The 57,671-nt window shown below is 49.1% G+C and carries 50 protein-coding genes (1 of these 50 running past the window's edge); 28 read left to right on the plus strand and 22 right to left on the minus strand.

Annotated features, from left to right (window positions below):
- From AB1757_24580 to AB1757_24600, 5 genes are all read left to right on the plus strand, one after another.
- Positions 1 to 398 (plus strand): transposase (locus AB1757_24580; GenBank protein MEW6130234.1); only part of this gene is annotated, 398 nt, incomplete at its 5' end.
- A 622-nt stretch (positions 399 to 1,020) separates the two neighbouring features.
- The gene (locus AB1757_24585) at positions 1,021 to 2,049 is read left to right on the plus strand and encodes a hypothetical protein (protein MEW6130235.1); all 1,029 of its coding nucleotides are present in this window, start codon (positions 1,021 to 1,023) and stop codon (positions 2,047 to 2,049) included.
- Between the two features lie 35 nt (positions 2,050 to 2,084).
- Positions 2,085 to 3,569 carry a hypothetical protein gene (locus AB1757_24590; GenBank protein ID MEW6130236.1) on the plus strand — a complete coding sequence of 495 codons (1,485 nt, stop codon included), beginning with the start codon at positions 2,085 to 2,087 and terminating at the stop codon, positions 3,567 to 3,569.
- Between the two features lie 71 nt (positions 3,570 to 3,640).
- Positions 3,641 to 3,916, plus strand: coding sequence for a EutN/CcmL family microcompartment protein (locus AB1757_24595; protein ID MEW6130237.1), 276 nt, complete (start codon positions 3,641 to 3,643; stop codon positions 3,914 to 3,916).
- Between the two features lie 60 nt (positions 3,917 to 3,976).
- Positions 3,977 to 4,252: a EutN/CcmL family microcompartment protein gene (locus AB1757_24600; GenBank protein ID MEW6130238.1), complete on the plus strand. Its 276-nt coding sequence runs from the start codon at positions 3,977 to 3,979 to the stop codon at positions 4,250 to 4,252.
- 164 nt (positions 4,253 to 4,416) lie between these two features.
- Here AB1757_24600 and AB1757_24605 read toward each other — a convergent pair whose 3' ends face one another.
- Positions 4,417 to 4,977, minus strand: a complete 561-nt coding sequence (locus AB1757_24605) for a hypothetical protein (protein MEW6130239.1) — start codon at positions 4,975 to 4,977, stop codon at positions 4,417 to 4,419.
- A 161-nt stretch (positions 4,978 to 5,138) separates the two neighbouring features.
- On the opposite strand from AB1757_24605, the gene AB1757_24610 reads away from it, so the two are divergent.
- Together AB1757_24610 and AB1757_24615 are read left to right on the plus strand one after the other, a co-directional pair.
- A complete protein-coding gene (locus AB1757_24610) occupies positions 5,139 to 5,621 on the plus strand; it encodes a hypothetical protein (protein ID MEW6130240.1) in 483 nt (160 codons plus the stop codon).
- On the plus strand, positions 5,622 to 6,266 hold the full coding sequence (locus tag AB1757_24615; protein ID MEW6130241.1) for a hypothetical protein: 645 nt from the start codon (positions 5,622 to 5,624) through the stop codon (positions 6,264 to 6,266). It begins immediately after the preceding gene.
- A gap of 79 nt (positions 6,267 to 6,345) precedes the next feature.
- Here AB1757_24615 and hslO read toward each other — a convergent pair whose 3' ends face one another.
- From hslO to AB1757_24665, 10 genes are all read right to left on the minus strand, one after another.
- Positions 6,346 to 7,362 carry an Hsp33 family molecular chaperone HslO gene (hslO, locus tag AB1757_24620; protein MEW6130242.1) on the minus strand — a complete coding sequence of 339 codons (1,017 nt, stop codon included), beginning with the start codon at positions 7,360 to 7,362 and terminating at the stop codon, positions 6,346 to 6,348.
- Between the two features lie 117 nt (positions 7,363 to 7,479).
- On the minus strand, positions 7,480 to 7,980 hold the full coding sequence (locus AB1757_24625) for a MogA/MoaB family molybdenum cofactor biosynthesis protein (GenBank protein MEW6130243.1): 501 nt from the start codon (positions 7,978 to 7,980) through the stop codon (positions 7,480 to 7,482).
- 89 nt (positions 7,981 to 8,069) lie between these two features.
- A complete protein-coding gene (thpR, locus tag AB1757_24630; protein ID MEW6130244.1) occupies positions 8,070 to 8,660 on the minus strand; it encodes an RNA 2',3'-cyclic phosphodiesterase in 591 nt (196 codons plus the stop codon).
- A gap of 3 nt (positions 8,661 to 8,663) precedes the next feature.
- Positions 8,664 to 10,805: a polyphosphate kinase 1 gene (ppk1, locus tag AB1757_24635; protein MEW6130245.1), complete on the minus strand. Its 2,142-nt coding sequence runs from the start codon at positions 10,803 to 10,805 to the stop codon at positions 8,664 to 8,666.
- A 100-nt stretch (positions 10,806 to 10,905) separates the two neighbouring features.
- Positions 10,906 to 12,108: an alanine--glyoxylate aminotransferase family protein gene (locus AB1757_24640; protein MEW6130246.1), complete on the minus strand. Its 1,203-nt coding sequence runs from the start codon at positions 12,106 to 12,108 to the stop codon at positions 10,906 to 10,908.
- The gene (locus AB1757_24645; protein ID MEW6130247.1) at positions 12,109 to 13,359 is read right to left on the minus strand and encodes a trypsin-like peptidase domain-containing protein; all 1,251 of its coding nucleotides are present in this window, start codon (positions 13,357 to 13,359) and stop codon (positions 12,109 to 12,111) included.
- 199 nt (positions 13,360 to 13,558) lie between these two features.
- Positions 13,559 to 14,335, minus strand: a complete 777-nt coding sequence (locus AB1757_24650) for a TlyA family RNA methyltransferase (GenBank protein MEW6130248.1) — start codon at positions 14,333 to 14,335, stop codon at positions 13,559 to 13,561.
- Positions 14,336 to 14,431: 96 nt separating this feature from the next.
- Positions 14,432 to 15,040, minus strand: coding sequence for a hypothetical protein (locus tag AB1757_24655; protein ID MEW6130249.1), 609 nt, complete (start codon positions 15,038 to 15,040; stop codon positions 14,432 to 14,434).
- 15 nt (positions 15,041 to 15,055) lie between these two features.
- Positions 15,056 to 16,810 (minus strand): PQQ-binding-like beta-propeller repeat protein, encoded by a 1,755-nt coding sequence (locus tag AB1757_24660; protein ID MEW6130250.1) that lies wholly within the window; start codon positions 16,808 to 16,810, stop codon positions 15,056 to 15,058.
- A 155-nt stretch (positions 16,811 to 16,965) separates the two neighbouring features.
- Complete coding sequence (locus AB1757_24665; GenBank protein ID MEW6130251.1) at positions 16,966 to 18,126, minus strand: DUF5715 family protein; 1,161 nt, start codon at positions 18,124 to 18,126, stop codon at positions 16,966 to 16,968.
- A gap of 109 nt (positions 18,127 to 18,235) precedes the next feature.
- Here AB1757_24665 and AB1757_24670 point away from each other — a divergent pair, with 109 nt between their 5' ends.
- The gene (locus AB1757_24670) at positions 18,236 to 19,105 is read left to right on the plus strand and encodes a hypothetical protein (protein ID MEW6130252.1); all 870 of its coding nucleotides are present in this window, start codon (positions 18,236 to 18,238) and stop codon (positions 19,103 to 19,105) included.
- 63 nt (positions 19,106 to 19,168) lie between these two features.
- Here the strand turns inward: AB1757_24670 and AB1757_24675 are convergent, their stop codons facing one another.
- Complete coding sequence (locus AB1757_24675; protein MEW6130253.1) at positions 19,169 to 19,708, minus strand: zinc ribbon domain-containing protein; 540 nt, start codon at positions 19,706 to 19,708, stop codon at positions 19,169 to 19,171.
- A 53-nt stretch (positions 19,709 to 19,761) separates the two neighbouring features.
- On the minus strand, positions 19,762 to 20,415 hold the full coding sequence (locus tag AB1757_24680) for a metallophosphatase domain-containing protein (GenBank protein ID MEW6130254.1): 654 nt from the start codon (positions 20,413 to 20,415) through the stop codon (positions 19,762 to 19,764).
- 305 nt (positions 20,416 to 20,720) lie between these two features.
- Here AB1757_24680 and AB1757_24685 point away from each other — a divergent pair, with 305 nt between their 5' ends.
- The 4 genes from AB1757_24685 (at position 20,721) to AB1757_24700 (ending at position 23,362) form a co-directional block, all read left to right on the plus strand.
- A complete protein-coding gene (locus tag AB1757_24685; GenBank protein MEW6130255.1) occupies positions 20,721 to 21,509 on the plus strand; it encodes an AraC family transcriptional regulator in 789 nt (262 codons plus the stop codon).
- Between the two features lie 100 nt (positions 21,510 to 21,609).
- On the plus strand, positions 21,610 to 22,002 hold the full coding sequence (locus AB1757_24690; protein MEW6130256.1) for a cupin domain-containing protein: 393 nt from the start codon (positions 21,610 to 21,612) through the stop codon (positions 22,000 to 22,002).
- Entirely contained in the window at positions 21,992 to 22,450 is a 459-nt protein-coding gene (locus AB1757_24695) for a MauE/DoxX family redox-associated membrane protein (protein MEW6130257.1), read from the plus strand. The genes AB1757_24690 and AB1757_24695 overlap by 11 nt, the downstream gene beginning before the upstream one ends.
- Before the next feature lie 120 nt (positions 22,451 to 22,570).
- The gene (locus AB1757_24700) at positions 22,571 to 23,362 is read left to right on the plus strand and encodes an MBL fold metallo-hydrolase (GenBank protein MEW6130258.1); all 792 of its coding nucleotides are present in this window, start codon (positions 22,571 to 22,573) and stop codon (positions 23,360 to 23,362) included.
- Between the two features lie 131 nt (positions 23,363 to 23,493).
- Here the strand turns inward: AB1757_24700 and dxs are convergent, their stop codons facing one another.
- The 6 genes from dxs to xseA form a co-directional block, all read right to left on the minus strand.
- Positions 23,494 to 25,389 (minus strand): 1-deoxy-D-xylulose-5-phosphate synthase, encoded by a 1,896-nt coding sequence (gene dxs, locus AB1757_24705; protein ID MEW6130259.1) that lies wholly within the window; start codon positions 25,387 to 25,389, stop codon positions 23,494 to 23,496.
- A 123-nt stretch (positions 25,390 to 25,512) separates the two neighbouring features.
- Positions 25,513 to 26,418 (minus strand): polyprenyl synthetase family protein, encoded by a 906-nt coding sequence (locus tag AB1757_24710; protein ID MEW6130260.1) that lies wholly within the window; start codon positions 26,416 to 26,418, stop codon positions 25,513 to 25,515.
- A 196-nt stretch (positions 26,419 to 26,614) separates the two neighbouring features.
- Positions 26,615 to 27,160: an HNH endonuclease gene (locus AB1757_24715; GenBank protein ID MEW6130261.1), complete on the minus strand. Its 546-nt coding sequence runs from the start codon at positions 27,158 to 27,160 to the stop codon at positions 26,615 to 26,617.
- 37 nt (positions 27,161 to 27,197) lie between these two features.
- Complete coding sequence (locus AB1757_24720) at positions 27,198 to 27,446, minus strand: exodeoxyribonuclease VII small subunit (protein MEW6130262.1); 249 nt, start codon at positions 27,444 to 27,446, stop codon at positions 27,198 to 27,200.
- Positions 27,447 to 27,557: 111 nt separating this feature from the next.
- On the minus strand, positions 27,558 to 28,568 hold the full coding sequence (locus AB1757_24725; GenBank protein ID MEW6130263.1) for a methyltransferase: 1,011 nt from the start codon (positions 28,566 to 28,568) through the stop codon (positions 27,558 to 27,560).
- Positions 28,569 to 28,650: 82 nt separating this feature from the next.
- Entirely contained in the window at positions 28,651 to 30,036 is a 1,386-nt protein-coding gene (xseA, locus tag AB1757_24730; protein ID MEW6130264.1) for an exodeoxyribonuclease VII large subunit, read from the minus strand.
- 99 nt (positions 30,037 to 30,135) lie between these two features.
- Here xseA and AB1757_24735 point away from each other — a divergent pair, with 99 nt between their 5' ends.
- The 3 genes from AB1757_24735 to AB1757_24745 are packed head-to-tail and all read left to right on the plus strand — an operon-like array spanning position 30,136 to position 33,449.
- The gene (locus AB1757_24735; protein ID MEW6130265.1) at positions 30,136 to 31,557 is read left to right on the plus strand and encodes an amidohydrolase family protein; all 1,422 of its coding nucleotides are present in this window, start codon (positions 30,136 to 30,138) and stop codon (positions 31,555 to 31,557) included.
- Entirely contained in the window at positions 31,557 to 32,912 is a 1,356-nt protein-coding gene (locus tag AB1757_24740) for a histidinol phosphatase (GenBank protein ID MEW6130266.1), read from the plus strand. The genes AB1757_24735 and AB1757_24740 overlap by 1 nt, the downstream gene beginning before the upstream one ends.
- Positions 32,913 to 32,927: 15 nt before the next feature.
- Positions 32,928 to 33,449, plus strand: a complete 522-nt coding sequence (locus AB1757_24745; GenBank protein ID MEW6130267.1) for a TIGR00725 family protein — start codon at positions 32,928 to 32,930, stop codon at positions 33,447 to 33,449.
- Between the two features lie 28 nt (positions 33,450 to 33,477).
- On the opposite strand, the gene AB1757_24750 is transcribed toward AB1757_24745, so the two are convergent.
- On the minus strand, positions 33,478 to 33,939 hold the full coding sequence (locus AB1757_24750; protein ID MEW6130268.1) for a hypothetical protein: 462 nt from the start codon (positions 33,937 to 33,939) through the stop codon (positions 33,478 to 33,480).
- Between the two features lie 157 nt (positions 33,940 to 34,096).
- The gene (locus tag AB1757_24755) at positions 34,097 to 35,314 is read right to left on the minus strand and encodes a PilZ domain-containing protein (protein MEW6130269.1); all 1,218 of its coding nucleotides are present in this window, start codon (positions 35,312 to 35,314) and stop codon (positions 34,097 to 34,099) included.
- A 379-nt stretch (positions 35,315 to 35,693) separates the two neighbouring features.
- Here AB1757_24755 and AB1757_24760 point away from each other — a divergent pair, with 379 nt between their 5' ends.
- Positions 35,694 to 38,180, plus strand: a complete 2,487-nt coding sequence (locus tag AB1757_24760; protein ID MEW6130270.1) for a protein kinase — start codon at positions 35,694 to 35,696, stop codon at positions 38,178 to 38,180.
- A gap of 112 nt (positions 38,181 to 38,292) precedes the next feature.
- Here AB1757_24760 and AB1757_24765 read toward each other — a convergent pair whose 3' ends face one another.
- Positions 38,293 to 41,892, minus strand: coding sequence for an HYR domain-containing protein (locus tag AB1757_24765; GenBank protein MEW6130271.1), 3,600 nt, complete (start codon positions 41,890 to 41,892; stop codon positions 38,293 to 38,295).
- A 797-nt stretch (positions 41,893 to 42,689) separates the two neighbouring features.
- Here AB1757_24765 and ccsA point away from each other — a divergent pair.
- The 12 genes from ccsA to AB1757_24825 form a co-directional block, all read left to right on the plus strand.
- Positions 42,690 to 43,508: a cytochrome c biogenesis protein CcsA gene (gene ccsA, locus AB1757_24770; GenBank protein MEW6130272.1), complete on the plus strand. Its 819-nt coding sequence runs from the start codon at positions 42,690 to 42,692 to the stop codon at positions 43,506 to 43,508.
- A 130-nt stretch (positions 43,509 to 43,638) separates the two neighbouring features.
- Positions 43,639 to 44,907, plus strand: coding sequence for a glutamyl-tRNA reductase (gene hemA / locus AB1757_24775; GenBank protein MEW6130273.1), 1,269 nt, complete (start codon positions 43,639 to 43,641; stop codon positions 44,905 to 44,907).
- A 77-nt stretch (positions 44,908 to 44,984) separates the two neighbouring features.
- On the plus strand, positions 44,985 to 45,914 hold the full coding sequence (hemC, locus tag AB1757_24780; protein ID MEW6130274.1) for a hydroxymethylbilane synthase: 930 nt from the start codon (positions 44,985 to 44,987) through the stop codon (positions 45,912 to 45,914).
- 133 nt (positions 45,915 to 46,047) lie between these two features.
- The gene (locus tag AB1757_24785; GenBank protein ID MEW6130275.1) at positions 46,048 to 46,302 is read left to right on the plus strand and encodes a hypothetical protein; all 255 of its coding nucleotides are present in this window, start codon (positions 46,048 to 46,050) and stop codon (positions 46,300 to 46,302) included.
- On the plus strand, positions 46,299 to 46,967 hold the full coding sequence (gene cmk, locus AB1757_24790) for a (d)CMP kinase (protein MEW6130276.1): 669 nt from the start codon (positions 46,299 to 46,301) through the stop codon (positions 46,965 to 46,967). The genes AB1757_24785 and cmk overlap by 4 nt, the downstream gene beginning before the upstream one ends.
- Positions 46,968 to 47,032: 65 nt before the next feature.
- On the plus strand, positions 47,033 to 47,752 hold the full coding sequence (locus AB1757_24795; GenBank protein ID MEW6130277.1) for a riboflavin synthase: 720 nt from the start codon (positions 47,033 to 47,035) through the stop codon (positions 47,750 to 47,752).
- Between the two features lie 272 nt (positions 47,753 to 48,024).
- Positions 48,025 to 48,429 (plus strand): BrnA antitoxin family protein, encoded by a 405-nt coding sequence (locus AB1757_24800; protein MEW6130278.1) that lies wholly within the window; start codon positions 48,025 to 48,027, stop codon positions 48,427 to 48,429.
- Positions 48,430 to 48,459: 30 nt separating this feature from the next.
- Positions 48,460 to 49,674: a 3,4-dihydroxy-2-butanone-4-phosphate synthase gene (gene ribB, locus AB1757_24805; GenBank protein MEW6130279.1), complete on the plus strand. Its 1,215-nt coding sequence runs from the start codon at positions 48,460 to 48,462 to the stop codon at positions 49,672 to 49,674.
- A gap of 14 nt (positions 49,675 to 49,688) precedes the next feature.
- The gene (locus tag AB1757_24810) at positions 49,689 to 50,477 is read left to right on the plus strand and encodes a TatD family hydrolase (protein MEW6130280.1); all 789 of its coding nucleotides are present in this window, start codon (positions 49,689 to 49,691) and stop codon (positions 50,475 to 50,477) included.
- 7 nt (positions 50,478 to 50,484) lie between these two features.
- A complete protein-coding gene (locus AB1757_24815; GenBank protein MEW6130281.1) occupies positions 50,485 to 50,853 on the plus strand; it encodes a VOC family protein in 369 nt (122 codons plus the stop codon).
- A gap of 164 nt (positions 50,854 to 51,017) precedes the next feature.
- Positions 51,018 to 55,382, plus strand: a complete 4,365-nt coding sequence (locus tag AB1757_24820; protein ID MEW6130282.1) for a translocation/assembly module TamB domain-containing protein — start codon at positions 51,018 to 51,020, stop codon at positions 55,380 to 55,382.
- A gap of 70 nt (positions 55,383 to 55,452) precedes the next feature.
- Positions 55,453 to 57,671: the 5' portion of a POTRA domain-containing protein gene (locus tag AB1757_24825; GenBank protein ID MEW6130283.1), read on the plus strand. The gene runs 703 nt beyond the window's last position; 2,219 of the gene's 2,922 nt are visible here — the first part of the coding sequence; the start codon lies at positions 55,453 to 55,455; the stop codon falls past the right edge of the window.

Below are 57,671 nucleotides of genomic sequence, written 5' to 3' on the forward strand. Positions count from 1 at the left end.
GCAAAGCCGTAGCCGCCGATTTAAAGACGATCTATAAAGCGGCGACGCGCGACGAAGGCGAGTTGGAGTTAGAAAAATTCGCTGAGAAATGGGGAGAAAAATATCCGCCGATTGTGCAGTTGTGGCGCAAGAACTGGGAACGAGTGGCGGTTTTTTATGCTTACCCGGAAGAAATTCGTCGAGTAATTTATACGACCAATGCGATTGAAAGTGTGAATATGAGTTTGCGAAAAATTATTAAAAATCGTGGTTCATTTCCTACAGATGAAGCGGCGTTGAAATTGATATACTTAGCGTTGCAGAATATCAGCGAGCGCTGGACGATGCCGGTAAAGGATTGGCGAGCGGCGTTGAATCGGTTTGCCATTGAGTTTGCTGACCGGTTGCCAGAATTTTAACTCGACCGTTTACACAAAATTATGCACACGCCCGGAAGCCTTGAGAAAAATAATAACCACATCATCTATCGCAATGCTGTTAGCGTTATGTTCCGCTTTTGCTGGTGAAGTTGTAACCGGGCAAAAGGTTCCGGTTATGGACGTGAGGGGACAAACCATCAAATCTGTGTTTGATGGCATAAAGCCTAAACGTCAAGCGCGCAGCGCGAACAAAAGGAACGACCGGGGTTTTTTGAAGAAAATTTCTTTCCCTGAAATTTTCTCGCTGGAATCGCTACCTAAAAACGCTATTCTAAAGAAACTTTCTTCCGCTGGATATTTTGAGTGTACGGGATGTTATCAATGTTGGTCAGAACTCGTTGCACCCTACCCCGGCACTGGATGTGCTTGTTGCGAAGATGATTGTGGATGGCATGGAGGTGTACCTTCGCCGTCAGATGATTATATGAGTGGCATTACTGGATGTAACGGACCTAATTGTTCTTGTGGATATTGGCTTGAAGAGTGTATCTGCGACCGGTGGCGATAGTAGAAATGTAAATTGCAAGTTTGGCATCTACAACAGAAAATTGAAAAAGTCTAATTTTATTAAAAGTGTAGGCACTCATCAAAAGGAGGAATTATGGAATATCCAATAAAAACTTTGCTAATTTTTACATCGTTTTTTTTGTTCTATACTTCGGGGATAGCAAGTGCCCAAGATTTGTCATCAGTAAAAAATTTGCAGTTGAAGCCAAAATACAGGATGGCGCAGATCATTAGATATAATGCAGACCATTTTGTGATGGTTGTAATGAATAATCCTTCCGTTGGAGAGAATCAATCGGTTGTTGTTATCAATAAAGATGGGCAACAGGTATTTTTTTGCTCCCCTCAAAAAGATATACCGGAAGCTTCATCTGTTTCTGTTCATGATGCAGCGGTCAATAAAAATGGGATGGTTAGCGTCATTGTTGTGGCTGTCAGCACGACTGTGCAACCAGTGAGCGTCCTGATGGTTTATGATCTAAATTCCGGCAAATTACAAAGGCTCGTCCAACTCGCTCCGATCTCAGCTAAGAGTGTCGCTGTTGATGAAAATAATAATACCTGGATAATGGGTGCGGATTTGGTAAAGAAAAATAGCCGTAGGGTAGATTACGACCTGATCTATAAATTTTCATCCGAAGGTAAATTGCTCGCAAGTTATGTTGCTCGAAGCTTATTTGCGAATAATGGATTTGGTCCTCAAGATAATGAGCCTTTTAACAGACGAAAAAATAGTATAGATTATCCTCTGCTTTTTGCTAATCAGGCGGGAAAAGTTTTTGCTTGGTTCGCCGGGCAACGCACTCTGGTTGAACTTAATGGTGAGGGAGAAATTTTAAGTAAAGCTCAAATTAGTGAGGAAAACCTTAAAGGACGATTTGTAACTTCGGTAGCAATACAACCGAACGGTCAAGTCCTGGCACTCCTTCCCACAGGAATAACTCGTCTTGTGTCAGGAAGTAATTTATGGAAGCCAATAGCATATGAGCAAAGTTCCGAAGTGACCCAAATGCTGAAAGTGAATCCCACTAATAGCATTTTTGTAATCGGAGCAGATAGCTCTTCAATTATTGTGCGCGACAGTAACAACAGAATTTTCTGGTTGCCTGTCACCAATCAATAAGCAATTAGATTAATCCCCAAATCATTACTTGGTTTATGCATTTCATCGCTGACCCATCGAAAGAAGTATCTCTGAAACGATGGGCGGTGGCGGGGGTATTGAGCATATTGTTGCTTTGCCTGTGGCGTGACTTCTCACTCCTCACAAAGTATCCGGTCGCTGTAGGTATTGATGGTTATTATTACGTTCTTCAGGTTGACACATTACGGACAAAGGGACACTTCTGGTTTCCGATTAAAACCCCTCTGATAATTTATCTGATAACATCATTGAGTTACTTGGCACCCAATTCGATTATTGCGATAAAAATTTCAAGTCTTTTGTTTCACAGTTTGATTAGTTTGGGAGTTTTTGCTTTAGTAACATCGATTACTCGCCAATATTGGGCGGGTTTAATTGGTTTTATTTTAACTGCTATTCCAACCTCGCGGTTATTTTTGATTGGAGAGTTCATCAGTAACTCTGGGGGCTTAGCCTTCTTTATTTGGTCAGTGTGGTTTGCCATTAAAACAAGGCAAAATAAAAAAGTCGTCTACGCCATTCCTTCGATTGTTTGTTTTCTCGCTGCGGTTTTCAGCCATCGTTCTATTTTACTGCTCGCAATATTTTTTGTTATTTCAACTTTGCCTGTGTATTTGCTTATGGCACAAGACCGAGGCTTGATTTATAAATGGGGTGCTTTAGGATTTGCGGTTGTCATTCTCATCGCTCCGGCATTAATTATGATTCAACCTTTTATACCTGTGCCAGAGTGGCTTAGAAGTGAGTTTGCAACTGTCCCACATTGGTCTATAACCCGCGTTGCTTTAGCTGATAGATTAATACTGCTTGTCGCATCTCTCGGTATCTTCTCGGTTCTATTTTTGAGACGCAATGAACAGCCTAATCAACCAATGATTTTTTTGGGCTCCATTGCTTTATTTAGCTTATTGGTAACGCTCAATCCGTTTTTGAGCGATGGCGACGGATTGAGAGGAATTGCGGGGCGATTATGTAGCTTAGCATACCTCCAAGTGGCATTATTGGTGCCAGGGTTAATTTGGTTAAGTATGCAGAAAGAGCCAAGGAAAGCGATTTATGTCATCGCTACCATTGTGCCGTTACTTACTTTGAGTGCGAAAGCTCCAATACCCAGAGGAATTGGTGATGATTATTTGCAGGCTCGTCTTACTTTAATTCAAAAATTACCGCTATCACGCGCTGCTCTGGTTGACAATAGTTTTATCGTAGCCTCGCATGGCAATCAGTTTGTGGTCACTTCAACAATAGGAATTCCTTCACAACAATCAATGCCGGTGGATAATCATTATCAGCGGATTTATTGGTTAATTGACGGTGTTGAAAAAAAACTTATCACGCCTGCCAATCTTGTTTTGATGAATGACACAAATAACCGAAGTAGTATATTGATAGAAGACAGTGAACTGCGACAACAATTCGCTAGGCTTGATCCGAAAGACAGGCATAACCTTTTACTGAATAATACTCATCTTTCCCGAAGTAATATTTTCTTGCCTTAATCGACACTGCTTGACAACCCCAGCGAGCAGGCGCGATGCTTTAGGCTCGCAAGTTTACCTTGAGGTTAGCAATGCAATTAGCTCGCGTGGTTGGAACCGTGGTTGCCACCGTCAAAAATGAAGCCCTTGAAGGGCGTAAACTGTTGGTCATTCAACCGCTCAACGGCGAGTTGCAGGAATATGGCAAACGCCTGGTTGCTATTGATTCAATCGGCGCGGGGGTTGGCGAAGTCGTCTTCTGGTGTCGCGGCAAAGAGGCATCATTTCCTTTCGACCCGATGCCTGTGCCGACCGATTGCACGATTGTCGGAATTGTCGATTCGGTTTACACCAATAAGAGTCCGTAGTTCGTAGCATTACGATAATGCCCGCGACTACTGACTACTGACTACCGACTACTGACTACTATGCTATTAGCCAAAGTCATTGGCAACGTGGTTGCCACACAGAAAAACGACCGCTACGAAGGCAGTCGCATTATGGTTGTTCAACCGGTCAATCCTGATGGAACGGCGGCGGGCGAAGAGATGCTGGCGCTTGATTCTGTCGATGCGGGAATTGGCGACACGGTGGTGATTGTGCGCGAAGGTTGGTCGGCATCGACTGCGGCTACCGGAAAATTGGGCGCGGCAATCGATACGGCAATCATTGGCGTGGTGGATACCATTGAAGAGACTGCTTAACTACCAAACATCAACTACGGAACAAACGAAATAGAAACGGAAAACGCGAATCGCAATTCATCAAGCAAGGAGTCGTGTCGATTTAATGGATTGTAGGTTGAAAACTCAATTGACTTCGTGACAGCTTCCGTTGGCTCGGTTTTTCTGCCGTCTGTTCCGCAGGTTTATTCGGTAACTTGTATCGCCTTGAATCGCAACAATGAATTAATCGTTCGCGCGACTTTGTTGACGATTGAAGAACCCTCTCTACCGGCGCTTTGAAAAGCCGCGCTGCAAGTCTTCTCACCCGAACGAAACCGAATGGTGATGATGTAATCATAGAGAATCTGCTCGGTCATTTTATGTTTTTCCAACGCATCATCATCCAGTAGCAGCTTTCGCCAGAGGGCGACGCGCTTTTCGACTTTAACTTTTTGAATGTTGTTGATGATGTGGGCTTCGATGATGGATTCGGCATCGATTTGCACGCGCCGGCTGCCCGGCATGGACTCTTTGACTTCGATGCCATCAAGGCTTACGGTGAAACTGACCGGCAAAGGGCTGTCGAGGCGTTCAAGCCCGCCAAGATAATGCAATTCAAAGCGGCTATCGGCAAAATGTTTTGGTTGCTGATGATCGGCAATCGGCACGCCGCACCACATACATTGCATCGCGGTCAGCGGATTGGGACGATGACATTCAAGGCATTTAATCGTTCTGGAATTGATACCGTTATTCGGGAGCATTCTGTTTTCCTCACCAGGTTTGTCCGTTCAATGTTAATCATTACAACTCGCTGCTGATTTAAGCAAATGGAGAATTCAACAATGATTCCCGATATTTTCCTTGTTAAGCCGGGGTGAAACTCATATAGTGAAAGAAATTTTTGCCACTTTCGGAGGAACGTATGAGCGAGAAGCCAAGAACAGATAAACGGCTTTTGCATAAAACCTATGCGGCGATTTTATTAATACACCCTGCTCTTTACCTCATCATCTCACTTTACAGAGGTAAAGGTTTTTCCGGTGGTATCCAATACTATTTCGATCACGGGGTTTCCAGCACTTTTTTCATTATTATGTTTTATGGGTTTGTTATGGCCGGAACCGAATTGCAAGGTTTGCGCGAATCACCCGAACCGCAAACGCCGCTTAGCAGACTGAAAGCCATCTGGGTTTGGGTGACGGTAGCTATTGCCTCCTTCGTATTGTCGTGCGTCTTTCATCTGGTAAAAGAACCTACGCTGCTTGATGCAGCAATTGAAATTTCTCTCTTTACCCTAATTTTTTTTCCGATAACGGTTGCCTTGCTCATGCTGGAACTTTGGAGCGGGCACTCAGTTCTTGAAAAAACGCTAACCGCTTTACATTTCACTCATCGAAAAGGATAAATGCGAATCGCAACTATTCAACAGTTCTGGTTGTGGTTGAGTTTAACGCTTGCGGCAATTTTACTGACTCGCTTCGCCATTGATTTCACAAATGAAATGCCGCTGCTGTTGGCGATTCCTTTTGATGGGTTGGTTCTCGCAACACTTGCGATTGCGTTTTGGAACATCATTCGATTTAACTCATCTCAGCCGCTATCATCGGTCAATTCACTCACCGGTAATTTTCTACTGGCGGCAATTCCGCTGGGATTCTGGGCATCGTCGCTCGATTGTTCGGGCTTGTCACTGTCGGGCTGCACACCGTTTTGCACATTTATCAAAATCGGCTGGATACCGTTGATGGCTGCTGTGGTAATCGCCAGCCATTTCTTTAAAAATGAGTGGCTGTTGTTCGGTGTAGGACTGCTGTCCTGGTTGACGCTGGTGCCGCATTGTTTATGTTTCAATCCCGGCAATGGTTGGTGGATTGACAGAATCGGCGCAAGTCCGATGTGTTACATCTGGGGCTTCGTCGTAACCCTGATTTCTCTCAGCGCCTTAAAATCCAAAGCGCCAATCTGGCTGTCTCTGCTTATCAATTCGGCAATTTTACTGGGCGCATTTGGCTTTTTTATCGCCCATCACTATTTTCACTTTCCGTGGTAAAGCAAAGGTTGAAACGCGGTCAAAGACCGCTTGCTCAACCGATGAGAAATAGAAACAATTGCCAATGACTCGAAACAACCTAGGCTTCGTTCAATATCGCCTGCAATTCAGCGTCGCTGAATTGATATTTTTCATTGCAATAATGGCAAATCACCTCTGCGCCGTTATCTTTGGCAAGCATATCGGCAACTTCGTCCTTGCCGAGCGCCGAAACCATCACCTCGACGCGCTGGCGCGAACACTGGCATTTGAATGACGGGGCGCGTTCATCTAAAACTGTAATCTCCAAATCGCCCAACACTCTTTGCAACATTTCAAGCGCCGAGAGACCTTCGCTCACCATCACCGTCGGATTGGGAACCGTCGGCAAATGATGTTCGAGGTAGCCGATAATCTCTTCGCTGGTATCGGGCATCATTTGAATGATGAACCCGCCCGATGCCGCTACCCGCAAATCTTCCAGCGCGAATTCAGGTGATGTGGCAACCCTTGCATCCATCGGGTTGGCGATTTTCATCAATACCCCAAGCCCGACCGCTGAATTAATCTGTTCGGATTTTCCCAGATAATAGGCAAAATCATCGCCGATTTCGCCCGACACAATCGGCACAGAGCCGCGATAGGGTTCCAAACTCAAACCAATTTCAAAGCCCAAATCGCGTTGCACATACATCGTTCCATTGCCAACCACGGCGCGAACGTCGAATTTGCCGAGCGCATTCATCGCCGTAATATCAGCACTCGGATTGGTAACGTAACCGCGCACCTTTCCATGCGCATCGGCTTGCGCAACGATGTCCCCGATGGGTCCGTCGCAATCAAATTTTACGGTGATTTTTTCAAGGTCTTTAAAAGATGAACCGAGTAGCAAGGTGCCCGTGAGTGTGCGACCAAGCGCCACCGAAGCCGTCGGATAGGTTTGGTGGCGACGACAGGCTTCGCCAACCAGATTTGTCGTGATGGCTGCAAGACAACGCAGTTGATTATCTGCGGCTGTGGCGCGCATCAACCGGTCACTTTGAGCCGGGCGTCCGGTGTCTGATGTCTGAAGATTTGCGTCGGGAGTCTGGAGTCGAGCGTCTGGAGTCTTATTCATGCTGATAGTTTAATGGTTGCGCGTATTTGAGCAAAAGTTTGTGTTGTGAATTGCCAATGAACATACAGAGTGAAGCGGTTGTTGACTCCAGACTCCAGACGCTCGACTCTAGACTTTTTATGTAGCGCATTTTCGCGATTGTTCGGTGAGCAGCCCAATGGCGTGCGGAAGGGTGCTGCGGATGGCGGTGAAGTTTTCGACCGCGCCGCGAAGGCTTCCGGGCAAATTGACAATCAAAGTTGTGCCGCGAATGCCGCATACGGCGCGTGAGAGTGGCGCAAGCGGCGTGGAATCGAGGCTGCGAAGGCGCATCAGTTCGGCAAGCCCCGGCGCTTCTTTGTCAATCACTTCGCGGGTTGCTTCGGGGGTATTGTCGCGCGGGGCAAAGCCGGTTCCGCCGGTGGTGAAGACGAGATTGACATCTTCGCGGTCGGCATAGGCTTTGAGCTTTGCGGCAATCAATTCGCGGTCATCGGAAATAATTTCGGTTGCGACAATGCGCGCGCCGAGTTTTTCAAGCTCATTGACCACCGCAGGTCCCGACGTATCTTCGCGTTCGCCGCGTGATGCTTTATCGCTGATGGTCAACACCACCGCAACGATTTCAACTTTCGACATAGTTCATCTCCTGAAAAATAAATGTAGCGAAAGCCTCGAACTTGCGCTACACCATTGAGGATTTTATTCAAGTGAATTTTATCGGGCGGTTAAATTGCGGTTGGAGGCTGCAAAGGCAGCACTGCCAGTGGCGTATAGATTGCCCCGCGCGGGTCGAGGTCGCTTCGCATGACGATGATTTCAGTAACCGTGAATCGGTCAGAGGCTTTGCCTCTGCGAATGAGTTCTTCGGCAAGCTGGCGGGCATTGCGCCGGTTGCGAATGCGCCCGATGGTCAGATGGGGATTGAAATTTTTACTTTCACGCGCAATGCCGATAGTCGAAAGCTCGTCTTCGATGGCTTGCTGCAACGCTATCAAGGCATCCGGTAAATCGTTCAAGCCGATCCATAAGACGTTGGGATTTTGCGGTGAAGGGAAGACGCCCGCGCCGCTCGCTTCGAGTTGAAACGGGCTACAGGAGCCGGTTACGTGGCGCGCGGCTTCAATGACTTGGGGAATTTTTTCGGTCGGCATATCGCCAAGGAATTTAATCGTCAGGTGAATGTTTGCCGGTTTTACCCAACTCACCTGCGCGTCAATGCGGCGCAACTCGTTCTGCAAATTCTCGATTTGCGTTTTGAGCGAAGGCGGGATGTCTATGCAGATGAAGGCGCGAATGGAGGGTGTCGAGGTTGGCATCGCTTAAAACTCGTCTTTAAGGTCAGGGTTCATAAAATAGGCTTGTGCGTCAACCCGCGCTTCGCCGGTCATCGGACGTACACGTTCATACTTGCCATCCACCAACAACCGTCGGGCTTTGACATTATCTTTCAAACAGATATCCAGGATTCGTTTTAACTGTTTTTGTAAATTCGCGTCTTCAATCGGAGTGATGACCTCAACCCGCCGGTCAAGATTTCTGAGCATCCAGTCGGCGCTGCCGAGATAAAAATCTCCTGCTCCGCCATTGGCAAAATAATAGATGCGGCTGTGTTCTAAAAATCTCCCCACAATGCTGTGAACCTCTATGGTGCTGGAAAGCCCGGGCACACCCGGTCTGAGCATACAAACGCCGCGCACGATTAAATCAATCGGCACCCCGGCTTGTGAGGCTTCATAGAGTGAACGAATGATTTTGGTATCCGTCAGACTGTTGATTTTAGCGATGATATGCGCCGGAAGCCCGGCTTTGTGATGTTCGATTTCGCGTTCAATCAAGGCAGTCATCTTTTCGCGCAGGTTCACCGGCGCGACCAGTAATTTTCGATACTCCGTTTGTCTTGAAAAGCCTGTGAGAAAATTGAACAGGTCGGTCACATCTGCGCCGATTAACGGATTGGTGGTAAACAATCCCAAATCGGTATAGATTTTCGCCGTCGCCGGATTGTAATTGCCTGTGCCGATGTGAATATAACGAATCAGGGAACCGGATTCGCGACGAACCACTAAGGCAACTTTACAATGGGTCTTGAGTCCCAGAACGCCATAGACGACGTGAACCCCTGAGCGTTCGAGTCTGCGCGCCCATTCGATATTATTTTCTTCATCGAAACGGGCTTTGAGTTCGACGAGCACGGCAACCTGTTTGCCGCCTTCGCTGGCTTCCATGAGCGCCTGCACGATAGGCGAGCGTGTACCCGTGCGATAAAGGGTCATTTTTATTGCCAGCACATCAGGGTCGGCGGCAGCCTGCCTGATGAAATCCACCACACTTGAAAACGATTGATACGGATGATGAACCAACACATCCTGACGACGGATGACATCGAACATCGATTCGCCGGTTTTGAATTCCGGGGCAATCGGCGCAATGTAGGGGCGGTCTTTCAACGTTGACCTGCCCAAATCATAAAGCGCCATCAAATCCGGCACATTCAATGGCCCGTCAATGGTGTAGACATCATCGGCAGTGAGTCCTATCGAACTTGCCAGGTAACGCACCATTTCACCGGGCATGGTTGATGACACTTCAAGACGCACGCCGTGACCGAAACGGCGTTTGCGCAGTTCGCGTTCCATAGTCTGCAATAGGTCGCCGGCTTCGTCTTCACGGATTTCAATATCAGCGTCGCGGGTGACTCTGAAAGTAAAGCACTCGCCGACCGTAACCCCCGGAAACAGCGCATCGGTATTGGCGGCAATGAGTTCTTCGAGCAGGATAAACTCGGTTCCCGATTCACCCACAGGAATCAACCTGGGCACGATGGGCGGCACTTTGACGCGAATGAAACTCGGTGTTGTAGAAAGCCGGGTCGAAGAATTGTCCTGCGACTGGTCAACCATCATGCCGATGTTGAGGCTGAGGTTTGAAATGTACGGAAAGCGATGACTGGGATCGACGGCTTGCGGCGTCAGCACCGGAAAGACATTTTCAAGGAAATAATCTTTTAAATCGCGTTTCTGTTTTTCGGAAAGCGCGCGATAGGGCGTGATGATTAAGCCTTCGGCGGCAAGCGCCGGAAGAATTTCCGAAGTCAAACAGCGCATCTGGTCTTGCACCATCGGGCGCAAACGTTGGGTGACGCCTTTGAGTTGCGCGGCGGGCATCATGCCGTCGGGCGAAAGTTCGGTGACTTTCGATTCAATCTGTTGTTTGAGACCCGACACCCGAATCATGAAAAATTCGTCGAGGTTGGTAGAAAAAATCGACAGGAATTTGAGGCGTTCAAGCAGGGGTTGCGAACGGTCAAGGGCTTCTTCGAGGACGCGATAATTGAATTCGAGCCAGTTGAGTTCGCGGTTCAGCAGCAGTTGGTTGTTGAGAAAAAGGGTTTTCGGCAACGCGACATTTTCCACCATACTGATGTTTTCTTCTCGATTCGATTGTACATTCGCTTCAGCCATAACCGTTCACCTCAATGCTTCGATTTCAACTCTCGCGAAAATGGTAATGAAATTGGGAGAAGAGGGAAGCCGGATTTAACCCCGGCTTCCTTAATTTTTTTTAAACAAATATTTTTTCCGCCGCTTCAACACCCGATTCGCAATTGTAACCTTCGGCAATGAGGGTTTGATGCAAAGCGTCCAGCAACCGTAAAACATTGGCTTTCTGAGAGCTTTCGCCCATCAACCCGATGCGCCAGATTTTGCCTTTCAGGTGTCCGAGTCCACCGGCGATTTCGATATTGTGGTCGTTCAGTAATCGCATGCGGCAACGGTTGCCATCCAGTCCTTCGGGGACGCTTACGGCATTGACCACGATGGCGCGATTTTCCGGCGCGGTCAATAGTTTTAGCCCCATCGCATCAAGCCCTGCGACCAGCGCCTGATGCGCTTTGAGGTGTCGCGCAAAGCGGGCTTCGAGACCCTCTTCGCAAATTAAACGCAAGGCTTCGTGCAGCGCATAATTCATGGAAATCGGCGCTGTATGATGATAGGTGCGCTCTTTGCCCCAATACTGTTCAACCATTGCTATATCGAAATACCAGCTTTGCACTTTGGTTTGGCGACCGCGCAAACGTTGAACCGCGCGTTCCGAAAAGGTAATCGGCGCAAGCCCCGGAGGCGCTCCGATGCATTTTTGCGAACCCGAATAACAAATATCAATTTGATGTTTATCAACATCGACTGCCTGACCCGAAAGCGAAGCCACCGCATCAACGATGAGCAAGGCGTCATAGCGATGCGCGAGTTCGGCAAGCCCTTCGAGATTTTGCGCCACCCCGGTTGAGGTTTCAACATGAACCAGTGCCAGCACACGCGGCTTGCAGGATTTCATCGCCGCTTCGATTTGCTTTAAATCAATCTGATTGCCCCATTCGGCGCGCACCACAACGGGGTTCGCCGGTGTGCGTTCAACGATGGCGAGCATGCGTTCACCAAACACCCCCATCGGGCAAACCACGACATCGTCGCCCGGTTCAATGGCATTGAAAATCGCCGCTTCCATTCCGGCGCTGCCCGTGCCCGATACCGGAAGGGTTAAGCGATTATCGGTTTCAAAAACATATTTCAACATCTCTTTGATTTCATCCATGCATTGCAGGAATCTGGGGTCGAGATGTCCAAGCACGGTTTTGGTCATCGCCTGTAGTACGCTTGGCGGAACCGGCGTCGGACCGGGAGAAAAAAGTAGTCGATTGGGAACTTCAAAGGGTGGAAAAATCTTTAGTTCTTTTTTAGTTGGTTCGGAAACAATAGCTGTCATTTAATAATATCCTTTCGATGATTGCCTTTCGGGGAAATGACGCGATTCGTCTTTAATTAGTTCATGTATTACACCAACAGGTTGGCAAATAATCAAATCCTTTGCGCCCTGAATGGTGGCTGTAACAATGCCAATGACTTCGCCTCTCAGATTAAACACCGGGCATCCGCTGTTGCCGTGATAGGCGTGTAAATCCAATTGAATTTTGTTATCGCCGACGCGGCTGACAACGCCGGTTGCCAGTGAGGTTTCAATCCGCTCATCCGTGGTCTGTACCAGCAAACTGATGCCGAGCGGATAGCCGATTGCCGCGACCTCATCGCCTTGATTGACCTGACTGAGATTGGGTTCCAATCCAAAAACCACTGTCATATCGGGCGGGGGCGTAATGCGTAGTATAGCAATATCGGTATCTTTCTCAACCGACAGATAAGCGAGACTCGCGGGAATGGCTTCATCGCGCTTACGACCTTGCAGTAAAACGGAAAGTCGTTTGAGCCGTCCGCTGATACCGGCAGGATTTTCTTCGTACTCCCACGGGTGAACCAGATGACGATTGGTGACAATCAAGCCGTTCGGGGTGATGATAAATCCCGAACCGGTGCGCGATTCAATCATGGTGACGTTGCCTTGCGGGTCTACCAGTTCAAATTCGGTTTGCACGAAGACCACCGCATCACTGTTGCGCTTGGCGATTGCCGCAAAGTTCAAGCGGTCGCTTTCAGGCGAAGAAAATCTCTGCGATAACCGGATGCCTAAAAATGCGCCGAGCAGTAGTGACATCATGATGGCGGTGGTCAGGCGAACATTGTTTTTGCGTTGTTTGATGAATCGCTTGAAAACATTAGTGATTTCATCGCGTCGGGTCAGCGGTTTTTCGGCAATCGTGGTTTTGGCTTTCGGCAAATTGTCGAGAGGCTTCGTCGGTTTATCGTGAAAGTTGTCCGGGGATTCAAAGCTGAAGCGAATCAACGGTCCCCCGGCTCCGAATTCGATTAAATCATCTTTGCCGAGTTCGCTGATGATAATGCGGCGACCATTGAGCATGGTGCCGTTGGTCGAACCTAAATCGCGTATGAGATAGCCGTCGCCGTGACGAGTGATTTGCGCGTGGTGCGAAGAAACGCGCCGTTCCGTATCTCCAAAGGACAGCCGATTGTTGCTTGCGCGACCTATGGTGATGAGTTCATCTGAAAAGGTTGCGCATTGCCCTCTGCGCGAACCAGTCAGATGGGTAACAGTAGCGATCATTCGGAAAAGCGTTTCCTTAACAATTAAAAAATATCCGAAATAATCTAAAACAACCGGTCGCGCGCGGACAAGAAAAATAAACGAAACTCAAAAATCTAGAGTCTGGCGTCTGAAGTCCGGTGTCTGAAACGGGAAAGTATGAACGCTGAACGATGAAGGATGAACAGTGTCGCTATCTGTAATGTTCAGCGTTCATCATTCATACTTCATCGTTATCCAGATGACGCCAGACTCGCGACGCCTGACGCTTATTGAGATGGATGAGGAATTCGCGGTTGCCTTCTGCGCCTAAAATCGGCGAATCAATCAACTCAACCGGGTTTAAATTGATGCTGGTGGCAAACTCGACAATCTCTTTGATGACGCGACGATGTTTCGCGGGGTCGCTTACGATGCCGCCTTTGCCAACTTCGCCTTTGCCGACTTCAAATTGCGGTTTGATTAAAGCAATACAATCGCCCGCTGCTTTCAGATTTCGTTCAACTGCCGGAAGGATTTTGGTGAGCGAGATAAATGACACATCAATGACTGCAAGGTCAAACAGGATTGAAAAATGCTTCGCTTCGAGATAACGCGCATTCAAGCCTTCAACCAGGGTCACACGCGAATCCTGTCGCAACTTCCAGGCAAATTGATTATGCCCGGTATCGATTGCATAGACCTGGGCTGCGCCGTGTTGCAACAGGCAATCGGTAAATCCACCGGTCGATGCGCCAACATCCAGACAAATTTTATTTTTTACATCAAGATGAAAAGCGTGAAGCGCGGCTTCCAATTTCAAACCGCCGCGACTCACATAACGCGGGATTTCGCCTTTGATGCGGATTTCACAATTGGTCGCAACCGTTTGTCCGGGCTTGTCGATGCGCTGGTTGTTGACCAGCACCTGCCCCGCAAGAATCAACGCCTGTGCCTGTGTGCGGCTTTCAACCAAGCCACGCTCGAATAACAGTTTGTCTATGCGTTCTTTGGGCATGGCTTATGGTTTACAATGATAAACCCATCACGACTGTTGATTGCTCAGGCTCTCAGGCGAAACTGATGTAACCTGCGAAATCATCAGGCGAACAGCTTAGAATCGCAGTTCAAGCCACTGACGTCCGTACCGCTCACTGCCTTGAATCGGCAGTGAACGGGATTCATTTCCCGCATACATATCTGCGCACAACCAGAACCGCTGAGATTTTAACCGGCTCAACTCAATCTGAAACTCTTTACTCTGGTCGCGAAGAAATTTTCGTGGTTCAAAGCTATCTACGCGAACGACGTTCGCTGCCCAGCCTTGATTATTCCACCAGACCCAATCCTGCCATTTGCCAAATTCCGCTTCGCGTTCGCCAAGCTTTGCCGATGCATGTAAATTCAAAACGCTCTGGTTGTCGCGATTATCCAGATACAAATCCACGCCGAGTACGCCGGTTGTCGTATCAAGCGCGATATAGAGATATTTCACATCGCGTTTTACATAGATTACTGCGAAATCAGAGGCAACGACGCGACGTGCATCCGCCCATTCTCCCGCGCTGATTTTGCCATCAACCAGAACATGCGTTCCTCGCGGGATTTTGACCGGTTCCGGTTTATTGGCATTGGTTAAACGAGCGTTGCTTTGCGCTAATATCTGAACCCCGAGCAGGGTTATCCAAATCAAGATTCCTGTTTGTTTGATTCCTTTTATCATAGCTGTGAGTATCCATTAAGGTTTTCGACCGATGGCAAACAGACTCGCAGATGAACGCACATACATCACACCTTCTGAGAGTGCAGGGGTTGCCATCAATAGTTCGCCCATCGAATTGGTAGCAAGATGAGTGAAGGTTTTACCGGCTTTGATGACCAGGATTTCACCATCTTCGTTTGCAAGATAAATCTTGCCGTCTGCTGCCACCGGTGACGCGCTGAATCCACTGCCGACCAGCGGCAGGCGTTGACGATAAATTTCCTCGCCGGTTTTCAGGTCGTAAGCGTCAAGCACGCCGTTGTTGGCGAGCACATAAAGAATGTCATTATAAATCAAAGGTGTCGGCATATAGGAACCGCGACCCGTGCGACTCCACAGAATCGATTCGTTGCTGGTTTTATTTTCCTGCAAAGTCAAATCGCCGCGAGCGCCGGATTTCACTACAAAGATTGGGCGTTCAGGGGCGCGACCACTGACCACCACGAATTTATCATCGGCAAATACGGGTGTCGGCGCGGTGATTTTTGAACTGCCGCCGAGTCGCCACAATTCTTTGCCGGTTTGCGGGTCATAACCGCGAATGAAATTTGAAGCATTGGTGACGAGTTCCGCGCCTTTGGAGGTTAAGGCAACCGTCGGCGTCCCCCACGAAGGGATTTCGTTGCGTTCGGTCTTCCAGACGGTTTTACCTGTCGCGGCATCAAGCGCCAATAAAAATGAATCTGTCTGGGTGTCGCATTGCAGAATCACCAGATTGTTCCAGATGATTGGTGAACTCGCGGGTCCCCATTCGTAGGTCGGAATATCATATGCGCCAAGGTCTATTCGCCCGATGTCAACTTTCCAGAGCATTCGCCCATTGACGTCATAAGCAAAAACTCCTTGCGAGCCGAACCACGCCACGACGATGCGCCCGTCGGTTGCGGGCGTCGAATTGGCATAGGTCGATTTGATGTGGCGTTTTTCAATCGGCACCCCTTGATAGGCGATGCGTTCCCAGAGAATTTTGCCGGTGCGTTTGTCAAGCGCGTAGAGCATCCATTTATGACGCGAATTATCTTTTGACGCATCGCCATCGCCATAGAGTCCCGGTCGAAAGGTCGCGTTCGGATCGCTGCTGACGGCGCTGGTCACAAACAATTTATCGCCCCAGACCACAGGGCTTGAATGGGCAAGTCCGGGAATTTTGCTATGCCACAAAACATTTTCGCCGCTCTTGCCATCCCAGCGATCCGGCAGGTTTTGTCCGTCGGCAATGCCGGATGCCTGCATCCCGCGAAATGATGGCCAGATGCCTTTCGGTGTGGAAGTCACCACCGGCGCAGAAAATTTTGCCCCGGCAGTACGGAGGATGCGACGTGAGGGAAGGGATTTTTGTTCGCTTGCCGGCGCCCAGTTGCTGCGGTCTAAAATCATGCGTCTTGGTGTGCAGGCATCCGAGATTAAATCAAAGGTGAGATGTTTGCCACTCACGCGAAAACGATAACGCCCTGCGCCGTTGCATTCTTTCGGCGCGTTGGTGAGCAATAACTCAACTTCATCGCCGGTGATTTTATAGTTGCCCATCATCGTCGGCCAGCGGTCGCCTTCCAGTTTGAAGGTATTATCGGGATTGAACTGTACGGAAAAAACGCCGAATTTCATTGGTGAATTGGGTAATTGAACGGTTGCTTGAAAATTTGCGCTCGCCGGTTTAAAAAAACTCGCGCCGACCATGCCACTCACCGCCAGCACAATGATGACCAAGCCTTTGACAATCAATTTTTTCATTTCATTCCTCCGCTCACCTGAACTTAAAAACTGAGTGTGTTGTTTAAGGATACTGCTATATTCGAGGTCTCTTGCTCAAGTCAGAATCGTCAGGTAGATGAGCGAATAGCTATTCATTTGCCCATCAGACTCCATCAGGTTTGTTCAATGATTGACTATTTCCCCAAGGCTTTATTAATTCGCGTCGCGTCCGGCAGTTTGCCGTTGGGCAAGGTAAAAACATGTATGTGATTGCGATTTTCCCGCAAGGCTTCAACGCTGCCTGCGCTTTCAAGGCTGGCAATCAGATTCATTAAAAAAGTCTGTTCAGTTGCATCCATCCAGCCATCATAAATATCAAATGCCAGCCCCGTGGTGTGCGGCGCAATTTCTCTTGTGGTGGCGTTGGGATTGACTTCGCGCAATCGCTGTTGATATTCGACGGTGCGGATCAAAGAAGTAATCGGCAAGTGCCTGCCGAACTTTTCTTTGTAGGCTGCGGCGATTTGTAAAATCGTGGCGCGGGCTTCGGGGCGAATGAAACTGAGGAGTTTCATTTTAAATTCGCGACGACCCGGAGCAACTTCCAAATCATAAGCCCGTCCCCGGAATTTTGCTGCAATGCTCGAAAGCCAGGCGTACCGCGCAAATAACATTTCGCGGCGAATCGCATCATCATAAAACGAAATCAGCAAATCGCGCCGCTCATTCAATTCGGTTAAGACCTTGTCGATTTCAGAAATTTGTTTGGAGAGATTATTTCTTAAAGCCGGGTCTGAGGTGAGCGAAAACTGGGTTTGTAAATCCAAAACTTTTACCTGCAAATCTTCAATCTGTTTTTCAAGTTCGGCTTTGCCTTTCAACCATTCAGTTTGATTGGCAAACAGCCGGATATTTTTTTCTGAAACGCGGTCATAATAGGCGAAAAAATCGATGTCGGCTGCGTCACCTACGCCATAAAGCAGATAATTTTCGCCGAGCGATTCCATTTCAACGAGTGCGCCTTTTTCGATAAGGTCAAGTAATTCGAGATAACCTTGCGGGCGTTCAAAATTGCGCTCGCTCCACGCCGCCTGTTGAATCGCCAGGAATCGCCTGCGGTCGCTGTAATGTTGCAACTGACCTGGGACAACCACCTGCGCTTTGCGACCTGTGGGTTCGCCGCGCGCTTCTTCAACTTTGCTGATAGCTTCTTTCAATGGGTCGGGTTGTGTGACCGGAGGTTTTGCGGGCGGTTCGTTTTTTCGACAACTTGCAGCCGCACAAATCAGACAACCGAAAAAAAATATGAGAACGGCTCTCGTCGGTTGTCGGAATTTGCGTGCAAGGTCAATCATATCATTGAAAAAAAGGTCAGCTAATTTGTAAACTCAGAAGTTAGATTTAACGTATCAAAAACAAAAGTTCAATAACGGGATTGATGATTGAATAAAAACCGGAGGCAATATGACATTCTGTCCGAAATGTGGCACACAGGCATTAACCACCGATCAGAAATACTGCAAGCTGTGCGGCACCAATCTGGAAGCCGTCAATGAAGTTTTAGAAAAAGGCGCAAACAGAAAAGACGGCACCAAAACGCTTCCCGAAATTGCCGGAGATTTCGTCAGTACCATCGTTGATACGGTTAAAGAGAGCGTCGGCGAAGTCAACATCAATAAAACTCCGCGAGCGGCGCGCAAGTCGGCAGAATGGGCAATCCATAAAGAAAATTGGGAATTGCAAAAAAAAGCCAGTATAGAAAAATGGCAAGCCATTCACGAAGCCCGCGAAAAACGCCGCGCCGCGCGTCGCGCCGAACGCGCCCAGCCACAGATGCCCAAACCTAAAGAGTGGCTCACCTATTCGCGACAACACAATTTAAAACATGGCTTGATGGGACTGCTGGGCGGTTCAGGCTTGGGGCTGTTTTTGTATTATGCAAGTAAAACGGCTTTGGAGAGCGGACTGGTTCAACAAATCGAAGAAGCCGCGCAGCAGCATCCGGTTGTCGGATTGGAATTCGGCTTGCGCGTTGTCTGGCTGATTGCCGCGATTCCGGTTTTGAAAGGCTTTGGGCAAATTCTTTACGCGGCATTTTTTGCCGAATCAATCAAGACGCTTGCCGAGCGTTTCGCGCCTCCCGTGCAAGCGCCAACCACTGAGAAAACGTTTTCAAGAAATACTGCGCCGCAAAACACTTCACCGATTTTTGAAAGTTTACCTGAAGTGCCACCGAGCATTACCGAAGGCACTACCAAATTTTTTGACGATGCGGAAAAGGAATCTGACGAATCTCCCAACTTCATGAATCGCGCCGCTTCCGAACGCGGATAAACCTTCATTCCGTCATAAACAATCTGCCGGGTTGAGTCAGCGGTCTCAGACCGCTGATGTTTTTTATTGACGCTCTTTGTCGAAGAGTTGCGTGGTGCCTTCGGTAATGCTCGGCGTATTGACGATTTCGGAAGTGTTCAATGGCTTATGAAAATTGTCTATGCGATGGGCTTCCGGTTGTGGCAAAGCCGACGGTGGAACCGGGCGCACAGGGTGCATTGGCGACATCGGTTGCCTGCGTTGAGGTGGTAACGGTTGCGGCGTCGAGTCTTTGAATATCAGTGAATAAATCAAGGTCGCAAATCCGGCTAAAAACATGGTGAATGGAATAATCAACGGAGCGGGATGATCAGCGGCGATAGCCCCTGCGAGAAAGATTGGCGAAATCACCGCGCTGATTAACATTAAAATCACGCCGATTTTTGTGCCGCGCGGTTTCGGCTTTTTTTCTGCAAAGGGTAAATTCTGCGGCGTCACATTCGGCACCATCGGCAACATTCCATCAGTAGCGAGCAATTGCGAAGTGCCTTCGAGTTGAAACCCGCAACCTGAACAGAAGCGCATGTTGATTGCTTGTTCACGACCGCATTTCGGACAAAACATGGTTGACCTCGTTTATCGAATATCCCTTGCTCAGAGTTTTATATGATACGCATTCATAAATCAACTACGTGGGGCGCATTTACCGGCTGATAAGCCTCATTGCATAACGAAGCATTCAAAAACAGAGTTCCGCCGATTTGCCTTTTGCCATACGAACCATGAATGTGACCGAAACAATGCACGCGCGGGTTTACCTCTTCAACACGTTTAAGCAATAGCTCGCACCCGGCGTGTTCACCTCTGCCAAACGGTTGGTCAAGAATGCCCAGTGGCGGGCCGTGAGTAATCAACACATCCGTATCATCGGGAATCAGCGACCAGTAATGTCGAAGCGCCGCGCCGCCACGCGGTTCATTAAATGCCCAATCGAAAAACCAGGGTTGGTGCGGCGAGCCATAAAATTTTATGCCTGCGATTTCTACGCCGCTGTCTTCCAGATAAATGATATGTTTGAGTGATGTGTGAGCCGGTTTATAAATTTGAAAAACCCAGTCGTGATTTCCGGCAATCAATAAAATTTTTTTGAACGGCAATTCGGCGCAATATTCATCAAACGACGCGAGATCATTGAGTTGAAATGAGGCGTCAATATCGGCTTTGCCCGAATGATTGCGAAACACATCCCCGGCAATGATGAGCATATCGCCAGCGGGCAATTGAACGCGATCCAGCATGCCGTGACAATCTGAAGTGATGACTAAACGCATGGTTTTTAATTAAGGAAGCGAATGAAATCTCATTGCCCCCACTCTCTCTATCACTTTACCCCTACGCTGACAAGCACGTCAGACCAATGCTGTACGATGAATCGGTCAAGGAAAACGCAAAATCTGAGTCCCACTTTTAATCGCACCCGTGCGACCGCCAAAACGTGCTCTCGACAATCAGACAACAAACGGGAATGATTAACCTATCGCGAACCATCGGGTTGGTCTACTGTAACGGGGTTAATCACATCCGGTCTACAGGATGAATGACCTGATGGATCATTCAAAGGAGTCGCGCGTTGAGTATGATTGATATTTTAACCATTAAGAATGCTGTGGGTTTAACCGCCCCGCGACGCATCAGAAAATACGTTTTGATTTGGTGTTCATCGGGTGTTGCAACCCTTCTGGTTGATGAACAGGTTTTTGAATTGACCGCCAATACGGTGATTACGATTACCTCCGGGCAAATTCATTATTTGCAGAGTACACAAAATGCCGAAGGCTATGTGCTGGAATTCACTTACGACTTTTTCTGCAAAAACGATAACGATATCGAATTGATTTTTCATAACAGTCTGTTTTGCCACTTTGCGATGAATGAAGTGATATATCTGGGGAAAGGTCATTCGGCAGGCACAGAACTTCAACATATTGAGCGGGAATTAAAAGATAAGCCCTATCAATACCTGATCACCATTCACAGCAGAATCGAACTGCTACTGGTTGAACTCAATCGCGCCAAGATCAAACAGGGGGGCGAAATTTACAAACCTGATGCGCTATTTTTAAAATTTCTTGAAACCATCAGAGCCAATTTCAGTAAGAAATTAACCGTCCGCCAAATCGCCAAAATTTTAGCGACGACCGAATCACGACTCAATGAGCTTTCCAAATTGCACACCGGAAGAACGGCGCAAAGTGTCATTTACGGATTGGTGGCTTCCGAAGCCAAACGTTTGCTGACCTACGAAAAGCTGTCGGTTAAGGAAACGGCTTTTCGGTTAGGATTCGATGATCCGTTTTACTTCTCAAATTTCTTCAAAAAGCAAACCAACCTTTCCCCCAAAATGTACAAAGAAAAGTTCACTTGAAAATTACATACTTTTCCCAAAATCCTCTATTCCCGTTGAACCATTGCCCTGCCAGAATGATGACCGGAATTTAAAATCAGATGGAGGCAAGAATTAACAAATGATTAAGACAAGTCACAACCAGCTTGTTAGAACGAATGAGATAAAGTGGATGCCGCTTGACGAGGATTTGGTCAAAGGCGTCTTTATAAAATCATTACTCTTCGATGAAGAAAACAAACGTTCGCCGACAATCCTTTTGAGATTTGAAGCCGGGGCGACCTATCCCTTACACAATCATCCAGGCGGCGAAGAAATTTATGTCCTTGAGGGTGATGTCAAACTTGGCAAAACCGAACTGAAAACCGGTGATTATCTTTTCACGGCAGTGAATCATAAACACCGTGTCAGTACGCAAAACGGCTGCATTTTATTGCTGAAAGTTCCACAGCCGGTCAAAATCCTGGAGTCGCGCGGCGAGAATGACCTGGGAGATGAAAGTCATGAAAGTTGAGAGCCGCAGACTGGCGGAAACGGCGAAAATTTATCTGCGGGTGGCTTTGGCGGCGGCTTATCTCTCGTCGGTCGCTTCACGTTTCGGTTGGCGGGGAGCCGGTAGGGGATGGGGCAATTTTCAGAATTTTCTCGACTACACAGCCAAACTCAATCCGTTTTTGCCTGCTTCCCTCATTCCTGTTGTCGGCTGGATGGCAACAATTGCCGAGGTGGCTTTTGCGGTTTTACTGCTCATCGGGTTTCGCATCAAAACCACGGCGTTCTTAAGCGGCATTTTACTGCTGTTATTTGCCGTCGGAATGACACTCGGATTCGGATTTAAAGAACCGCTCGATTACTCGGTTTACACGGCTTCAGCCGGTTCTTTCCTGCTCGCCGCGTGGCACAAAAACGCTTTCAGTGTAGATGCGATGATCGGCAATGCAGCCGAAATCAACGGGCAATAACTACGGGTAAAATAAGAACCGGTGAACATCAAAGGCTACCTGAAGACGAATAATCAGTGACTGCGACTCAGGGCGAAGTTTCTTCTTGAGTCAGTATAAGAAAAAAATTGAGGTGAACGAATGAATCAGAAAAAAATTTGTACAGCTTGTGGTACGCAATTTCCCAACCTCGAGCAAGCGCCGGAGTGTTGTCCGATTTGCAGCGATGACCGGCAGTATCTTCCCGAAAGCGGACAAACCTGGACTACGCTCGATGACCTGTCAAAAAATTTCAAGGTCATGACTCAAAACCTAACCGACAATCTTTATGAAATGAAAATGACGCCGCACTTTGCCATCGGTCAAAGGGCGCTGTTGATTGTCGCGCCGGGCGGAAACATTTTGTGGGATTGCATACCCTTGCTTGACGAACCAACCATTGATTTCATCAATTCAAAAGGTGGGTTAAAAGCCATCGCTTTTTCTCATCCACATTTTTATAGCACGATGGGTGATTGGGCAGAAGTTTTTAACTGCACGATATACATTCATCAATCGGACGACCAATGGATTGTTCAAAAAACCAACCGCATTAATTTATGGTCGGGAATGGAACTCAAATTGTGGGACAATATTAAAATAATCAATATCGGCGGACATTTTCCCGGTAGCTGCATTCTTCACGTCCCCTTTTTATCGGCGGAAGGGGTTATTATGTGTGGCGATAGTTTCGTCATTTCACCCAGTAAAAAGCATATTGCGGTAATGCACAGCTATCCCAACAAAATACCTTTGCCGCTGAACGAGATAAACCGTATCAAAGAACGAATGCGACCTTTGCAATTCGACACCCTCTATGCCTGGAATTCCTCGCAAAATATCTGCTCGGAGGCGAAATTGCTTTTGGAAGATTCATTGGCGCGATATGTTTAATCAGGCTGCGGAGAATTTTGTATTGCAGGATTTTTTCAATGCCGCATAAACAATTAAATCACTCGAAACCCGACAACTCATTTGCGGTGTTTCGAGTGATTTAAAATTTCGCTCACCGGCATATTGGCGATTTATTTCATAGCAAAACTGTATTTGCTCGCCATGAATTCTTTGGCGCTCTTGTAAATCCCTTCACCATCCAATCCGTATTTGCCGAGCAGCACATTTTGCGGTCCGTGTTCGATTAATTTATCTTCAAATCCTAAACGCAGCACACGAACATCGTACATTTTATGTTGTTCTAAAAGTTCAAGAACGGCGCTGCCGAAACCGGTCATTAAATAATGGTCTTCGACCGTGACGAGCGAACCGTGCGATTGCGCCAAAGCTAAAATCAGTTCTTCATCCAGCGGCTTCACGAATCGCGCATTGACCACCGTTGCATTGATACCATCGGCTGCCAGTTTTTCGGCAGCCTTCATACAAAACGCGACCTGCGTGCCGATGCCTAAAATTGCCACATCGGTTCCGTCGCGTAAAATTTCGGCTTTGCCGATTTCAAGGGCGTTAATCTCTGCGTCCATCGGTACGCCCAGTCCATTGCCGCGCGGGTAACGAAGCGACGCCGGACCTTTGAAATAGACCGCCGTCTTTAACATATGCCGGAGTTCGTTTTCATCTTTTGGAGCCATCACCACAAATCCGGGCATATGTCTCAGGTATCCATAATCCATCAAACCGTGATGCGTCGGACCATCCGCACCGGCAACCCCGCCTCTATCTAAAGCAAACGTGACATCAAGATTCATCAACACCACATCATGAAAAATCTGGTCATAGGCGCGTTGCAAAAATGTCGAATAGATTGCCGCAATCGGGCGCAAGCCTTCTGTCGCCAGTCCCGCAGCAAAGGTCACCGCATGTTGTTCGGCAATCGCTGTGTCGAACGTGCGGTCGGGAAATTCTTTCATCACTTTGCTGAGTCCCGTGCCATCGGGCATGGCTGCGGTAATCGCGACGATTTTTTCATCTTCGCGCATCAGGTCAATGGTTGCCTGCGCGAAGACATTGGTATAGGTCGGAGCCGGGTTGCTGTCTTTGATGAATTTTCCGGTCGAGATTTCAAAAGCCGAGGTGCCGTGCCACGCGGCTTTGTCGTGTTCGGCTGGCGCATAGCCTTTGCCTTTGACGGTGAGCGCGTGAATCAACACCGGACCATCTTCTTTCTTGGCTTCTTCGAGGGTTTTAAGAATCGCGTCAATATCGTGCCCGTTGATTGGTCCCATATAACGCAAGCCTAACTCTTCCCAGAGCGCGCCCGGAATGATTTGACTGGCGAGCGCATCTTTTAATGATTTACCGACCGATAGCATCTTTTCGCCGACCGCCGGAATCATCTTCACCCACTCTTCGATTTCGTGTTTGAGTTCGTGATAGGGTTTCGCGCCGCGTATGCGGTTAAGATACCCAGAGAGGGCACCGACATTCGGAGCAATCGACATTTCGTTATCATTGAGCAGAATGATCATCTTCTTTTTCAGATGCCCGACCTGATTGATGCCTTCAAGCGCCATGCCTGCCGTGAGTCCCGCGTCCCCGATAAACGCAACCACATGAAAATCTTCTTCGTTAATATCGCGCGCCGCTGCCATGCCGAGCGCCGCAGATATCGAGGTTCCCGCGTGTGCCGCATTGAATACATCATAAACCGATTCTTCGCGTCGCAGGAAACCGCTGATGCCGCCATATTGACGAATGGTCGGGAATTGATCGCGGCGACCGGTCAAAATTTTATGGGCGTAGGCTTGATGACCGATGTCAAAAACCAGTTTGTCTTTTGGCGTATCAAAGGCGTAATGCATTGCCAGGATGAGTTCTACGGGTCCTAGACTGGCGCCGGTGTGACCGCCGATTTTCGACAAGGTTTCAATCATATAATCGCGGATTTCATCGGCGACAGTTTGCAGTTTGGATTGCGGAATATTGCGTAAATCAGCAGGGTCATTGATCTGTTTCAATAAAGTCATTTTATGGCTCCTTATTTTTAGAAAAGACGACTTGGCAACGCCTTTAGTTGCTGCCTGATAAATTTGGGTTTGCTCATAATTTTGAATTCAGAATATAGCGGTTTGATAGACAGTTGTCACTCTCTAAGATTGTCTTTCAATGATGAAGCGGGCGATGGACTGGAGTATGCGGGTGTCGCCGCCAAGGGATGAAACGATGGTAACGGCTTCGTCAACCATTTCGCGAGCTTTGGCGTGTGAAGCGTCGAGTCCATGAATTGCCGGATAAGTCGCTTTAGCGGCGGCGAGGTCTTTGCCTGCGGTCTTGCCCAACTGTTCACTGGTTTGCGTGACATCCAAAATATCATCGGCAATTTGAAAGGCGAGTCCGATGCACTCGCCGTAACGAATGATTTTCTGCATCTCGTCATCATTTGCCCCGGCGATGATGCCGCCAACCAGGCAACAGACGCGAATCATCGCGCCGGTTTTTGAGCGGTGAATGTATTCAAGCGTCGCTGCGTCAACCGCTTTGCCTTCGCTTTCGATATCGACCACCTGTCCGCCGATTAAAGCTTCGATGGTTCCTGCGGCATTGGCAATTTCGCGAATCACCCGCACCTGTTTTTCGGCGTCGCGATTCACGGCGTCGGCTGCGAGCGTGCGAAAGGCTTGCGTAAGCAGAGCGTCACCGGCGAGGATGGCAATTGCTTCACCGAAAGCTTTGTGACAGGTCGGACGCCCGCGCCGCAAATCATCATTATCCATTGCCGGCAAATCATCGTGAATCAGCGAATAGGTGTGAATCATTTCCACAGCGCACGCCGCGGGCATCAGGTCTTCGGTTGCTGCGCCCAGGGCTTCACCGCTTGCGAGAACAAGAATGGGGCGCAGGCGTTTGCCGCCCGCAAATATCGAATAACGCATGGCGCGGTGAATGGAATCAGGTTGCACCGATTCCTGTGGTAAGAATTTATCGAGCCAGGCGTTTACTTCTTCGGTTCGACGTGTGAAGTATTGGGTTAGTGATTCGCTTGCGAATGTTGTCATAGCAGTAAATAAATCTTATGAAATCTGCCTATCAGACATAGATTAATATCCCTATTGAATTAGTACATTGGAAACTAAGTTAGTTGATATTCCTTTAGCGTTCAGAGTTACGCATTTATGCGTGAATTGCTCTTCTCTCACGCCTGAAGGCGTTACTCTGAACCTCAAGAAATTTAGTTTCCAATGTAATTAGTTTTCAAAATAAATTGCTACGTATTTTTTCTGCAATCATATCGGCTTCATTCATTAATTCAAATATTTGTTCTCTCAATTTCAAATACTGTGCCCATTCCTCTGGCATTTCTATTTTGATTTTTTCAAGGTCTACCGGTTTAGCATGGCGTTGAAGATATAATTTTAACCGTCGTTTCAATTCTTCCTTGGTATTTTCCTCTTTTACATTTTTATCAATGAAAGATTCCCAATCTTTTGCTCCTTTTTTTGAATTGCAACTCTTGCAACAAGGAACAAGGTTTCCTATTTGATGACCATAGCCTCGCAGTTCTGAATTTTTTACTAAGCTGATTAGATGATCCCAAGTTTCGGCTTTAAAATTACAATAAATACAATGCAGCTCAACGTCTGGGTTTTGCCCGATTAGTCTCAAACCTTCATCTATAAGTTTATCGTTATAAGTATCGTTTGGCGCAAGTGCAGACGCAAAAGCATTGTTAATTGTTGTTTTCCGTTCTTTGTAAATTGAATAAGGTTTGAGATGTTTTTTTATGGATTGCTTTTTCATTTTATCGGATTAAACCAATTCAATGTGGTAATCAAAGTTAGAAAACCTCTTCTTCATCTTCCGGGGTTTTTTCAAAATCGACTCTTGAAAATGTCCCGTCGCTGTCTTTCAACAGCAATTCGACTTTGCGTTCGGCTTCGTCTAATCGTTTTTGGCAATCACGCGACAGGTTGATGCCTTGCTCGAATAATTCAAGCGACCGTTCCAGAGGCAAATCGCCGCCTTCAAGTTGTTCAACGATTTTCTCTAATTCCTTGAGCGATGATTCAAATGTTTTTTTTGTCATTAGTCCGTAGTCCGTAGTCCGTGGTCCGTAGCTTTAAGTCAACTGCTTCGCTTATTGAAATGAATCAGATTCAGAAAACGACTGACTACGGGCTACGGACTACGGACTGTTTTACTTCGACGCCAAGATTATGGGCGAAGGCGCGGGCGCGTCAACCGTCCAGATGCGTTTGAACCCGGCTTCCTTGAGCCACACTTTGTACTCTTTCATGGTAAACACGCTGCCTTCTTTGGTATGAATCAGCATATTCAGTCCGAAGACCAGCGGCATCGCGGGACCGGTGCGGGTGTCATTGGGAACCATTTCGGCAATCAACAAAATGCCGCCTTCTTTTAGTGCTGCGGCGCATTTCTTGATTAACTTTTTGCCCCACTTTTCGCCTTCCGAATGGATGATATGACCGAGCAGGATCAGGTCATATTTGTTGCGCCCGAAATTGATTTCGCGCAGATTGCCATCAATGTAAGTGTAACGGTCGTTCAATCCGAATGAGTCAACGAATTGCCGCGCAATCGGCGTGACTTCCGGGTAATCCAGAACGGTGACACGGGCATCGGGGATCGCTTGCGCAAAAGCGAGCGACCACGCAGCCGAACCTGCCGCGACATCTAAAATCTCTTTAATCTGTTTGCGCTTCTTTTCAGGAAGGCTTGCGGCAACTGCGCTTGCGCCGCCGAAACTCATCGGGAAAATTGCTGCAACCAGTCTCGGAAAGAAATCGCGCCCGGCTTGTTCCTGGTCAACTGCGACTATCGGGCGACCGGTCTTGACGACTTCGGTCAGTTGTCCCCAGGCGTCGTAATTTAATTTGGTCTCCTGAGCGAACGCGCCCATATATGGATTTTGACCTTTAATCAGAAACGCTGCCGACACCGGTTCGAGTCCGTATTTATCGCCTTTTTTGTTCAAATAACCGGTGCCCACCAGCGCATCGAGCAAATGACTAAGTCCGCGTTTGCTGGCTTTCGTGGCTTTGGCTAAATCATTCAAAGTATTTTTGCCCTGAGCGATGTGCGTGAAAACGTCCAGATCAACGCCACTGACGAGCGCCATGGTGTTTCGCGCCGCCCATAAATCCTGCATAATTTTTTCGGGTGTAACGGTTGGTTGATTTGCGTCCATTCAATATTCCTTTCAGATTTAAAATCGGATTTTACTTGAGTGAAGTACGTCGTTCATCGGTGCGGAAGATTTTTCGCTTGAATTATTTTTTTGTGCATTCGATTTCGCCTTCGGCAAGGCGTATGCGAACCGCGTCGCCGCTTTGCACATCTATGGCGCGCTTGATGATTTTGTTCTCATCATCGAAAGCAATCGCGTAGCCCCTCGATAAAACCGCGAGCGGTGAAAGTGCCTGCAATTTACCAACAGTGATGGCAAACGATTCGCGTTGATGGTCGGTTTGATTTTTGATTGCTGCCGCAAGCCTTGTGGAAAGAATGCCCAGTTCGCCGCTTTGACGCGCCAGCTTATGTTTGAGGTTGGCGTCACGCACGCGAATGTTGAATTGCTCGCGAACCGCTCGTTTATTTCTTATCTGTTTTCTGAGCGCCGATTCCATTGCGTAAATCGCATCGTCGAAACGTTGCCGGTAGGTTTTAATGCGCGAAGGGATTTCCAAAAAGGCGCGGCTGGAAACGATGTCTGCGAGTTCGTGTTGCGCGTCGGCGAGTTTATAACGAATCGCGTTGTACATTTCCTGCACGAGTCCCGCGAGTCTTAATATCACCTCTTCGCGCGCCATCGATACAACTTCGGCTGCCATCGAAGGCGTTGCAACCCGTAAATCAGCGACGAAATCGGCAATCGTAAAATCGGTTTCGTGTCCGACGGCAGAGATGACCGGCACCCGCGAATTATAAATTGCGCGAGCCACCGTCTCTTCGTTAAAACACCAGAGGTCTTCGATTGAACCGCCGCCGCGTCCAACGATAATCACTTCAACATCGTCCTGGGCGTTTAAATTTTCAATCGCGCGGGCAATCTCCTTTGCCGCGCCTTCGCCCTGCACACGCGCCGGGGCAATCAGCACATTGACGCTTTCATTGCGGCGTTTTAACACCCGCAAAATATCGCGTAGCGCCGCGCCGGTCGGCGAAGTCACAACCCCTATGCAACGCGGCAAAGCGGGGATTTCGCGCTTGTGTTCAATATCGAAAAGTCCATCGGCGGCGAGTCGTCGTTTGAGTTGCTCGAATGCCAGTTGCAGCGCCCCCATACCAACCGGTTCGAGGTATTCGACAATCATTTGATAATCGCCGCGCGTTTCATAAAGCGATAAGTGACCGCGCGCCCGAACCTTCAACCCGTCTTCGGGGGTGAAGCGAATTAAACGGTTTTGCATACGGAAACTCGCGCATCTGAGGGTTGCGCCTTCGTCTTTTAAAGAGAAATACCAGTGACCGGAAGAGTGGCGTTTGAAATTGGAAACTTCGCCTTCGACCCAGACATCAGCGAAACGATTCTCGACCAGGATTTTTATTTGCGCCGTGAGTTCGGAAACCGTCAGCGGTTCGCGCTCCTGCATCAGTTGTTCGAGAAAAGAGAGTTGTTGCGACATGAAAATCCTTGCAAGAATTTTAAGCTGCATTCTACACCCAAGCTTTCCTTCCGCACAAAATTTAAAAGTTTGTGATGACGTGATATGCTTGCCAACCAACGTTTTGAACTCTTAAAAGTGATCACCAATATGAAAAAAATAATTGTGCCTCTGGTTTTAATTTTACTTTTTACGATTGCGACGTATTCGCAACAAGCGGATAAAAAAACACCGCCACCCTCGATTGTCTTTACCAACGTTTCGGTGATTGATGCGACGGGCAACCCTTTGCAAAGCGATATGGCGGTGTTGATAACCGGAGATAAAATCGTCGCCATCGGTAAATCCAACAAAGTCAAATTGCCGAAAGGCACGCAGAAAATCGAAGCCAAGGGCAAATTTCTGATTCCCGGTCTCTGGGATATGCACACCCATCTGACATTGAGTAAAGATTTTTCGCTTCCACTGTTTATCGCCAACGGTGTCACCAGCGTGCGCGATATGGGCGGCGACTGGGAGGTTTTGAAATCCTGGAAAGCAGCCAGCGCCAATGGTGAAATATTAAGCCCACAGATTAAAACCGCCGGTTCGATTATCGAAAGCGCCAATTTTTTAAATATGCTTAGACGCATCGGCGCGTTTATCAACAAACCGAATAACCCAGCCATCCTCAAAGGTCGAATGGGTGTCGCCAATCCCGAACAATCGAAACAGGCGATTCAGAAATTGGTCAAAGATGGCGTGGATTTCATCAAGTTTCGCACCAACATTTCACGCGAAGCCTACCTGGCAATGGCAACGGAAGCCAAAAGCGCGGGCTTGATGTTTGTCGGGCACGCGCCGACCGGCGTGACTTTAATCGAAGCCTCGGATGCCGGACAGAAAAGCATCGAGCACGGCATGGATGCCTTAATGAAACTCACGGACGAAGAACGTCAACAGACTTATGAGCGATTGGTGAAAAACCAAACGTGGGTGGTGCCAACCTGGATTACCATGAAAAGTGTGCGGCTCATACCCGATAAAGATGTGGTTGCGGTGATCAACGACCGTGAGAATAAAATTGATGCGCGGCGAAAATATCTGTCTGCCAGTTTGCTGGATTTATGGGATACCCAGGTCAAAATCAAAAAATTTGAATCCGCAACGGATTGGACAAAAGTGATGCAAGCTTACCAACAACATTTTCGCGAGCTGCATAAAGCCGGGGTGCGAATGATGGCGGGAACCGATACCGGTTCACCTCTGGTTTATCCCGGTTTCAGTTTGGCGGAAGAATTGGAATTGCTGGTGAGTGATATTGGACTCACACCGATGGAGGCATTGCAGAGCGCGACGCGCAACCCTGCGGAATTTTTTGGTATGGAGAAAACCCTTGGCGCCATTGAAGTCGGAAAGCTTGCCGATGTGGTTTTGCTTGAAGCCAACCCCTTGGAAAATATCGGCAATATTAAAAAGATTGCCGGGGTGATGCTTGGCGGAAAATATTTAGATAAACCGGCTTTGCAGAAAATATTGAATGACGTGGAAGTGGCAGCCAGTAAAGACCGGGAAAGCGCGATTAAAAAATAATGCAAAAGCAAATTACTCTCGGATTAGTTGCTCTCAGTTTGGTTGCAATTTCGCTCAATGTTTTCGGGCAAAAACCGCTCGGTGTGGGTAGGAAATATTCAAGCACCGAGCGCCTGAAAATCGAGCGATTGCAATCTGTCCACGCTGACCGTTTGCGTTACCGCCAAGCGCGTCATCCGGTAAAACTCAAAACCGGGCTTACGGATTATCGCGCGATTATGCACGCGCACGCCGAAGATTCATCGCACACCGGTGGCACACGTCCTGAGCTTCTGGAAGCCGCAAAACGCGCGGGTGTGAAAATCATTATGCTCACAGACCATGTTCGACCCGAACGTGATTTCATTAATGACAGTTGGCGCGGCTTGCGCGATGGCGTGTTGTTTATACCGGGAGCCGAACACGAAGGTTTTCTGGTTTATCCGCAAGCTTCGATCAAAAATCAACCCAGGAAAACCCGCGACGAATACATTCGTATGATAAAAGCACCCGGTGGCAATATTTTTTTATCGCACGTTGAAGAACGACCGGATTGGGATACCAGCCAACTCGATGGCATAGAGATTTACAATCATCACTCGGATATAAAAGATGAAAATACGTTTTACTTGTGGTTGATGGCGACGCTTACGGATGCCCAACGCTTGAATGATTTTCAAACTGCCCTCAATGAATTTCCCGAAGAAGTTTTCGGCGCGCAACAGGATTATCTCGCAGGAACGATTGCGAAATGGGATAAAGACTTGTTGCAACATCGCGTCACCGGTGTTGCAGCCAATGATTGTCATCACAATCAGATTTTTACCGTGACCTGCCTCGATGAAAACACCGTTGAAATCGGTTACATCGGTTCGCGTCGGGAAACCCGCAAAATCACCAAAGAGCAAGCGCCTGGCATCAGCGAACTCACACGCGGCAGAAAAGCCGGTGAACTGATTGCCAAACTTGACCTCGACATTTACGACCGCAGTTTGAATTATGTGAACACGCATATTCTCACCAATCGGTTGGATGAGCCGTCGGTGCGCGAAGCCCTGCAACAGGGGCACGCTTATGTTGCGCACAACTGGTTATGCGAGGCGACAGGCTTTGCGTTTATTGCCGAAGCCAGGGGTAAACGAGTCGCCGTGATGGGCGACGAAGTGAAACTGGTTGATCGGTTGAAACTCAGAGTTGAAACGCCTGTGACCTGTTCATTAAAACTGATTCGTAATGGCGAAGTGATTGAGACATTACAAAGCGATAAACTGGAATTGGCGTTAAAAGAAGCGGGCGTTTATCGCGTCGAAGCGTGGTTGACGTTTGATGGGGAAGCGCGACCGTGGATTTATAGCAACCCGATTTATGTCAGATAACCTTGGTGAACCCTTATGCGTAATTTTATTGTCGGGGTGATGGGCGCAGGCGAAGACGCCAGCAGAGAAGAGTTGCAGATGGCTTTCCGCTTGGGTGAGTTGATTGCCAGACAAGGATGGGTGTTACTCACCGGAGGTCGCAACGCCGGGGTGATGCACGCAGCCAGTCGCGGCGCAAAATCTATCGCAGGCAGTTTAACCATTGGCATTCTGCCTGACCGAAAATCTGAAATCTCGAAATATGTCGATGTCGCCATCATCACAGACATTGGGCAGGCGCGCAACAATATCAATGTGCTGTCAAGCGATGTCGTGGTGGCTTGCGGGGCGCGCGGCGCAGGAACGATTTCGGAAATCGCCCTGGCAATTAAAAATCACAAACCGGTGATTGTGATGAATGCAGATGCAGTGAGTCGAAAATTTTTCGAGCGATTAAATTACAGGGAGTTGTTTTTTGTGAGCGAAGCAGATGAGGCGCTCAAACTGATTTGTAAGAAGTTGGTAAAATCAAAACCGAGAAAGCGGATTGCGAACTGAATCAATAAATTCGCAATCCGCTTGATGCTTAATATTTAATGCGCGGCAAATTGTAAACCCCTGCGAGGGTATTTAAATCGGCGCGAACCTTAGCCCACAGTTTATGAACCTTGCTGCCAAACACCGGTTTACTACAGATTCTTCCCACTTCATCGGCTTCGCGTAAAACTTCTGCAACTTTTTGACGCGATTCAATCCAACGGTCTCGACGGTCAAAATCGTCGCGCAAATCATCAAGGGCTTTTTCCAAATCCTTGACCTGTTCATTCCAGTTATCTTCACGATTGCTGCCGTCGAGAATGCTGCGGTCAAGCGATTTATCAACCGTATCTTTCAATTTATCGCTGTTGGTTTCAACGCGCTTAATAATATTGTCAACTTGACTTTTGGTGTAATAACGACCTCGCGCGGTTCCTTGTCCGAAGGCGCTCGTCAGTAACAACGTGACGGTTGCCAGAGTGACTAAAATAGAAATGGTTTTTCCTCTCATCTTTTTCTCCTATCCTAAATTCTTATTCAAAAAATTCTCCTCATCGGAGCAAACTATCATTTAACGCTTCGCACGTTTTGCTAACGTGTCGAGGCATTCAGGCAATAAGACTGGGGATGACGGATTTTGGTCTTCTTTTATTTGAAAAATTTTTTTATCACAAGTTCCATTGCTTATCAACGAACTGTAAGCAGAGGCGTTCGAGTTTGTCGCTACCGAAAAAACGGTTGCGAATCACCGCGAGACTATTGAAGTTATGAGTCGGGCTGATGACTTTGACGACTTCGAGTTCAGGGGGGACGGCTTGTAAACAGACGCGCATGCCGCCGGCGCTGATATTTTCGGTGAGTCCTTTTTCTTCGCCGATGGTGTGCATCATTTGATTGAGGTATTCAATGGTGACGGTTTCTTTCAGAGCTTTGCGCGGTTCGCGTCGTCGATCCTGTCCTTGCCAGGATTCGGTGCGATAGACACTGGCGGGTTTTTCGTGGTAGCCGTTGGGCGGCGCTTCCTGAAGAAATTCCAATCCCATTTCTCGCGAACCGTTTTTCAATGGCTCAATGCGACGAACAATGGCGTAAATTTTATAACTCGGCTCGCCAAATCCATGATTTCGTAATTTGACCGGAAACGGCATGGTCAAATGCACCACCTGACCATGTCTTAAACGACGAGTCAATCTGAGTGACACGCCACCTTTGCTGACATCAATCGTGTGGGTCATCTCCTGCCATTTCTTGCCATCTTTTCCGTAACCCGCAACGTAGGTCGGCAGGGATAGGTTGAAGCGTTGAAACCGGCGGAGTTTTTCCAATGTGCGATCTGCCACTTTTTCACTGGTCAGTTCAACCGGTTTGGTGAACATCACCTTGTTGGCGGCGCTGCGCACAATGGCTTCGGTTGCGTGAATCACCTTGGCATTCAATTTGCCGGTTGTCCCGCGATTGACGATGACCCGTTGTTCGCGTCTGAGGTCATTGATTTTTGCGGAGGGCAGTTGAGAATTTTGAGGATTGGCTGGAGGTTTTTGCCCAAGAATTTTATCGACATTGATTGGCGCTTTGGCGTTATCGCGCAAAGCATTGTCATATTCGGTGCGTTTGCCGAAATGCATGAGCACGAAAAAAGCGGCGGAGGCTTTTTCGGTTGCGCCGCGCAATCGTTGAACCATGTCGGGCGGCATGAGGAAAGCGGTTTTGAAACGCAGCAATTTCAAAAGCTTCATCGTGTGATAATAACCGGCTTTGATTTGTTCAGGCGTGGCAGTGCGCTCGATGCCTAATACCTGATAATGCGTAGTGGCGCGTTCGATTCGTTCAATTAGCCTTTCCAGTTCCAGATAGTAAGCGCTAATTTGATTCGCCGAATAATTCATTGTCGCTGCCTCCTGAAAATTTAATTCACACATTAATCGGTTGCCGCGTATTTTTGACTGGCTGTGATACCCCAAACCCCGCAACGGGCGCACCACCACAAAAGGGTAAGGGTAAATTTATTGAGCAATTTTTATTCCGGTGTCAGGTTTGAAAAAAAATGGCGATTTCAGATGATGAGCTTCCCTGAATCGGTAAATGGTCGTTGTTAAACCTTGAGGTTCAAGGCATCGGTTAGCGCGGGCGACTTGCAAAAATTGTCACAGCGGTTAGGAAAAGTTACTGGAAAAGCAGTTTTCTTTTTTGATTCATCGGGCTTTCATCTTGTGCGAGTAAGGGCTGAGTGTATAATCAGATTCAGGACGTTAAAGGTTAAACACGATGGTTGGAAGAACCATACTGCACTACAAAATATTGAAAGAGATTGGTAAAGGTGGCATGGGGATTGTTTATAAAGCCACAGATACCAAACTGCATCGCGCGGTCGCCATCAAAGCCTTAGCCACTGAACTGGTCGGCGATGAAAAAGCCCGCACCCGTTTTTTAAGAGAAGCGCGCGCCGCTTCTTCAATCGACCATCCCAACATTTGCACGGTTTATGAAATCAACGAAGTCGATAACCTTCTCTTTTTCGTGATGCCTTATATCGAGGGGCAGAATTTGAAAAAGTATATCAACGGTCGCCCATTGCCGGTCGAACAGGCGCTCGAATTCGCTTTGCAAATCACCGACGCGCTTGCCGAAGCGCATCACAAAAATGTCCTGCACCGCGACATCAAATCCGCCAATGTGATGATTAATGAACGCGGACAGATCAAAATTCTCGATTTCGGATTGGCGAAACTGACGAAAACTTCAAGCGACGAATCGCTCATCGTCAATGAACTCACGCAACTCGGAAAACCGTTCGGCACGGCAAGTTATATGTCGCCGGAACAGGCGCGCGGGGAAGCCGCTGATGCGCGCAGCGATATTTTCAGTCTCGGTATTGTGATTTATGAAATGCTCGCCGGACGATTGCCGTTTCGCGGGAAAACTTCTGTGGATGTGATGCACGCGGTTTTGCATACCGAACCTGACGCGCTTGAAAATGTCCCTTTGCGGTTTCAGAACATCATCCTGAAAGCCCTGGCAAAAGATAAAACGGCGCGTTACCAAACGGCTGATGCCATGCTTGATGAATTGCGCGCCTTTGCCCGCAGTTTCCATTCACAACAAAGCGGCGGAGGAGCACCATTCAGTTCGGCTTATCGCGCTTCAACCCGCCCGCAAAAAGAGACGGGGCTTGCCGGTCGCCTTGCCGGTTGGATGCAAAAGGCTTTCGGCAAATCGCAACCGGCAGTCGATGATTTGCAAGATACCGGCACGCCGACGACCGATTCATCACCGTCCAAAATTGAATCCACTCCGCCATCGGATGCGACAACCACCTGGAAGTCGCGCGATAAAAAAGCTCTGGCGATTTTGCCGTTTAAAAATTTATCGGGAAATTCTGCCGATGAATTTTACAGTTTCAGCCTTGCCGATTGTGTGATAACTGAACTGGCACAACTGCGCGATTTGATTGTTCGTCCGTCATCATACATTGCGCAATTTCAAGGCAAAGAGATTGACCCGCGCGCCATTGGCAATCAACTGACGGTTGATGCGGTACTCGTCAGCGGTTATATCAAAGCGGGCGACCGTTTTCGGGTGACGCCGCAATTGATTGATGTGGCGTCGGGCGATATTTTGTGGAGCGAAAAGATTGATGTCGATGCAAAAGACATCATCACTTTGCAGGACACGATTTCACAGTTGATTGTCGAAGGCTTGCGGGTGCGCACGACCTCTAAAGAGCAAGCCAAACTCGCGAAGAAATCGCCGACCGAAAATCCGCAGGCTTATGAAAATTATTTGAAAGCCCGCACCGTGCTTTACAAATTCCTCACCCAGACCCTCAACGTGCAAGACCTCGAAGAAGCGATTGAGTTATTTGAAAGCGCCCTGGATATGGATGGCGATTTTGCGCTGGCGCATAGCGGTTTGGGGCTTTGCTATTTGAACTATGTTTTGAAAGGCATCGGCGGCGTCGAATATTACACGCGGGCGAAAGCGGCTTTTGAAGTGGCTCTGGCATTAGACCCCAATCTCATCGAATCCTGTGTGCGAATGGTTTACATCGATTTGCTTGAAGGGCGTTCGCAACAAGCCAGAGCGGAGATTCGCCGGTTGCTGAAAAAAGCGCCCAATGAACCGTCTGTGCATTCGGCGGCGGCATATGTCTATCGGTTGTCTGGGCAATATGAAAAAGCGTTGGAGCAGTGGGCAGCCTATTTGAAAATCAGCCCGACCGACATCGTTTTCGCAAGCTATAACCGTGCCCGCATCTATGTCTATCAACGCGACTGGGCAAAAGCGAAAAGCGAAATCGCTATGGGGCTAGCCATTGAACCGAACCATCCGAATTTAAAAATACAAAGCGGGGTGATCGCTTATTTTGAAGGGCAAATCGATAAAGCGACACAGATTATGGAAGCGGTATTGGCGAAAAATCCTGAACTCCATTCTCACAAATTACATCTGGCGGCAGCTTATCTTGCCAGAGGTGAACGTGACCGGGCTTTTGAATTGATTGATGAAAAGGTTGAAGCGACCGCCTACGCCGATCAGGATAATGCTTATCGGCTGGCATCCGTGTATGCGCTTGATAAGCAGGAAGACAAGGCGATTGAATGGCTATTGCGTGCCATTGAAATGGGCAATGAAAATTTCAGGTGGTTTGCGGTTGACCCGAGATGGGAGGCGTTAAGAGCCAGCCCGGGTTATCAGGAATTCTGGGAAAATCTGAAGGCTCGCCGCGAAAGCCTTCAAGAACCGGAAAAATAACCAATCGGGGTTTCATAAGGTGATTGGCGCAGTTATTGAGCCATTAAAAAAAGGCTGGATGAACGTTCATCCAGCCTTTTGGTTTTACGACTGTGTCAGTCGTGGTTGATGGTTATTTTTTAGGCGTTGATCCTACCGGCATAACCGGCATGCCACAAAGACAGGTGTTGTTGGTAATGTTGTCGTCACGAATCGTACAACGCAACGTCCCCGGCGGGCTTTGCAAACTGCCATTGCCCTTCTTGGTCGAGCCGTCAATCTGTAACAACACGCGACGATCCGGCGCGTTGTGCGTCAAGGTGTACACATTACCTTGTTTCTTCACGGTGCCGGTTCCCGTAAAGGTTGTGCCATCGCAGCAGAAGCGATAAGCGCCATTGGTCGTATTAAACAACGCCGAGGAATTGCAGGCGGCTGATTCATCCTGCAATGAAGCGTTGAATAACGCCACGGTGAATGTACAGGTCGCGGTGTTGCCTGCGGCATCGGTCGCTGTGCAAGTCACCGTCGTGACGCCAACCGCGAAGGTTGACCCGGAAGGCGGTACACAAGCGGTCGTTACCCCTGGACAATTATCCGAAGCGGTTGGCGGCGGATAATTGACCACAGCAGTTGCCGCGCCCGGCGTCGGGGTGACTGCGGTCACGTTAGCCGGACAGGTGATTGACGGCGGTTGAGTGTCATTGATGGTGACGGTGAATGAACAGGTCGCGCCGCCGCCTGTGGGCGCTGCGCCGCCGCCGGATTCAGAGCAAGTGACAGTGGTTGTGCCCACAGGGAAGAACGACCCGGATGGCGGGGTGCAGGTCACTGTACCGCAAGAGCCGGTGGTTGTCGGTGCAGGATAGTTGACCACCGCGCCACACTGATTCGTGTCATTGCTTTGGGTGACATTTGCCGGACAAGTGAGGGTACAAGCGCCACCGGTGGTACAACAGGTGAAGCCAGCCGTGAGGGTGATGGTGTCAATACGCCAGCCGACATCGGCAACGCTGGTGTCGGTTGCCCGACGGAAGCGAATGACGACCGGTTGCCCTTGAGACGAAGCGGGCAGATTGATGCCGGTAGTGACGTAACCGCTGGAGGTATTGGTGAAGGCTTGCCGACCGGCAATCGGGCTGGAGAAGTTGACACTGATGGTGCCATTGTAACCCTGAGTGCCGCCGACGAACGAACCGCCTGCCGTGATGATGTCGGTGAATGCCCCGCCGTTGATGGAGATTTCGACAACCCCGCCATCAAAGGTGTTTTCCATATCGAAATTGTTACGGAAGGTCAACACCGCAGGACCCGCCGGGAGATTGAGGGTCGGCGTATCGAGCCATTCATCCGAAATATTATTCGGATCATTGGTGAAGGCGCTGTTGGGTGCGGTATCAGCGGTAGCGGCTTGGGTAGCCCAGGGGTTGGAGTTACCGGCGACGTCTTGGTTTTCGGTAGCGACCCAGCCAGCCGGAAGGGCAGGAGCGGTGACGCCATCGAAGTTTTCAGACAAGGCAGTGTTCAAGACACCGAGCGTGAACGTATAGGTGACGGTGCCAAGGTTAGTTGCGCCATCAGACAAATCCAGAGTAGCGGTGAGGGTGCCGCCGCAAGTGCCCGATGCCGTGAAGGTGAAGTTGCGGCAGACCGCAGGACCACCGGCAACCACAACTCCGTAATTTTGCGGAGCGCCCGCGCCGGTCACGCCACCCGTGTTTTGCAGGGTGCCAACCAGATTCGTCGTATCCAATCCGCCCGTGTTCTGCACACAGAGGCTGACGGTAACGTTTTCACCTGGGTCAATGGCGCCATTTGCCGGGGTACATCCTTCGGTTACGATGGTTGCGCCAGCACTGGTGATGATAGCTGATGGTGCCAGGCAGCAATTGACGGTTGCCGTCCCGCCGGCTGTAACCGTTACCATTTGGGTGCAGGTGCTAAAGCCGCCGGGTGCCGTTACGGTGATCGTGTAGGTTCCCGGTGAAACTGTCATGGAAGCCGTCCCGCCAGCACTCGTCTGTCTGAAAAACCCATCAGCCGTGGTGGCAACCGCACCGGCAATCGGATTACCGCTAACGCAGTTGGTTACGTTGATATTAATCGTGCCACGCGGCGCAGTCACACAAGTCGGATTGACTTTGAAACTGAAGGCGCGGGTATTCCAGTCAAAAGTTGCGGTTGGGGAATCAACATATTCAAACGCTCCCCAGAAAGTGCATTCATCGGATGGGTCAACAAACAATGAACTGTAATCGCCCCAGCGATTCGAGGTTGCGGTTTGTACCCCTCTGGTGACGGCTGAAAACGCATCTATTTCACCTTGCGGCAACGTGTTTGCAGGGTCGCCAGCCAACCGTCCGGTGTAAATCGCTGTGGGATTCAGCGCCGGGCTGGTGCCGCTGGCGTTAGCTGCGAGTGCGATATTGCCTTCGCCGTCTTGAGCCACAGACGCCATCCACAAGTCGCGACCGGTGCCGCTACCTGAACCCGGCGCATAAGTCGCTTCCTGGTTGATGGTCAACGCGCCGGTTCCGGCATTGCGCCGCAATTCCATCCAGCGAATGCCTGCCTGATAAGTGGCTGAACTGGTTGGAGTGACGCCGCTGACGTTGACCGACCAGTTGAATACGTAAGATTGCACGCCGCCCGACAACACGCGGAAGTTCAAGGCGTGCATGAGGCGGTCAGCAATGGAATCCAGCCCTTCGCCGCCTGCCGGTTGAGCGATGTCGGCGCGCCCCGATGGATTACGGGCATCAAACGCCGCCACTGGAATATCCGACAGTTGAGTTAATGTCGAAGATGCCGGAGTCGTGTAATTCGGGCGAAACTCGAAGACGCGAATCAAATCGGTGGCGGCACCGAACTCGTCGGCGTCAAACTCGATGAACAGGTTTGGCGTATTGACCGGCGGTGCGGTGAAGCCCTGTAGGTTGGTCGGCAACATGCCGCCTTCGGTATTTGGCAAGTTGAAGCCGATGATCTTCGCCGTCGGGTCGCCAACCAGCATCTTGGCGCGCTCGAAGACGTAGCATCCGGCACCGAGGAAAGCCGTGCCTGAAGTGTTGAAATCGTTGCTCGCCATGTAATAGCCGTCGGGCCAGACGCCGACGTGCGGATAGTCAACGAATCTCCCGGCATTAGTTAAAAAGTCATAAGCGTACCACGCGCCGGTCGGATCACCGGTTTGGGATACGGCGACGTGCATGTGCATCTGGCTGCTTGCATTAAAACGCAGATTGAATTGACTGATGAACCAGCGGTCGGCAAGCGAGTCATAAAGCACAATCGGGTCGCCATCATCATCGGTGGCATTGGCGATGCCCACCAGTAAACTACTGATTCTCACTGGCCCAAGCAGTGAGGTTCCGGTCTTATTGAAGACCTCAATCATACTGTTGGTGGCAAAAACCACATGGTTTGGGCCCACCGCCGCATTGGTGTCGGGCGGCGCAAACCGCCCGCCAAATAGTGCGGGCAGGTCATCGGCTTCCGGGCCGTCGAAATTCTGAATCGGATTGGTGACGGCAGTGCTTTGCGGATCCTTGGCGTTGTTTATCGCCCGATCTAAAAAGTTAGTGGTCTTTTTCGGGTCCCATTCCGGGCGAATCCGCTTGACGTTGGAAGCGTTCTTCTCTTTTTTAATCTCTCTTTCGCGAGCGATTTTCGCCAGTTGTTCCGGGGTCAAAATTTCCGGCTTGATGTCCCTGAGAGCTGGCGTCACCACCATAGCTTGCGCCTGACTGAAAGAGGGAACGAGTTTACTGCCCTTTTGGGCAGACGATACTCCGGCTCTGAAAAGAGCGGGCAAGATGATGAATAAGGAACACAGGAGAACGGAGAGGGCAATAACTCTAAATCTGAACTTCCGTCTGGGAGTAGATGAAGATGCCGTCCGCTCCACAGGCTTTCGCCCTGAAGAAAAACGAGCAAATCTTTTCATAATGTTTACGGTCCTCCATAAGTTTTGAACTTTACCAATAATGCCTAATGCTTAGAATTGTTGACGAACGCCGAGAGCAAAGAATGTCAGCAGAAAGTTTCCGGAAATCCTTGTTGCTGATTTTCTTTATTTAATGACTGACTTAACTCAAAAGAGCGATTAATTAATAAACAGAAAACCTAATAAACAGAAAAATATATTCAATAACTAAAAACCTTCATTTAATGCCTTTGAATACCGGCGTCAGAGGAGAAGTGCCTGGCTCAAACTATTGATTACTCATTACTGCTTGTAAACGACGCCGAATATTATGCATGAATGGGAACTTAGTCAAGCCGAATAAAAAATAGGGATAAAGGATGGGTTATTGCCGGGAAAAGGGGCGTCACTCAAGCTTCCGGTTTATCAATTTGGGGAGTAAAAAGCCAATCAATCTACGGAAATTGCGCCTGCCCATTTATCGCGAACCTCACCTTCCTGCGCTCATCCCCAACCTTTTGTGCGGTCTAGCCTTGAGAAAAATTGATTCGCTTTTCCTGACAAGGTAGAATGGGTGCGGTGAGTTTACCTTGCCGGAGGCGGCTATGGATTATTTATGGGTCATTATTCTTCTCGGTTATACCTTTTGTGTAGGTCAGGCAATTTTTACCTTGACGACGAAACGTCCGGTTATGCAAAGGGCCGCTAATGTTGCGTTAGGAATTTCATTCTTAGCGCACACGGTCTGGTTAATCTGGAAAGGGTTTACCGCAAATCGTTGCCCGATTGTCGGCACTCAGGAGATGTGCGCGTTTCTCTCCTGGTCATTGATCGTCTGTTTTTTTATTGCCACCCGCTGGTATCACGCCAATGCCTTGAAAGCCTTTGTGCTGCCCATCGTTTTTGTGTTGACCTGGGTGGCGGCGCTCGCCACCGGCACCTCGGAGCGCCCGGAAGGTTCGACCGAACCTTTGCAGAAATTATTATTCCCGGCACACGCCGGATTGATTCTTTTGGCTTACGCGGCGTTCTTTATTTCATTCGGCGCAGCCTTGATGTATATCCTGCAAGAGCGCGAATTGAAAAGGAAACGATTCGGCACGATTTTTTATCGCCTGCCGAGCCTCGAAACCTGCGATGCCATCAGTTTTAAAGCCTCAGCTATCGGCTTTGTCCTGCTGACGCTCGGCATTGCCGCAGGCATCGCCTGGTCGCGCACCCGCGATGGCGTATTCTGGCACGGACAACCCCTGGAAATGTTCGTCATCTTCATCTGGGTGATTTATCTGTTGATGTTGCAATCGCGCATCAGCGCCGGTTGGGGCGGACGCACGGCGGCGCTGGCTTCGATTATCAGTTTTATTTTAGTTGTCGGCAGTTTAATCGGTGTCCGATATTTAGGAACGTTGCACGTATTTGGCTAAAACTGTCTGGAGTCTGGAGTCGTGAGTCCGCAGTCCCTGATTTAACTTTGACTGGCGGCGCAAAGATTTAGTCAGAGGTGAAAGGCGCTGGCACAACAGACTCCAGACTCCAGACTCCAGACTATCGTTTATGAATATTGTTCTTGTAGGTCTCAGTCACCGCACCGCGCCCGTCGAAATACGCGAACGCGTAGCGTTCAACGAAGCCTGTCTGGCGGAGGCGCTCGCCAATCTCGTCGATCAGGAGACGATTGACGAAGGGGTGATTGTCTCGACCTGTAATCGCGTTGAACTGATTGCCTCATCGCCGGCGGGCGCTGAACCCGGACTCCATCGTTTAACCAACTTTATCTGCGATTTTCATAGCCTTTCGGTTGATACCATCCATCATCACCTTTACCGTCACTCGCAGGATCACGCGATTAAACATCTCTTCCGTGTGGCGTCGAGCCTCGATTCGATGGTGCTCGGCGAATCGCAAATTCTCGGGCAGGTGAAAGAAGCCTATCGCAACGCCATCGAAGCCGGAACCGTCGGGCGTATTCTCAGCCAATTGATGCACCGCACGATCAACGTTGCCAAACGGGTGCGCACCGAAACCGCGATTTCCCAACTGCCGGTGTCGGTGAGTTCTGTGGCTGTCGAACTCGCGGAAAAAATCTTCGGTGAGTTGAACAACAAAACCATACTTTTAGTTGGCGCAGGCGAAATGGCTGAACTCGCTGCGCAGAATTTGATGGAAGCCGGAAGCAATAAATTGCTGGTGACGAACCGCACGGCAGAACGCGCCGAACGCTTTGCTCATGAGTTCAACGGCGGCACCGTCGGATTTGAAACCTTTTATGAAGTCATGCCGGTCGTCGATATTGTCATCTGTTCAACCGGCGCGCCTGATTATGTGATTCGCGCCGAAGAAGCGCGGCGCGCCTTGAAATCGCGACGCAAAGGACCGCTGCTGTTTATAGATATTTCGGTGCCGCGCAACATCGACCCGGAAGTCGCCGAACTCGATAACGCTTTCCTGTTCGATATAGATGATTTTGAAGGCGTCGTCGAATCCAATATCCGCGAACGCGAACGCGAGGCGCGCAATGCCGAAGCCATCATCGAAACCGAAGTGCATAATTTCATCAAACATATGCGGTCGTTTGACATCGGACCTAGCATTGTCGAAGTCAAACAGATTGTCACCCAACTGGCGCAAAATGAACTCAAACGCCATCGTAAAAAACTTGGTGAATTAAGTCCCGAACAGGAAATTAAAATCGCTGAAGTCCTGCTTCCGGCGCTCGTCAATAAACTTTCACATCCGATTATTATGCAAATGCGCGCCGCAGCAAGAAACGAAGAACCGGCGGATACCCTCGAAGAATTAAGAAAGATGATAAAAATTGATTAGTCATTGGTACGTTGTCAATTATCCATCTTTGCGAATGACCAATTGACAACGCCTCAATGACCAATGACAAGTGACCAATGACCAACGACAAATTAACCATCGGCACACGCGGCAGCAAACTGGCGCTCTGGCAAACTAACTGGGTGAAAGCCGAGTTGGCACGTCATCACCCGCACCTGCACATCGACATTAAAATCATTTCCACCAAAGGCGACCGCGTGTTGGATGTGTCGCTTCCGAAACTCGGCGAACAGGGCAAAGGACTTTTCACTAAAGAACTCGAAGACGAAATGTTTGCCGGGCAGATTGACCTTGCGGTTCACAGTTTGAAAGATTTGCCGACCGAACTTCCCGCAGGCTTAACCGTCGGGGCGATTTGCGAACGCGAAGATGTGCGCGATGCTTTTGTCGCCGTCGGGGGCATCGCCAATTTTGCGGCGTTACCCGAAGGCGCAATTCTCGGCACCAGTAGCCTCAGACGCGAAGCGCAGATTCGTGCCGCGCGCCCGGATTTAAAGATCGTTCCGGTGCGCGGCAATCTCGATACGCGACTGAGAAAACTTGATGAAGGCGAATTTGCGGCAATTATTTTAGCCGCCGCAGGTCTTCGTCGCCTCGCCTATGACCACCGCATCACCGAGTATCTGGATTCGCGTTTTATGCTTTCGGCGGTTGGCCAAGGGGCGCTTGCCATTGAATCGCGACAGGATGACGCGCGCGTAAATGAAGTTTTGAAAGCCATAGACCATTTGCCTACGCGACTGGCTTGTACAGCCGAGCGCAGTTTTTTAAAAGGACTTGGTGGCGGTTGCATCGTCCCGATTGCGGCGCTTTGCAGAGTTGCTGGCGATGAATTGATATTGGACGGGCTGGTAGCAAAAGCCGATGGCTCGCGAATCATTCGCGAACAGATGAACGGCAACGTAAACGATGCCGAAGGATTGGGACAGCAATTAGCAAATCAATTATTACAACAGGGGGCAAAAGAATTATTGGCTAACCAGTAACCGGTTATTTGAAAGATAAACTTGCAATCGGAAAAATTTTCGAGTATTTTTCGCGGGCATCCCGATAGAGCTTACGTGAGATTAAACCTCATCCTCATAATCCCAGTCCAAAAATTTCGAGGGATGGATTTTCATGGCACAAAATCAGGATCGTGTAACCACACTCCATCGACTGCTCAAAAGCGCAACGCGAAATGAGTTTTTATTTCAAACCGTATTGGCTGAATTAACCGAAGAACAATTAACCACCCTGGAACTGATTTGCGAAAAATATGCCAAAAAGCAGAGAGACCTGACGCCGGTCGTGGTCGGGCATTATTATCGAGAAGATTTAGACCACAGCTTTCTTAAAAGATTGCGCCGCCGGTTCAAACGCAAACTGAAATGAATAATATTGTCATCGCCATTGATGGGCCATCGGGTGTGGGAAAAAGCACTTTAGGAAAAGCGCTTGCCAGATACTTCAACTACCTGTTTATCGATTCCGGCGCACTCTATCGCGCCATCGCCTTAAAAGCTCTGCAATCGCAAACGCCGCTTGATAACCGAAATGCCGTTACCGAGATTGCGCGGGGTTCGCAAATCAAACTTGAAGGCGACCCCGATGCCTTGCGAGTGTATCTCGATGGCGCGGAAGTGACTCGCGAAATTCGTCTGCCCGAAGTCAGCCAGGCGGCATCTGTGGTTGCCACCCTTGCCACGGTTCGCGAAGTCGTGGTTGATAAACTTCGCGAGATGCGCAAGTCCGGCGGTCTGGTGATGGACGGACGCGACATCGGCACCAAAGTATTTCCCGACGCCGAAGTGAAATTATTTTTAGAGGCATCGCCTGCGGTTCGCGCCGAACGTCGCTGGCTCGAAGAAAAACAAAAAGGCAGCGAGGTTTCATTTGAACATATTAAAGCGGAGCTTGCCGAACGCGACCGCCGTGACCGTGAACGTGAAGCCACGCCGCTTGTGAAAGCCGATGATGCAATTTTAATCGATACCTCAACGATGACGGTTGACCAGGTCATTGCCCGTGTCCTTGAAATCATTCAATCGCACGGTTAGACTTTTTCTTCGCCAAACCGGCAAAGGCAAAAGTAAGCAAGCGAAGTGGGGTTTAACTATTTTGTATGAGAGGGGTAGTCAACCTCACCTTTCCCTTTTTACTTTTGCTTTTTTATTTGATGGAACTGATGGGCATTTTCACTGGCTTAATTATGGAAGTCGGACGGGTGCGGCGCATTGAGCGGCGTGCCAGCGGCGCTTACCTGGTCATCGAATGCCGGAAAGTTTTACAAGGGACACAAATCGGCGATTCGATTACCGTCAACGGGGTTGATTTGACAGTAACTACCATGACCGATAATCAATTCACCGCCGATGCTTCGCTTGAAACCTTGACCCGCTCAACGCTCGGCGATTTGCGCGTCGGAAGTCGGGTCAATCTCGAACGCGCGCTCGGCGTCGGTGAACGACTCGGCGGACACATGGTTCAAGGACACGTTGATGGAACCGCTTCGTTGATTTCAGCAACGCCCGAAGGCAATGCCTATCGTCTGCGGTTTGGCGCGCCGAAAGTCTTGATGCGTTACATCGCGATGAAAGGTTCAATTTGCGTCGATGGCATCAGCCTCACGGTTGCCGGACTTGGCAGTGATTGGTTTGAAGTGGCGGTCATCCCGCACACCTGGCGCGAAACCACATTGGCAGAGTTGAAACCCGGTGACCGCGTCAATCTCGAAGTCGATGTGCTCGCAAAATATGTCGAGCGGTTGTTACTCTATAAAGCCGATTATGAGGAAAGCGCCAATCAATTAACGCTTGAGAGTTTAATTGAGAAAGGCTATTGATGAATCCTCGGTTTGAGTGGGATGTCAGAAAAGCGGAAGAGGTCAAAGCGGAACGCGGCATTTCATTCGACGATGCAATAGCAGTTTTCTTCGACCCCGCTTCTTTCGATTAGTTTGATGAAGCTCATTCGATTGAGGAGTCGCGTTACGGAATAATTGGTTTATCGAATAAGGGCTTGTTGACGTGATTTACACCATCATCGAGAGTGAAGAAGGAGAAATTTATCGCATCATAACAGCCTGGCAAGCGACAAGCCGCGAGGAGAGTTTATATGAAGGCAAATAAGGAGCGATTTGAAATCACTCAAGCTGATTATGAGCAGATGCTGAAAGAAGGCGCTGACCCTGAATATGCACTCAAGCCAGGCAAATACACTGCCCAGCGCGGGAGATTTGCGAAAAAATATCCTGACTTAAAAAAAGATGATGTTGAACAACATCCACAAACTGCCATTTATCTGGACACAGATATTGTGGAGTTCTTTAAGCAACATTCTAAAAACTCTGAATCAATGGCATATCAAGCAGAGATTAATAACCTGCTACGACACTATATTGAAAATGAACGATCCGCTAAGAAGTCCAAGCGTAGACGTCAGCAAGATGATTTTAGAAAATTGCTATCAGATACCGCGTTTATCAAGGCAGTAGCCGAGCGGGTTAGAAAAGTATTGTGAGAATAGTTTTCATAGAAAGTGTAAGACATTATGTTTGCCACCATTCCTGAAGCAATTGAAGATTTTCGTGAAGGGCGAATGGTCATCATCGTCGATGACGAAGACCGCGAAAATGAAGGTGATTTAGCCTGTGCCGCAGAAAAGGTCACGCCGGAAATTATCAATTTCATGGCGAAATACGGACGCGGCTTGATCTGTTTGCCAATGACTCCCGAACGTCTTGAAGCTTTGCAGATTCCTTTGCAGATGCCCGAAGCCGAAAATACCGCAGCACTCGGCACTGCCTTCTGCGTTTCGATTGAAGCGCGGCGCGGCGTCACCACAGGCATCTCTGCATCCGACAGAGCGACGACGATTCAAGTTGCGGTTGACCCGCGCAGCAAACCTGCGGATTTGGCGCGTCCCGGTCATATCTTCCCGTTGCGTGCGCGACGCGGCGGCGTGCTGGTGCGTCCGGGGCAAACCGAAGCGTCGGTTGATCTGGCGCGCATGGCGGGACTGACGCCAGCCGGAGTGATTTGCGAAATCATGAATGATGACGGGACGATGTCGCGATTGCCTGAACTTGAAAAATTTGCTCAGGAACACGGCATAAAAATTATCTCGGTCGCCGATTTGATTAGCTATCGCATGGCAAGCGAACTGCTGGTGCAACGCGCAGGCGAAGCGCAGGTGCCGACGGTGTATGGCGATTTTCGCGCCATCGCCTTTACCAATGACATCAATTCCGATGTCCACCTGGCGTTAGTGAAGGGCGCAATCGATTCGGAAAAAAGTTTGCTGGTGCGGGTGCATTCGCAATGTGTGCTCGGCGATGTATTCGGGTCTTTGAGAGATGACACCGGATGGCAATTGCATCGTTCGCTTGAACTCATCGCCGAAGAGGGCGCAGGCGTCCTGCTGTATCTCAGACAGGAAGGGCGCGGGCTTGGGTTAGTCAATCAACTCAAAGCCTACAAGGTGATGGACGAACAGAATAAAGATGCGGTTGATGCGGATGCCGAAACCGTCGGGGTGCATAAAATGGACCCGCGCGATTACGGCATCGGCGCGCAGATTCTTCATGCGCTCGGTGTGCGTAAAATGCGTTTGATTACCAATCATCCCGTCAAGCGCGCGGCGATTGAAGGATTCGATTTGGAAATTACCGAGCGTGTGCCGATTGAAATCGAACCCAATGAATCGAATGAACAGGTGCTACGCGCCAGAAAAGCCAAACTCGGTCATTTGCTGACCAAAGTTTAGTCGAACAAGAGGAAATGGAATTAATTGATATTGGTGTCAACCTGGCTCACGCAGCATTCAACACGGATCGTGACCAGGTGATTAAACGGGCAATGGCAGCCGGAGTTACGACAATGGTGATTACCGGCACCAGCCTCAAAAGCAGCCACGATGCGCAACAGCTTGCCAGCCGCTATCCGAATATTCTTTTTTCAACGGCGGGCGTTCATCCGCATAACGCCAAACAGTGTAATGACGAAACCATAAAAGCGTTGAAAGGGTTGACTCAGTATGATGAAGTGGTTGCCATTGGCGAGTGCGGATTGGATTTCAACAGAGATTTTTCGCCGCGTCCGGTTCAGGAAAAATGGTTTGAAGCGCAAATTCAGTTGGCAGGCGAATTGAACCTGCCGCTCTTTTTACATGAGCGTGATGCGCATCAACGTTTCAAAGAAATATTATCGGCTTACCGAAAAAATTTTGAGTGCGCGGTGGTTCATTGTTTTACCGGCAACGCCGATGAAATGAAAGCCTATCTCGACCTCGATTTGCATATCGGCATAACCGGCTGGATTTGTGATGAGCGGCGCGGTTTGCATTTGCGCAATCTGGTTCGGCAAATTCCTTTGCATCGTTTGATGCTTGAAACCGATGCGCCGTTTTTGACGCCGCGCGACATGCAACCAAAACCCAAAGACGGAAGAAATGAACCGGCGTTTTTGCCCCATGTGCTTCGACAGGTTGCCAATTGTTTGAATAAATCTGTTGATGAAATTGCCCGGGCAACGACCGAAACGGCGGATAAATTTTTCTGGACTTCATAACCCATAAATGAAAATCAACTTCACCCGAATTCATCATGTTCAATTGACCATTCGCGAAGGCGACGAAGCGCGGGCGCGGGCGTTTTACGGCGAACTGCTGGGACTGACGGAGATTGAAAAGCCCGAACCGCTGAAACCGCGCGGCGGACTGTGGTTTGAAATGGGCAACATTCAATTGCATCTGGGCGTCGAAGCTTTTCAAGGTGAATCCAAACGCCATCCGGCATTTGAAGTTGAAAACCTTCAGGCAATCAGAGAGTATTTAGAAGCGAAGGGTGTGCGCGTGAAAGACGAAATCAATATTCCGGCTATCGAAAGGTTTTCGTTTTTCGACCCGTTTGGTAATCGCATCGAGTTGATGGAAAAACAAAAATAAATGTCAGTACCGTCTGCGTGAGTGGGCGGGGGGAAGATGGCGTCGGTAGCGCCACTGCCTGAACCGGTGCTGGCAACATCATCGCATAATTAAAAGCAACGAAAGACTGGCTTGATTCAACCAACTTTTGCAGAAACCACAACGGGTAAAAACTTCTCCAAGCTATGCAGGGTAAAATCAAAATTATCTTAGTCAGCCTACTGAGTCTTTTCTTACTACTCTTAATTGCGGTCTTTATTTATGTGCGAAGCGGGGGACTGGAACATCTCCTCGAAGATGCCATCATCACTTCCTTTAAAGAGGTCGGCATCCGCGCGGAAATCGGCGCATCCAACCTCGACCTGACAGGCAGCAAAGTCACCCTCGAAAACCTCGAGCTTTTCATCGAAAGTGATAATCAAAAACTTGGCAGCATCGAAAAAATTCAAGGCGAATTTTCGGTGCTCAGTTATTTAAAGCAGCGCGTCGATTTGAAAAAGTTGAGCGTCATCAAACCGGAATTCTGGATTGCGGTTGATGACGCGGGACGCACGACTTTGGAAAAATTGAAATCACCGCCCGAAAAAAAAGAGAAGCAGGACAATATCAAAATTTTCACCGCCGAATTTGCAATCGCCGACGGCACCATTCATTTCACCGACCAGAAAAATCAAATTAGCGCGCTGGTTCCGAATCTCTCAGCGACCCTGACACCGAAAACCCCCGACGCCCTGGTTGATGAACTCAATCATCTGTTCATCTTGAAATTCGATAAAGCCACAGCTACTTATCAAGGTCGTGAAGTAAAAACCATCTCATTGAACGTTGAAGGCGATGCGCGCGAAAGCGATGCCAATATTAAATCGCTGGTGTTCAATTCCGATGTGGCTAATATTAAAAATGCCACCGGACAAATTACCGATTTCAAAACCTTCGCTTACCATTTTTCAGATATTCAAGTGGAAACTGTTTTAAATGAAATTGCCCGCATTTTCGCGCCCGAAACCAGACTCGCCGGACGAGCCACATTTGCCGGAGAGGTGCAGGGCAAAGGCGATGAGTACAAAGCCAGAGGGCATCTCACCGCCAATGATTTGCAGGCAGTTGACATTCGCGCCAGCAATCTTGAAGTCAAACTTGATGAAGTCAATGGCAAAGGCGACGAGTACAAAGCCAAAGGACAACTCGCTTCAAGCTTTATCAATGCCGAAGGCTTTCGCATCTCGGATGTTCGCATCAATTTCGACGCCAATGGAAAAGGCGCGGAGTATAACGCCGACGCCGATATTCTGACCGCCAGTGTCAGCAATAATGATTTCAGCATCAACACCGTGCGACTCGATGACGCCAATGTCACAGGCCACGCGGCAGCCTTTGATGTGACGACCAATTTGACGCTCGCGGCGCTCAAAAGCGGCAAAGTCAATTTAACCAATTTGCGCGGAAAACTGACGGCAAACAGCAACCGCGCAACGCTGGCGAATTTCACCGCGCAGGTTTTAGGGGGGTCAGTCACCGGCAACGCCGCTGTGGTTTATAAAGGCAGCGGCGAATCAAAAGTTGATGTGGTGTTTCAAGCGATTGACCTCAATCAAGCGGCGCAACTTGCAGCCGCCAACGATGTGACCGTAACCGGCAAAGCCAGCGGCAATGCGCAACTCAGTTTTTCCGGGCTGAATTACAAAGTTGCAAATGGCAAAGTGAATGCCGATTTCGATGCCGTGGTTGCGCCCAAAGAGGAAGGCGGCGAATCCTTACCCGCAAAGGGCCAGATTGCCCTGCTTGCCACCGGGCACGGCTTTCAAGTGGAACGCGCCGACATCCACTCAGCCAATAGCCAGATTACCGCGAGCGGTTCGATTGATTGGGATGGCATTGCCGATTTGAACGTCAACTTTAATTCCCAGGATATGTCCGAGTTGCAGCGCGTCATCGATTCATTCGGACTGATACCGGAAAACATTAAAAGCGAATACGAAGTCACCCTCAGCGGCGCAGGTGAATTCAATGGTCGGGTGCAAGGTAAATTCGCTGCCGCGAATTTGAACGGGCATCTTAGACTGGCAAGCGTCAAGATGCATGAAGAAGAGGTGGGTCAGGTTGAAGGCGACATCGCTTATACCGCAAATCTGCTTCGCGTTGAAAACGGTTCAATCGTTCGCGCTGATAAAAATTCGCGCGCTGATTTTACTTTAAACGCGCTGTTGAAAGATGGCGGCGGCACCTCGGTGCAGGCGACGCTCAAGGATTTCGATTTGCGTCAAGTGGTGAATCTGGCTGCGCCGCAACTGGGTGAGCAAGTCACCAGCGGGAAAGTAAATGGCGAGGTCGATTTAAAAAATTTGGGTGATAAACGCAAACTCACAGGCACGGCAAATATCACCCTCAGCGCCGCCGAGTTCACCCCTCTGCCGGAAGAAGGCGAAGAAGCAAAGCCGATTGTCATACCGGAATTCATTGGCAAAATTGCTATCAACAACAGTGTTGTCAAGGTTCAGAATCTGCAAATGAAACTCAACGACAGTCTGATTGCAGGCACCGGTTCTTTTAACCTCGACACCTACGAATATGCTGTGAACGCTGAAGGCAAGAGTATCGACCTTGCCGAGTTGTCAAATCGAATCAACAGCAGTGAAGGTGGCGGCGTCAAACTCACGGGGCTTGCCAATTTGAATGTCAAAGGCGAAGGCTTCTGGGGCAAAGACAATTCCGATGACTGGTCGCGCGTCAATTTGAATGCCACGATTCAAGGTCAAAACGTCGCCATCAACGGGCGCGATGTCGGCGATGCGAAAGTGGTCGCTTTCACAGATAACGGCATCGTTAAAATCGAAGCCACGGGAAATATTTTAGAGCAGGAACGCACCCTGCACGCGACGGTCGATTTGCGTGACCGCAAAGTCTGGGCTTTGAATTCAAGCATTGATTTTGCCGATGCTGAACTTGGTCCCTACCTCGCGCTGGTTTCGCCCGATTTAGCGAACCTCACGGGACGCGCAACCGGCAACATCGTCATCAGCGGTCCCTTGCAGGAGCCTGAAAAAATCCAGGCGCTCGCGACCCTTTCAAAACTTGAACTCGGCGGCGACCTCGCGGTCGACCGACCTTATAAAATCACCAATCAAGACCCGATAGTCATTCGCGCCACCTCGAAAGAATTTACCATCGAGCCGGTTACTTTCACCGGTGAAGGCACCAGCGTCCGGGTTGCCGGAACCATTGGGGGAACCGATGAAAATGTCAAACCCAATTTAACCGTAACCGGCGAACTCAATTTACGATTTCTTTCGACGTTTATCGCCGACGTTGCAACCACTGGGGTCGCGCAATTGCAGGCATCGGTAACCGGAACCCTGGATGCGCCGCAAATCCTCGGATTGGTCAACCTCAAAGATGTGGGAGTGCGAGTGGTCAATTTCCCTGTGTCGATTGCGCGCGGTTACGGGCAGGTGCGCTTCACTGCGAATCAGGCATTGATTGAAGATTTTTCGGCATCAACTTCGGGCGGCGGGCGATTGACGGTCAATGGTGGCGCGGCGCTTTCGGGTTTTATTCCCGACCGCTTTCGTCTGGAAGGCAGAGGCGAACAAATTGGCGTTGAATATCCGCGTGATACGCAAACCATCGCCGATGTGTTTGTCACCTTTCAGGGAAATCAAAAATTGCAGGTGCTATCGGGGAATGTCAAAGTCCGGCGCGCCACATACACCAAGGATTTAACTATTGAAGAACTCGTCAACACCGGCGGTCCCTTCACCCCGGCGTTTTATGAAACCGGACCGGGCGGCAAAGGCGACCCGGGACCGCCGATTTCTCTCGATGTCCATGTTGAAGCCGATAATACCGTCGTCGTGCGGAATAATTTAATGGAAGCCACCGGCAGCGCTTCGCTCAATTTACGCGGGCCGATTGGCGAACCGCTGGTGTCAGGTCGTTTGCAATTCAATCAGGGGTATTTGGAATTTCGCAACGAGCGTCACGAAATCACCCGCGCGTTGATTACGGTTTTGCCGCGTCGCGGCGCGGAACCCCTGCTTGATTTGCAAACCGAAGTCGATGTCGGCGGATACCACATTACTACGAATTTCAATGGGCCGCCGAGTAAACTGAGAACCGTGTTGCGCTCTGACCCGAGTTTGCCTGAAACCGATATTGTTTCGCTTCTGCTCACCGGTTCGGTAGCCGGCGATACGCGCTCTGCCGAAGAAGTCAATCAACGCGGACTCAATTTAGCGCAGAGTTTACTGGCAACCGGGCTTTCAGAAAAAGGTGAAAAATTTACTCAGCGGATTTTCGGATTGAATCGCTTTTCGATTGATCCGTTGATTGCCGGACGCGGCAACGACCCGACTGCCAGAGTTACGGTGGGAAGAAAAATCACCAAAGACCTGACGATTACCTATTCGCAAAATTTAACGCCATCAGGGCAGGCGGGTATTGACCGCATCGTTTTGGTTGAATACCGCTTGAGCAATCGCTTATCGGTTGTCGGTTTCAGAAATGAACGCGGCGAAATCGGATTTGATGTGCGGCTGAGAAAGCGATTTTAAGGAATCGAAAATCTCCTGAGCCTGAAGCCTAAAGCGCCATAGTCGCGTTAATGATTGGATTACCGTTTTGATGAAATGCGGAGTCGAAAAATCAATTCTCAAATTGGGGTTGGCGATGATTTTAATTTTCATCGCAAACCCCGCGATTTCCGCGCAAACCAATAGCATTCCGCTAAATGTAAACCGCCACGCCAATGATGTCGGCGCGGAATTTATGGGGCGGCGTGTCGTCAGTGTCGATGTGATGATTGATGGGGCGACGGGGAGTCCGACCAATGAAATGAAAACTTCTTTGGCGGTTACGGTTGGGCAACTCTACTCGCCGGTAAATATTCACGATTCACTTTATAAACTTTATAGTTCGGGACAGGTTTCAAGCGCGCGCGTCGAAGCCGAACCCCTTGGCGCGGACGGCGTAGCGATTAAATTTATCGTTAAACCACAAGCCCGCATCGATTCGATTATTTTTGAAGGCAGTCCGATTTTTTCGGCGAATGAACTGCGTTCGCGACTTGGTGAAATTGAAACCGGTATCAAACTTTCTGCGAGTATGGTGACCCGCGGACAGGATGATTTGCAGGCATTTTATTCCGAACGCGGTTTTAAAGATGCGCGCATCAATTCCGAAGTCCGGTTGGATGCCACGGGAACCCGCGCAACATTGGTTTACGCGATTGCGCCGGGCGAACAGGCGCGCATTGCCAAATACACCACCAGTATTACCGGCGCGCACATCGATTTATCGCAACCTGACCCGGTGATCAGCGAAGGCGATTTATTTACCGAGCTCGCGGTTCAACAGGAGATTGACCGCATCCGCCAGATTTACCTATCGGAAGATTATTTGAACGTCCGCATCAATGAAAGAGTCACGCCCGGAGCGGATAATAAAACCGTGAATGTCACTTTGGATATTGAAACGGGCCCGCGGGTTGATGTCGAAGTAACCGGCATCGAAAAAATCAAGGGGCTTAAAATCGAAAAGAATGATAAGCAGAAAATCTTTCCGTTTTACCGGCAGGGCGGCGTTGATGAATTTACCATTGAAGAAGGGCGTCTCAGGCTTCTCGATTATCTGCAACGCAAGGGCTATTTTTTTGCCCAGGTGACGGCACCGAATATTTCCGGTTCAACCGACGGACTTTCCAAAGTCGCTTATACGGTCGAGCCGAAAAAACGCTATCGTCTGACGCAAATCCATTTTGAAGGCATCACGGCAATCGCTGAGATTGATTTACGTTCCGAATTGAAATCAAAAACCGCTTCGCTGATTCCCAATGTCGGATTTCTACCGACGTTTGGCACAGAGCGCGGCGTAACCTCTGACGAAATGTTGCGGCAGGATACGCTGCTGATTACCAAACGATTGCGCGAACTCGGTTATCGTCACGCCGAAGTTGAAGAGCGTCGCGGTGTTGACCCCGACAGTGATAAATTGATTATCACCTTTGCGGCAACCGAAGGTCCGCGCACCTATATTGAACAGGTTGATGTGCGCGGCAATAATATTTTAACCGCCGAAGAAATAAAAAATCTGCTGGCAATTAAACCCACAGACCCGTTGGTTGCTGATGTAGTTCGGCAAAACTCCGATAAAATTCTGGTCGCTTATAATGCGCGTGGTTATGCCACAGCGGAAGTGACCGCAGAGATTGCCGATTTAGGCAGTGTTGAAAAGCAAGACCGCGTGCGCTTGATTTACAACATCACGGAAGGCAATCGCGTGCGCATTCGCAATATCACGACGCGTGGTATTACCTCTTCGACGGACATCGGACGACTCGAACGCAACTTTTATCTGTTCAAAAAAGGCGAGTGGTTGGATTCGGATAAAACGCTGGAAACCGAACGCGTGTTGTATGACACCAATGCGTTCAGTTCGGTGACGATTACTGCAGAACCGGTGGGGCAAACGCCCGAGGGCATCGAAGAACGCGATGTCACGGTCAACATCATCGAATCGAAACGCAACCTGTTGATTTACGGCGGCGGTTTTCAATTTTCGAGAAACGCCCCGAAATTGCCGAATCTCAGTTTTTTAAATGGACTGCGGGGTTCGGCGCAAATCTCGAATACCAACTGGTTCGGCAAACTTTATACAGTGAGTTTACTCGGTCGCATTTCGCAGGATGAAATACTCAGCCAGGTATCATTTCAAAACCCCAGACCGTTGGGGAAAAGTTATCCGTTGCTGATTTCGTTGTTTGCTCAACGTTTGGCAGAAACCTCGTTCAGTTCAAACCGCTACACCGCGTTGATTCAGGTTGAAAAACGTTTGTCTTCGAGAAC

The organism is Acidobacteriota bacterium (assembly GCA_040754075.1).
In the GTDB taxonomy this organism is placed as follows: Bacteria; Acidobacteriota; Blastocatellia; order UBA7656; family UBA7656; genus JBFMDH01.

What these genes read in the sequence shown, in the direction of transcription:
- AB1757_24585 (MEW6130235.1), top strand. Translation starts at nt 1,021, where the DNA reads ATGGAATATCCAATAAAAACTTTGCTAATTTTTACATCGTTTTTTTTG.
- AB1757_24590 (MEW6130236.1), top strand. Translation starts at nt 2,085, where the DNA reads ATGCATTTCATCGCTGACCCATCGAAAGAAGTATCTCTGAAACGATGG.
- AB1757_24595 (MEW6130237.1), top strand. Translation starts at nt 3,641, where the DNA reads ATGCAATTAGCTCGCGTGGTTGGAACCGTGGTTGCCACCGTCAAAAAT.
- AB1757_24600 (MEW6130238.1), top strand. Translation starts at nt 3,977, where the DNA reads ATGCTATTAGCCAAAGTCATTGGCAACGTGGTTGCCACACAGAAAAAC.
- AB1757_24605 (MEW6130239.1), bottom strand. Translation starts at nt 4,977, where the DNA reads ATGCTCCCGAATAACGGTATCAATTCCAGAACGATTAAATGCCTTGAA.
- AB1757_24610 (MEW6130240.1), top strand. Translation starts at nt 5,139, where the DNA reads ATGAGCGAGAAGCCAAGAACAGATAAACGGCTTTTGCATAAAACCTAT.
- AB1757_24615 (MEW6130241.1), top strand. Translation starts at nt 5,622, where the DNA reads ATGCGAATCGCAACTATTCAACAGTTCTGGTTGTGGTTGAGTTTAACG.
- hslO (MEW6130242.1), bottom strand. Translation starts at nt 7,362, where the DNA reads ATGAATAAGACTCCAGACGCTCGACTCCAGACTCCCGACGCAAATCTT.
- AB1757_24625 (MEW6130243.1), bottom strand. Translation starts at nt 7,980, where the DNA reads ATGTCGAAAGTTGAAATCGTTGCGGTGGTGTTGACCATCAGCGATAAA.
- thpR (MEW6130244.1), bottom strand. Translation starts at nt 8,660, where the DNA reads ATGCCAACCTCGACACCCTCCATTCGCGCCTTCATCTGCATAGACATC.
- ppk1 (MEW6130245.1), bottom strand. Translation starts at nt 10,805, where the DNA reads ATGGCTGAAGCGAATGTACAATCGAATCGAGAAGAAAACATCAGTATG.
- AB1757_24640 (MEW6130246.1), bottom strand. Translation starts at nt 12,108, where the DNA reads ATGACAGCTATTGTTTCCGAACCAACTAAAAAAGAACTAAAGATTTTT.
- AB1757_24645 (MEW6130247.1), bottom strand. Translation starts at nt 13,359, where the DNA reads ATGATCGCTACTGTTACCCATCTGACTGGTTCGCGCAGAGGGCAATGC.
- AB1757_24650 (MEW6130248.1), bottom strand. Translation starts at nt 14,335, where the DNA reads ATGCCCAAAGAACGCATAGACAAACTGTTATTCGAGCGTGGCTTGGTT.
- AB1757_24655 (MEW6130249.1), bottom strand. Translation starts at nt 15,040, where the DNA reads ATGATAAAAGGAATCAAACAAACAGGAATCTTGATTTGGATAACCCTG.
- AB1757_24660 (MEW6130250.1), bottom strand. Translation starts at nt 16,810, where the DNA reads ATGAAAAAATTGATTGTCAAAGGCTTGGTCATCATTGTGCTGGCGGTG.
- AB1757_24665 (MEW6130251.1), bottom strand. Translation starts at nt 18,126, where the DNA reads ATGATTGACCTTGCACGCAAATTCCGACAACCGACGAGAGCCGTTCTC.
- AB1757_24670 (MEW6130252.1), top strand. Translation starts at nt 18,236, where the DNA reads ATGACATTCTGTCCGAAATGTGGCACACAGGCATTAACCACCGATCAG.
- AB1757_24675 (MEW6130253.1), bottom strand. Translation starts at nt 19,708, where the DNA reads ATGTTTTGTCCGAAATGCGGTCGTGAACAAGCAATCAACATGCGCTTC.
- AB1757_24680 (MEW6130254.1), bottom strand. Translation starts at nt 20,415, where the DNA reads ATGCGTTTAGTCATCACTTCAGATTGTCACGGCATGCTGGATCGCGTT.
- AB1757_24685 (MEW6130255.1), top strand. Translation starts at nt 20,721, where the DNA reads ATGATTGATATTTTAACCATTAAGAATGCTGTGGGTTTAACCGCCCCG.
- AB1757_24690 (MEW6130256.1), top strand. Translation starts at nt 21,610, where the DNA reads ATGATTAAGACAAGTCACAACCAGCTTGTTAGAACGAATGAGATAAAG.
- AB1757_24695 (MEW6130257.1), top strand. Translation starts at nt 21,992, where the DNA reads ATGAAAGTTGAGAGCCGCAGACTGGCGGAAACGGCGAAAATTTATCTG.
- AB1757_24700 (MEW6130258.1), top strand. Translation starts at nt 22,571, where the DNA reads ATGAATCAGAAAAAAATTTGTACAGCTTGTGGTACGCAATTTCCCAAC.
- dxs (MEW6130259.1), bottom strand. Translation starts at nt 25,389, where the DNA reads ATGACTTTATTGAAACAGATCAATGACCCTGCTGATTTACGCAATATT.
- AB1757_24710 (MEW6130260.1), bottom strand. Translation starts at nt 26,418, where the DNA reads ATGACAACATTCGCAAGCGAATCACTAACCCAATACTTCACACGTCGA.
- AB1757_24715 (MEW6130261.1), bottom strand. Translation starts at nt 27,160, where the DNA reads ATGAAAAAGCAATCCATAAAAAAACATCTCAAACCTTATTCAATTTAC.
- AB1757_24720 (MEW6130262.1), bottom strand. Translation starts at nt 27,446, where the DNA reads ATGACAAAAAAAACATTTGAATCATCGCTCAAGGAATTAGAGAAAATC.
- AB1757_24725 (MEW6130263.1), bottom strand. Translation starts at nt 28,568, where the DNA reads ATGGACGCAAATCAACCAACCGTTACACCCGAAAAAATTATGCAGGAT.
- xseA (MEW6130264.1), bottom strand. Translation starts at nt 30,036, where the DNA reads ATGCAGCTTAAAATTCTTGCAAGGATTTTCATGTCGCAACAACTCTCT.
- AB1757_24735 (MEW6130265.1), top strand. Translation starts at nt 30,136, where the DNA reads ATGAAAAAAATAATTGTGCCTCTGGTTTTAATTTTACTTTTTACGATT.
- AB1757_24740 (MEW6130266.1), top strand. Translation starts at nt 31,557, where the DNA reads ATGCAAAAGCAAATTACTCTCGGATTAGTTGCTCTCAGTTTGGTTGCA.
- AB1757_24745 (MEW6130267.1), top strand. Translation starts at nt 32,928, where the DNA reads ATGCGTAATTTTATTGTCGGGGTGATGGGCGCAGGCGAAGACGCCAGC.
- AB1757_24750 (MEW6130268.1), bottom strand. Translation starts at nt 33,939, where the DNA reads ATGAGAGGAAAAACCATTTCTATTTTAGTCACTCTGGCAACCGTCACG.
- AB1757_24755 (MEW6130269.1), bottom strand. Translation starts at nt 35,314, where the DNA reads ATGAATTATTCGGCGAATCAAATTAGCGCTTACTATCTGGAACTGGAA.
- AB1757_24760 (MEW6130270.1), top strand. Translation starts at nt 35,694, where the DNA reads ATGGTTGGAAGAACCATACTGCACTACAAAATATTGAAAGAGATTGGT.
- AB1757_24765 (MEW6130271.1), bottom strand. Translation starts at nt 41,892, where the DNA reads ATGGTGGTGACGCCAGCTCTCAGGGACATCAAGCCGGAAATTTTGACC.
- ccsA (MEW6130272.1), top strand. Translation starts at nt 42,690, where the DNA reads ATGGATTATTTATGGGTCATTATTCTTCTCGGTTATACCTTTTGTGTA.
- hemA (MEW6130273.1), top strand. Translation starts at nt 43,639, where the DNA reads ATGAATATTGTTCTTGTAGGTCTCAGTCACCGCACCGCGCCCGTCGAA.
- hemC (MEW6130274.1), top strand. Translation starts at nt 44,985, where the DNA reads ATGACCAACGACAAATTAACCATCGGCACACGCGGCAGCAAACTGGCG.
- AB1757_24785 (MEW6130275.1), top strand. Translation starts at nt 46,048, where the DNA reads ATGGCACAAAATCAGGATCGTGTAACCACACTCCATCGACTGCTCAAA.
- cmk (MEW6130276.1), top strand. Translation starts at nt 46,299, where the DNA reads ATGAATAATATTGTCATCGCCATTGATGGGCCATCGGGTGTGGGAAAA.
- AB1757_24795 (MEW6130277.1), top strand. Translation starts at nt 47,033, where the DNA reads ATGAGAGGGGTAGTCAACCTCACCTTTCCCTTTTTACTTTTGCTTTTT.
- AB1757_24800 (MEW6130278.1), top strand. Translation starts at nt 48,025, where the DNA reads ATGAAGGCAAATAAGGAGCGATTTGAAATCACTCAAGCTGATTATGAG.
- ribB (MEW6130279.1), top strand. Translation starts at nt 48,460, where the DNA reads ATGTTTGCCACCATTCCTGAAGCAATTGAAGATTTTCGTGAAGGGCGA.
- AB1757_24810 (MEW6130280.1), top strand. Translation starts at nt 49,689, where the DNA reads ATGGAATTAATTGATATTGGTGTCAACCTGGCTCACGCAGCATTCAAC.
- AB1757_24815 (MEW6130281.1), top strand. Translation starts at nt 50,485, where the DNA reads ATGAAAATCAACTTCACCCGAATTCATCATGTTCAATTGACCATTCGC.
- AB1757_24820 (MEW6130282.1), top strand. Translation starts at nt 51,018, where the DNA reads ATGCAGGGTAAAATCAAAATTATCTTAGTCAGCCTACTGAGTCTTTTC.